Genomic DNA, 43,984 nt, shown 5'->3' with positions numbered 1-43,984 from the left:
GGCTGCGCTGCGCGCACGGCGTCGTCTGGGTGCAAGCTCATCAGCGTCGCCGGCGCCCGAGTCCCAATTTCCTATCTCTGCGCGCATGCAAGCGCGGCATCTTCACCCGGGTCTGGTTTGCCCTGGGCCTGCGTGCTCAGACTAGGGCTCTGCGCATAGCGCAGCCGAAGGCGATCACACGATATCGCTCGCAGCAGGGGCCACGAACGCTTGCAGGGCTCGTTCAATCAGCGCTGTAATTCTGACCACGGTCGTGCCCCACGCGGCAGGCAGCGGAAATCCCCTCTGAAGCCAATACCCGTACAACACCCCTAGCACACTACGATAAAAATTCGCCCCTTTGGGGCAACCAAAACGCGTTTTTGGTTACTTTTGTCGCTCGGACAAAAGTGACTCGCCGGCTACGCCGGCGAAACAGCAGCGCCTGCCAAGAGCGATAACCCAGCCCAAACGACACCCCCCAACGCCCCCAAAGAATCCAACCTACCCCCGCACCAACCTCACCCTGGTAATCTCCGACGGTGCCCCAAACCGCTTCGGCGGCCCCCAGTATCCCGTCCCCCGGCTGATGTAGACCCACATCGCCCCATGCCGCACCAACCCAGCCGTATAAGGCTGCTGCATCGGCACGAACAGGTTCCAAGGCCAGAACTGTCCGCCATGGGTGTGACCTGACAACTGGAGGTCGAAGCCTGCCTCGGCTGCCGCCGCCGCCGTGCGAGGCTGGTGTGCAAGCAGAACGCGCACGCCGGCGCGCGGCGCACCTTGCAACGCGCGTTTCGGATCGCTGCGATGCGTCTCGTGGAATCGCCCGGCCGAGTAATCGGTTACGCCACCGAGCACCACCACATCATTCCCATGCTCGAGCGCGACGTGCTCGTTCATCAACACCCGCAAACCGAGCCGCCGCAGTTCCGCGATCCACGGTTCGGCGCCCGAGTAGTACTCGTGGTTGCCAGTAACGAAGTACACACCATGCCGCGCCTGCAGCCGCGCCAGCGGCGCCGTGTGGGCCGACAGCTCGCGCACCGTGCCATCGACGAGGTCGCCGGTGATGGCCACCGCATCGGCTTGCAGGCTGTTGACACGGTCGACGATACGGTCGAGGTACGGCCGCTTGATCGTCGGCCCGACGTGGATGTCGCTGATCTGCGCAATCGTGAAGCCGTGCAGCGCCTCGGGCAGGCCGCTGACCGGCACGTCGACCTCGACCACGCGGGCGAGCCGCCGCGCATTCACATAGCCGGCAAGCGTCACGAGCAGCGCGAGCAATACCACTGCAGCCGCGCTGTAGGCGTGCAGTCCGGCAGGTTGCCAGCCTGCTATCCAAGCTACGGTGAGGACGATATCGCGCGCCAGCGTCAGGATCAGCAGCGACGAGAAGAACCCCATGGCGAGCATGCCGACCCACGACACCGCGTCGGCCCAGGGCTGGCTGATGCGGCGCGCCAGCAGGCCGGCGGGCAGCAGTACGCACGACAGCGCGAGCCAGATGCCGCCGAGTGCCTTGATCAGCAGGGGAACCGGCAAGTCTGGCAGGAGGCGCCAGCCGATGTAGGCGTGGAGCAGGGCGGTGATGGCGCCGGCGGTGAGGATGGTGGTCCGTGGGGGCATGGGGGCGGGCTTCGAGGACGGTCCCGATGAGGTGGGGCCGGCGCGCCGCGCGTTCAAGAGCGTCACTGCGATGAAGTGATTGCAATGCACTATTGCGCGCGCCGGTGGGGATTTACGGCGGCTTCCGGTGATCCAACAGACACCAGCATGTGGCGCTGCAAGCGCTCGTTGGCAGAGCGATCGCCAGTGATCTGAGCCCTTTGTGGCGGCGTGCTGAATGTTTTTGAAACGGATTGTCCGCCCTTGCCGGCTCATTTAGATTCGGACGCAAGGGCGCCCGTTGTGCAGCATCGTGCCCAACGCTCGTCTGTCCTGCCCCGTGCAGGCATGGCATCGCGGCCATGCTGCGGACTGTCCCTACCTGGAGATTGCCATGTCGTTTCGCCTGAAGCACACCAGCGCGCTGGTGGCAGCCGTCTGCATCGCGATCGCGCCGGCCGTGGCGGAGGCGGCAACGCCGTCCAAGGCGGTGTCGCCGCTGACCTGGCCGCGCAATTTCGATGCCGCCAGCGAGCACGTGGAGCTGTACCAGCCCGAGATCGAGAAGTGGGAGGGCAACCGCATGTCGGGCCGTGCCGCGGTCGCGGTCGGTGCGAAGGACGGGACGCCGACCTACGGTGTGGTCCACTTCTCGGCGGTCGCCGATATCGACAAGCCTTCGGCGCTCGTGCAGCTGACCCAGGTCACCATCGAAAGCGTCGAGGTGCCGACGCGTCCCGAAGCCGCCGACCGGGTGCGCAACGCGCTGCTGGCCCGGCTGCCGGCGGGCGGCCTGACGGTGCCGCTCGACGAACTGCAGGCCAGCTACGCCGTCTCGCGCCAGCTGGCCAGTGCGACGAAGGTGCCCGTGAAGAACGATGCGCCGCAGATCATCTTTGCCACCACGCCGACGCTGCTGGTCCACGTGGACGGCGATCCGGCGTGGCGCAACGTGCCCGGCACCTCCTACGAACGCGCGCTGAACAGCCGCGCCATGCTGCTGCGCGAGCCCGGCGGCGAGCTGTACCTGCAGGCGGCGGGCTACTGGTTCCGTTCGGAGTCCGCGGGCGGCGCGTGGGAAGTCATGTCGACCGTGCCAAAGGACCTTCAATCGGCGGCGACCAAGGCCGCAACCGCCTCCAAGCCGGACGCGATGCTGCCGTCGGACGGCAAGCGCCCGGCGCGTGCACCGGCCATCCAGCTCGCGACCCGGCCGACCGAGCTTGTGGTGACGAGCGGCGCGCCGCAAATGACGCCGGTGGGCGGCGGCGGACTGCTGACGATGTCCAATGCCGATCACGCCGTGTTCGTCGATCCGGCGTCCAACAACTACTACGTGCTGGTGTCTGGCCGCTGGTTCCGCGCGCCGATGCTGACAGGCCCGTGGCAATACGTGCCTGGCGGCGAGCTGCCAGCCGACTTCGCGAAGATCTCGCCGAACGACGCCAAGGCCAATGTGCTGGTGTCCGTGCCCGGCACGCCGCAGGCGAAGGAAGCCGTGATCGCCGCCACGATCCCGCAGACCGCGAACGTGTCGCGCGCGAAGGCGGCGCTGACGGTGGCCTATGACGGCGCGCCGCGCTTCGTGCCGATCACCGGTACCTCGCTGAGCTACGCGGTCAATACCGGCACGCCGGTGATCGAGGTGGACAGCAGCCATTACTACGCCGTGGCCAACGGCGTCTGGTTCACGGCGCCAGCGCCGACGGGCGCCTGGCGCGTGGCGACCGAGGTACCGTCGGCCATCTACACCATCCCGCCGAGTTCACCGGTCTACTACGTGACCTATGTGCGCATCTACTCGGTCACGCCCGACACGGTCGTGGTCGGCTACACGCCCGGCTACATGGGCGTGGTGGTCAGCGCCGACGGCACCGTGGTGTACGGCACCGGCTACGTCTACCCGGCGTACGTGGGCGCGGTCTACTACGGCTACCCGGTCACGTACGGCTATGGCGCCGGCTTCGGCATCGGCCTGGCCGAGGGTTTTGCCTTTGGCTTTGCCGCCGGCGCGTTCTGGGGCGCGGCGTCGCCGTACTGGGGACCGTACTGGTGGGGCGGCCCGTACAACTGGAATTACGTGAACGTGAACCAGGCCAACTTCTATGGCCGCTGGGGACAGGGCACGGTCACGCATGCGCAGGGCTGGAATGCCTGGACGGGCACCGAGTGGCGCGGCACCGCGGCATCCGGGTTTAACCCGGCCACGGGCGCGCATTTCCAGGGCAGCCGTGGCGCAGCCTTCAACCCGTATTCGGGCAATTACGCAGCGGGACGGCAAGGCTCGTTCGCCAACCCGTCGACCGGGCGCGAAGGCGCCGGACGCGGCGGCGTCGTCGGCAACGAGTACACGGGCAACTACGCGGCTGGCCGGCAGGTGGCGGGTTACAACGCGCAGACGGGCCGCGTGGGCGCGGCCGAGGCCGGAATTGCCGGCAATACCCAGACCGGCGAGCACACGGCGGGCAGCCGCGGTTTTGTCGCCAATCCGGACAAGGGCAATGCGGTGGCCTGGAACAACGGCAATGTGTACGCCGGCCATGACGGTTCCGTGTACCAGCACACCGACAGCGGCTGGCAAAAGCACACGCCCGGCGGCTGGGAACCCGTGCAGCCCAATAACGAAGTCACCGGCCGGCTGGACCAGCAGCGCCAGGCACGTGACATCGGCCAGCAACGATTCCAGGGCGCGGCCCAGCAATGGCAGGGCGGCGGGCGCTTCGGCGGCGGTGGCGGCGGCTTCCGCGGCGGCGGCCGGTTCCACGGTGGCTTCCGGCGCTGAGGCGCACAGGCAAGGCCAGGTCCGTCCGTCGGAATGCGCATCGGCATACACGTCGAAATGAGTAAACACGGCCACAAAAAGTTTGAATTGGCGCGCCATTAGGCGCGCCGTAACCTGCCTGAACAGGCACCGGAGCGGCGGGATTCCATCCGCCTGTCCGACAGGAACGGGGCGGCCATGGCTGCTGGCACAGGAGGTCACGTGAGGACAATGCTCAACTGGCGCAATACAGCGGGGCTGATTGCGGTCTTGCTGGCAGCGGGCTGCAGCAAGGAGAAGCCGGCAGCGGTCGCGCCACCGCCAGCGGAAGTCGGGGTCATGACCGTGGCGCTGAAGGATGTGCCCCTGGTCTATGACTTTGTCGGCCAGACCGAAAGCTCGCAGCAAGTGGAGATCCGGTCTCGGGTCAACGGCTTCCTCGACAAGCGGGTCTATACCGAAGGCTCGCTGGTCAAGGCAGGCCAGACCCTGTTCCTGATGGACCGCAAGCCGTTCGAAGCGACGCTGCAGGCGGCCGAGGCGCAACTGGGCCAGGAGCAGGCGCGGCTGTCCACGGCGCGCGCCGACCTGAAGCGCGTGCGCCCGCTGGCTGAGCGCAATGCCCTGAGCCAGCGCGACCTGGACGATGCCATCGGCAAGGAACAGGCGGCCGCCGCGGCGGTCGAGGGCGCGCGCGCCAACGTCATCAGCGCCAAGCTCAACCTCGGTTACACGACCATCACGTCGCCGGTGGCGGGCCTGTCGAGCTTTGCCAAGCGCCAGCCGGGCTCCTATATCGACACGACCAACAGCCTGCTGACCTACGTCGCCAAGCTCGACCCGATGTGGGTGAATTTCAGCCTGTCTGAGAACGAGGTGTTGCGCATCCGTTCCGATCGCGAATCCGGTGCGGTCAAATATCCGGAGCAGGACAAGTTCGAGGTCGCCATCGTGCTGGCGGACGGCTCGGAATTCCCGAACCGCGGCAGGATCGCCTTTGCGGATGCCGCGTTCAGCCAGGAAACCGGCACCTACCGTGTGCGTGCCGAGGTGGCCAACCCCGAGGGCGTGCTGCGCCCCGGACAGTTCGTGCGCGTCAAGGTGCACGGCGCCATGCGTACCCAGGCCATTGCCGTGCCGCAGGAAGCCATCGTGCAGGGCCCGCGTGGGCAGACCGTATGGGTGGTGGGGCCCGACAACAAGGCGCAGCAGCGCGTGATCGACGCTGGCGAATGGACCGGCAACAACTGGGTGGTGCGCTCCGGCCTGAAAGCCGGTGAGCGTGTTGCCGTGACCGGCACGTTGCGGCTGGTGCCGGGCGCCCCGGTGAGGCCCGTGGAAATGAAGCCGGGCGCCACGCCGGCTGCCGGAGCGCCGGCAGCGAGCGGACCGGCCGCCGCGCCTGGTGCCAGCGCAGGGGGCAAGCCATGAAGCTTGCCCATTTTTTCATTGACCGGCCGATCTTCGCGTCCGTCGTTTCGATCGTCATCACGGTGGGCGGCCTGGTCGCCCTGACCAAGCTGCCGATCGCCCAGTTTCCGGACATCACGCCACCGTCGATCACGGTGACGACCCGATACCCGGGCGCCAGTGCGGAGGTGGTGGCGCAGAACGTGGCCGCGCCGATCGAGCAGCAGGTCAACGGCGCCGATCGCATGATGTACATGAACTCGACGAGTTCCTCGACCGGCGACCTGACGCTGACCACCTACTTCGAGATCGGCACCGATCCGGAGCTGGCGCAGGTGGACGTGCAGAACCGTGTCAACCTGGCGCTGCCGACGCTACCGGACGCGGTGACTTCGCAAGGCGTGTCGGTACAGAAGCGTTCGTCGGCGTTCATGATGGTGATTGCCGTCTATTCGCCCGACAACAGCTACAACCAGACCTTCGTCGGCAATTACGCCAACATCTATGTGCTGGATGCGCTCAAGCGCATTCCGGGCGCCAACCAGTCATCCATCTTCGGCAGTCCGGACTACGCCATGCGCATCTGGCTGCGGCCGGACCGGATGGCGACGCTGGGCATCACCACCGAGGACGTGAAGAACGCGGTCGCGAACCAGAACCAGCAGTTCTCGGCCGGGCGCATTGGTGCCTCGCCGACCAACGGCGCGGTGCAGATGACGTTCCCGATCGCCACCAAGGGCCGCATGACCGAGCCCGCCGAGTTCGACAACATGATCCTGCGCGCGCAGTCCGGCGACGCGGCGCTGGTGCGGCTGAAGGATATCGGCCATGCCGAGCTTGGCTCCAAGGACTATTCACTGCGCAGCCGCTACAAGGGCAAGACCGCGACGCTGCTGGCCGTCTACCAGCAACCGGGCGCCAACGCGCTGGATGTCGCCAAACAGGTGCGGTCGACGCTGGCGGAGCTGAAGAAAAGCTTTCCGCCGGGACTGGAGTATGAGGTCGCGCTCGATACGACCGAATTCGTGCACGAGTCGATCAATGAGGTGGTGCATACGCTGCGCGATGCCGTGATCCTCGTGATCCTGGTCGTGTTCCTGTTCCTGCAGAGTTTCCGTGCCACGCTGGTGCCGATCCTGGCCGTGCCCGTGTCGATCATCGGCGCGTTTGTTGGCATGAGCGCGTTCGGCTTCTCGGTCAACATGCTGACCTTGTTCGGCATGGTGCTGGCGATCGGCATCGTCGTGGACGATGCCATCGTGGTGATCGAGAACGTCGAGCGCAACATGACCGAGTTCAAGCTGCCGCCGAAGGAAGCGGCCAAGAAGGCGATGGACGAGGTCAGCGGGCCGGTGGTTGCCATCGTGCTGGTGCTGCTCGCGGTGTTCATCCCGGTGGCGTTCCTGTCGGGTATCACGGGGCAGCTCTACAAGCAGTTCGCGGTGACCATTGCGGTGTCGGTGGTGCTGTCCGGCGTGGTCGCGCTGACGCTGTCGCCGGCGCTAGCGGCCATCCTGCTCAAGCCGGGCGAGCACAAGAAGAACCGCTTCTTCACGTGGTTCAACAATTCATTTGACCGGCTGATATCGGGCTATGACCGATCGCTGCAGCTCGTCATCCGGCGCACGGTGATGTCGATCGCCATCATCCTCGCGATGGTGGTGGTGACCGTGCTGATGTTCATGCGCATCCCGACCTCGTTCCTGCCCGTGGAGGACCAGGGCTACTTGTTCGGCGCCGTGGTGATGCCGGATGCCGCCAGCCTGGACCGTACCGGCAGCGTTTCGAAGCGCGCCGAGACATGGCTCGCCAGCCAGCCAGGCGTCGCGTCGGTGTCGAGCGTGGATGGCTACAGCCTGATCGACTCGCAGAACAAGGCCAACGCCGGCACGCTCTTCATCACGCTCAAGGGCTTTCACGACCGCGGCGCCGGTGAGAGCGCCGAGGACCTGCTGCTCAAGGCAAAGAAGGAGTTCTTCGGCTATCAGGACGGCGCGGTCATCCCGATCAATCCGCCTTCGATTCCAGGGCTGGGCACGACCGGCGGCTTCGAATTCTGGCTGCAGAGCACGGGCGACGGCACCTATCAGCAGCTCGAAGCCAAGGTGCACGAGTTCATGGCCAAGGCACGGCAGCGGCCCGAGCTGACGGGCGTGAACTCCACCATCAACTCGCGCTCGCGCCAGCTCCTGGTCGACGTGGACCGCGAGCGGTCCGAGACGCAGGGCGTGCCGGTCGAGGAGGTGTACTCGGCGCTGCAGACCATGTTCGGTTCGCTCTATGTGAGCCAGTTCCCGAAGAACAGCCGCCTGTTCCAGGTGATCTTGCAGGCCGAGCCGGACTTCCGTTCGCGGCCGGAAGATCTCGACAAGGTCTACGTGCGCAACCACAACGGCGACATGGTGCCGATCAAGGCCGTGACCACCACGCAATACGTGCCCGGCGCCGATATCGTCACGCGCTTCAACAACTTCCCCGCGGCCAAGATCCTTGGCGATGCCGCGCCCGGCTACAGCTCGGGGCAGGCCATCGCTGCCATGGAAGAGGTGGCGCAGGAAGTGCTTGGCCAGGGCTATGCGTATGCATGGAGCGGCCAGGCCTACGAAGAGAAGACCGCAGGTTCCACCGCGGTCTATGTGTTCGCGTTCGCCTTGCTGATGGTGTTCCTGATCCTGGCCGCGCAGTACGAGAAATGGTCGCTGCCGATCGGCGTGCTGCTCGCCGTGCCGTTCGCATTGTTCGGCGCGCTGCTGGGCATCCTGATGCGCGGCATGCTCAACGACGTCTATTTCCAGATCGGCCTGACGGTGCTGATTGCGCTGGCCGCCAAGAACGCGATCCTGATCTTCGAGTTCGCGGTGGAAATGCGCGAGAAGGAAGGCCTCAGCGCCTATGACGCGGCCATTCATGCGGCCAAGCTGCGGCTGCGCCCGATCATCATGACCTCGCTCGCGTTCATCCTGGGCTGCGTGCCGCTCGCGATTGCCAGCGGCGCTTCGGCGGCAAGCCGGCAATCGCTCGGCACGGGCGTGATCGGCGGCATGCTCGGCGCCACGGTGATCGCGCTGTTCTTCATCCCCATGTTCTTCTGGGGGCTGGAACGGATGTCGGAAGGCAAGCCAAAGGGCGACGCCAAGGCCGGAGGCGAGACCCAGCCGCCTGCCACGCCGCCGGCGGGAGAACCATCATGAGAGCGCGTGCCTGGATGTTCGGTGCCTGCGCGATGGCGGCGCTGGGCGGCTGTGCGATCGGTCCCAACTACCAGCGGCCCGAAACGCCCGATGTCGCGCAGTACCGCATGGACACCGGCCAGCTCGCCATCGCGGCCGACAGCGACTGGTGGAACCAGTTCAACGATCCGGTGCTCAACGCGCTGATCGACGAGGCGCTCGCGCACAACTACGACGTGCGCATCGCCGCCGCGCGCATCGACGAGTTCCGCGGCCAGCTGATGGTCGCGCGCTCGGGCTTCTTCCCGCAGGTGAACCTCAGCGCGTCGGCCGCGCGTCAGCGCGCGGGCACGTTCAACGGCACGCCGTTCGCGTCGTTCGACGGGCCGCGCAATTCGTACCAGCTGCTGGCCAATGCGAGCTGGGAACTCGATCTGTGGGGACGCATCCGCCGCCAGGCCGAAGCCGCGGAAGCGAGCCTGTGGAATGCCGAGTACGCTCGGCGCGGCGTCGTGCTGTCGCTTGCGGCGTCGGTGGTGCAGGGCTATGCCACGCTGCGCGGGCTCGATGCGCAGCTCGAGGTCGCGAAGCAGACGCTGGATTCGCGCGCGAGCGGGCTGGATATCTTCAAGCAGCGCTACGAAGGCGGCGTCATCTCCGAGATGGAGCTGGCCCAGGCGCAGAACGATTTCTATGTCGCCGAGGCTTCCATTCCGCAGATCCGCACCGGCATTGCGCAGACCGAGAATGCGCTGTCGGTGCTGATCGGACGCCAGCCGGGACCGATCGAGCGAGGCAAGGATATCTATGCGCTGCAGGCGCCGGCGGTAGGCGCCGACCTGCCGGCGATGCTGCTATCGCGCCGGCCGGACGTACTGCAGGCCGAGCAGGCCGCGGTCGCGGCCAACGCGCAACTGGGCGCGGCCCAGGCGCTCTACCTGCCGGCCGTCAACCTGAGCGGCTTGTTTGGCGCGGTCGCCGCGTCACCGGCCGGGTTGTGGGACAGCGCATCGCGAGTGTGGGGGTTTGGTGCCGGACTGACCCAGCCGATCTTCCAGGGCGGTGCGATCCGCGGGCAGGTGCAGACCGCGTCGGCACAGCGCACCGAGGCCATGCTGGCCTACCAGGGCACGGTGCTGGCGGCCCTGGCCGATGTGAACAGCGCGCTGGCCAATGGTGTCGAGACGCGCAACCGCCTGGGCAGCCTGCGCCAGCAGGAAAAGAGCCTGACCATCTATGCCGACCAGGCCTATGCAAGATATGAGGGCGGCTATTCGAGCTACCTCGAAGTCACCAACGCGCGCGAGAAGCTGTTCGACGCGCAGCTGGCGGCCATCCAGGGGCAGGTCGACGTGCTGAACGGCACCGCGGCGCTGTACAAGTCGCTTGGTGGCGGCTGGCCGTCGGTGCCCGATGCGGTGAAGGGCGCCGGCATGCAGGGCGATGCACCGGTGCTAGCGCGCTGACCACTCTCCCTCGCGCACGCCCAGCGCCGTGACCAGGCCGTAGGCGGTGATCCCCATCGCCACGCCGAGGAAATGCCCGTCCAGTCCCATGCCGGCGACATTGGCCAGCAGCCAGCCGCCGCCGGCCGCCAGGCCGATCCGGCACAGGCCGGCCGCGATCGGCCAGCGCATGCGGCCCGCGCCCATCGACGCGAAGTACAGCGCCATGCCAAGCCCGAAGCCGCCAAACGCCGGACCGACCCACGACAGCGCCCGCGCGGCAATGGCCGCGACCTGCGTGTCCTGCGTGAACAGTCCGGCGAACCGGTGCGGCATCATGCCGACTGCCGCGCCGGCCAGTCCGGCAATCAGCAGCGCCAGCAGCGCACCGACCCACGCCGTGCGTCGCGCCGTATGCCAGTCGCCGGCGCCCACCGCGCGGCCCACCAGCGCTGTCAGCGCGGAGCCCACGCCGAATGCGAGCGGGATCATCAGGAATTCCAGCCGCGCCGAGATCCCGTAAGCGGCTACCGCCGCCGTGCCATGGTGACGCAGCTGCGCGGTGACGAGGATGGTGGTCAGGTTGGCGACCGAAGCGAGCGCGCAGGCCACCAGCCCGACCGACAGGATGCGCACGAACAAGGCGCGCGACGGGCGCATGCGTAGCACCGGCACGAAGCCCGCACCGCCACGCATGACCACGATCGCCATGCCCAGCGCCGCCGCCCACGACACCGCCGCGAGCGCCGCGCCGATGCCGGCCAGGCCCATGCCCGCGGGCTCGGCCAGCAGCCACGCCAGCAGCGGGAAGGCTACCCACATCAACGCCAGCACGCGCGCGGCCAGTGCGTGGCGGCCGCCCCCGCGCAGCACGGAAGCGAGCGTATTGGCCAGCCAGGCCGGCACGGCGCCCGCGCCGAACAGCCAGATCGCATAGGTCGCCGCCGCCTCGGCCGCGGTGACGCCAGCCACTGCGCCGAGCACGCCGCGCGGGAAGCCCGCGAGCACGATGGCGAATGCGAGGCCGGCGGTTACCGCAATGATCAGGGCGTGCAGCACGAGCGACGAGGCCTCTTCACGCTTGTTGGCGCCCAGCGCGCGGGCGATGGCCGACACCACGCCGCCGCCCATTGCGCCCGTGGACATCTGCTGCAGCAGCAACGCAAACGGCAGCACCACGGCCCAGCCGGCCAGCGCCGCCGTGCCCTGGCGCGCCGCAAGCCACGTTTCCACGAGTTGCGCGCAGGACTGCAGCAAGGCGATGACGGCGGTGGGGCCGGCCAGGCTGCCGATGCGCCGCGCCAGTTCGGTGGCGGGCACGGGCGCCGTGCTGGTGGTTGCAGCGGTACTGGCTACAGTCATGGCGGACGTCTCAGGCATGGTCGTCCTCCTGTTCCTGTTCGGACGCCGCTTCGCCGAAGCGCCGCCGCAGGAAACGGCCCGCGCCGGGGCCGGGCAACACGCGCACATCATCCAGCGTGATGGCGCTGCCGTCGGCGCGCATCAGCGCCGGGGTGGCGATTTCCGCACCGCTGCGCTTGTCCTGCAGCACCGTCAGCGGACCCTTTTCATCGGTCATCCAGCGGTCCGCCCAGGCTTTGAGCGCCACATAGGCCGGGAAGAAGTCGCGCCCTTTTTCCGTGAGCTGGTAGACGTGGCGGCCCCCGCCTTCCGGCGTGACACGCGCGAGCAACTCGTGCGTCACCAGCGTTTTCAGCCGCGCGCTCAGGATGTTGGGCGCGATGCCCAGGTTCTTCTCGAACTCGTCGAAGCGCGTGCTGCCGTAGAAGGCTTCGCGCATCACAAGAATGGCCCAGCGCTCCCCGAGCACCGCCATCGAGCGGGCCACCGGGCAGGGCATGGTGGTGAAATCGGTAGGGGGCATAGGTCTCCGTGCTTGCGACTGGCTTTGCTTTCGATTTGCAAGTTTGGGGAAGCATAGCTTGCGAATTGAAAGTTTGCACGGTGGGAATGCGGACATCGCACGAAACCGTTTTGTCCGATTGATTGTCCCGTTGGTGGATCGGTAGGCTGCGGGACATTGGTATCGCGTCTTCCACTTTCCGGGCGCCAGTACCGATCAGGCGGAGTCTTAGCCGTCTGTTTCCTCCACCCGGATCGGCCCCCCAGGACGATCTGGGTTCTTTTCTTTGGCGTGCCGCTACGCTGCCCTGCTCAGTCCCGGAACACGGGCAGGTTGCCGATTTCCTCTTTCAGGAACGCAATCAGCGCGCGCGTGGCCATGGTCGGATGCCGGCTCGGCGTGGTGATGACATAGAGGCTGCTGCCCAGCCCTTCAGGCTTCCAGTCGCCCAGCACGGGCACGAGGCGGCCCTGGCGCATCTCCTCCCACCCCATGTAGCGCGGCAGCAGGCTGATGCCGTGGCCTTCCAGCACCGCCTGCAACAGGAAGCGGAAGTGCTCCGACTGCAGGTGCGGCGCGAGTTCCACTTCCTCGCGCAGGCCATTGCGATTGAGCGCCAGCAGGAAGCGCGATCCATAGGGCGGGCAAAGGAAGTGGCAGCGCGCGAGGTCGGCCGGTATGCGTGGCGTCGGCACGCGTTCGAGGTACTCCGGCGACGCGCACAGCCGCCAGTCGATCGGACAGATCTCGCGCGCCACATGATCGAGCGGCGGCGCCGACGTCACGCGCAGCGCCACGTCGATTTCCGACGCGATCAGATCCACCACGCGGTTCGCGAAGAACACGCGCAACGTGATGCCGGGATAGCGCTGGGCAAACTGCAGCAGCAGCGGGGCGATGAACGTATCGCCAAGGCCCGTGGGCATGCTGACGCGCACATGGCCGCGCAGCGTCTTGCCGAGGCTGTCGATCTCGGCCTGTGCGGATGCGACCTCCTGCAGGATGCGCAGCCCATGCTGGTACAGCGCCTGGCCGGGCTCCGTCATTTCCAGCCGGCGCGTGGTCCGGCGCAGCAGTTGCGCCCCGGCCTGCTGTTCCAGCTCGCGCAGCTGACGGCTCACCTGCGAGCGCGTCACACCACGCCGCCTGCCGGCCTCGGCCAGGTTGCCGGCATCGACGATGTCGACGAACGCTTCGATCAGGTTCAGGTCCATCCGGGATTCCCTGCAGGATTGTCACGTCAGGCGCAACATTGTGATTCCGGTGCGGCGGATTGTCGATGCCAGACCGCGCGGCTACAGTGGAACGCTGCCAGTTCAGGACAAGACAGGAGACTACCGATATGGCCACAGACCTCTGGTTCGAAGACATGCACCGCGACGGCGCCGAACTGCTCGACCGCGGCGCCCGCCTTGCCGGAGGCCTGCGCGCCGCGGGGCTGAAAGAAGGCGACGTCGTTGCGGTGCTGCTGCGCAACGACCCGGTCTATGTCGATGTCGTGCACGCCTGCCGCATTGGCGGCACCTACTACTGCCCCATCAACTGGCACTTCACGGCCGAGGAAGTGCGCTTCCTGCTGGCCGACAGCGGCGCCAAGGCGCTGATCGTGCACGCTGGCCTGCTGGCCGCGGTGCGTGAGGCGGTGCCTGCGAGCATCCCCGTGCTGGTGGTGGCCGATGGCGCCGAAGTGTCCGGTGGCAGCGACTACGAAGCGTGGCTCGCGCAGCAGGCCCCGTACGACGGCCCGCGTGTGTCTCCGCGCGGCCATATGGCCTACACGTCCGGTACCACGGGCCGCCCGAAGGGCGTGCTGCGTGAACCGGTGCCGCTGGACCAGCTCGACGACCAGATGGCGCGCGCGCGTTCGCTGGTGCGCCAGACCTACGGCCTCGTGCCCGGCTGCCGGGCGCTGATGTCGGCGCCGCTATACCACAGCGCCCCGGGTTCGTTCATCCAGAACGCGTTGCAAATGGCCGAACGCCTCGTACTCACGCCGCGCTTCGATGCCGAGCAGGTGCTGGCACTGGTGGAGAAGCACCGCATCGACGTGCTCTACCTCGTGCCGATCATGTACGTGCGCCTGCTCAAGCTGCCGCCCGAGGTGCGCGCGCGCTATGACCTGTCGTCGATCCGCTTCGTCGCGTCGACCGGCTCGCCGTGCTCGCCCGAGGTCAAGCGCGCGATGCTCGAATGGTTCGGTCCCGTCATCCACGAAACCTATGCGTCGAGCGAGGCCGGCATGATCACCGTGGCCACGCCCGCCGATGCCGCGGCGCGCCCCGGCACGGCCGGCAAGCCGGTGGACGACGCGCAGCTCCGCATCCTCGATGAAGACGGCAAGCCATGCGCAACGGGCGAGATCGGCCTGGTGTACGTGCGCCAGCCGGCTTACCCCGACTTCACTTACCGCAACAATGAGGCCGCACGCCGCGCGATCGACCGCGACGGACTGGTGACGCTCGGCGACATGGGCTATGTCGATGCCGACGGCTACCTGTTCATCTGCGACCGTGCTTCCGATATGGTGATCTCGGGCGGCGTGAACATCTATCCGGCCGAGATCGAGCATGAACTCGTGCGCTATCCGGGCGTGGCCGACTGCGTCGTGTTCGGCGTGCCGGACGACGAGTATGGCGAGCGCTTGCTGGCCATGGTGCAGCCGATGCCCGACGCAGCGATCCGCGAGGAAGACGTGATCGACTGGCTGCGCCAGCGCCTGTCCGGCTTCAAGGTGCCGCGCAGCATCGTGATCGAAGCGCAATTGCCGCGCGACGAGACCGGCAAGCTGGCCAAGCGCCGGCTGCGCGACCGGTACTGGGAAGGGCGGCAGCGGCGCGTCTGAGATTGCACGGAACACCGCCGGCAAAGATCAAAAGCATGGAAAGCATGGCGCCCACGAAGGCGCCGCCATCAACAGGAGACACTATGCAAGGCAGTAAATTCGGCCGTCGGGCCTGGATCGCCACGGCAGCGGCCGCCGTCGTAGGTGCACTGGCAGGCGGCGCCGTGCCCGCGCTGGCCGCCTATCCGGACCATCCGATCAAGCTCGTGGTGCCATACACGCCCGGCGGCTCGACCGACCAGTTTGGCCGCGCGATTGCCGACGGCATGTCGCGCCAGCTCGGCCAGACCGTGGTCGTGGAAAACCGGCCCGGTGCGGCCACGATGATCGGCACCACCAGCGTCGCGCGTGCGCCGGCTGATGGCTACACCATGGTGCTGGCCACCAACGGCAGCATGGTGCTCAACCCGCAGCTATACAAGAAGATCTCCTACGATCCGCCGCGCGATTTCAAGATCTTCAGTATCGGCGCGGAGGTGCCTTTGGTCGTCGTGACCAACTCGCACGTGCCGGCCAGCAATATCCGCGAGTTCGCGAACTATGCGAAGGCCAGTGGCGGCAAGCTCAATTACTCGTCGGTCGGGCTCGGCAACGCGCTGCAGCTCGCCACCGAGATGCTGAAGACCGAACTCGGCATCCAGGTCACGCACGTGCCCTACAACGGCAGCGCGCCGGCGCTGTCGGCGCTGCTCGCCAATGACACGCAGCTGATGGTCGATGTGGTCAGCACCTCGCTGCCGCACATCAAGGCCGGCAAGCTCAAGGCGCTGGCCGTGACCAGCCGCAAGCGGCTGGACGTGCTGCCCAATGTGCCGACTGTCGCCGAAGGCGGCTATCCCGACTTCCAGGCCGCCACCTGGTTCGGGCTGGCCGTGCCCGCGCAGACACCGCCGGAAGCCGTGGCGAAGCTTCGCGCCGCCGCGGACAGCGTGCTGAAGGATCCGAAGTTCCGCGCCACGTTCAGCGATCTCGGGCTCGTGGTGCAGCCGCCGCGCACGCAGGCGGAGATCGACCGCTATGTCGAGGCGGACCGCGAGCACTGGGGCAAGGTGATTCGCGCGAACAACATCACGCTCGACTGACCGCGGGGGATGGGCACGGCGAGCCACGAGGGCGCTCGTCGCCGCATGGCAAGCATGTGGCCGGTATGTGGCCGATAGCCGGCGCGCGGCGGCGCCGGGCGGCATGACCGGCGTATAGTGCCGGGACAATACCGGCATAGGCGCCCCCGATAGCCTGGCGCCAGATGCCTTCGCCATGCCCCCTCGTCATGACTGATCGCGCCCCCTCTGACCCAGCCGAACCGTCCCCCGGCGCTGACCGCGCCGACGCTTCCCGCGCAGATTCTCCGGACACCGCGACCGAGCGCGCCGAAGCGCGCCTGTCGGAAGCCATCAGCCGCCGCGCGCGCATGGCGGCGTGGCGCAAGTCGCGCCAGGCTGGCCGCATCTCGCGCACCACGCTGCGCTACGCCGTCTTCATGTGCGGCGCCGGCTGCGTGGCGCTGTTCTCGATGGTGTTCGCGTGGATCGCCGAGGTCGCGCTGCGCTGGAACTACCACCTGACCCAGAGCACGCCGTGGATCGCGTTCGTGATGCTGCCGTTCGGGCTGGCCGCGCTGCGCTGGCTGACCATCCGGCTCGCGCCGCAGGCGCGCGGCAGCGGCATTCCGCAGGTGATCGCCGCGGTCACGTTGCCGCCGGCAGGACCGGCGCAGACGGTGCTCGTGTCGTTCCGCCAGTCGATGTGGAAGGTGGTGCTGACCGCTGCCGGGCTGCTGGTCGGGGCTTCGGTCGGACGCGAAGGGCCGTCGGTGCAGGTCGGCGCCGCGGCCATGCTGGCATGGGGCCGCTGGTGCCACGAGAAGATGCGCTTTCGCATCGGCTTCCATCCGAACGCTTTGATCGCAGCGGGCGCCGCCGGCGGGCTGGCGGCAGCGTTCAACACACCGCTGGCCGGCGTGGTGTTCGCGATCGAGGAGCTTGGCCGTGGGACGGCCGTGCGCTGGGACCGCCTCGTGCTGTCGGGCGTGCTGACGGCCGGCTTCCTGTCGCTGGCTCTGCTCGGCAACAACCCGTATTTCGCCGTCAAGGTGCCGCTGCTGGTGCTGCGCGACGCCTGGGGGCCGGTGCTGCTGTGCGCGGTGGTGAACGGCGTGCTCGGCGGGCTGTTCGCCAAGGCGCTGATCGGCGGCGTGCCGGGGCTGCTCCCGGCGCGCTGGCGCCACTGGCCGGTCGAGCATCCGGTGCAGGTGGCGTTTGGCTGCGGCCTGGTCGTGGCGGTGCTCGGCTGGGCGACGAGCGGCGCGACATTCGGTACGGGCTACGAACAGGCGTCGGCACTGATCAACGGCGAATCGCACGCGACGCTGTGGTTCGGGCTGGCCAAGTTCGCGGCCACGGTGGTCTCGTATTTCGCTGGCATCCCGGGCGGCATCTTCACGCCGGCACTGGCCATCGGCGCCGGCATTGGCGAGAACGTCGCGCATTTCATCCCGGGCATGCACGAGCCACGCGTGCTCGCGCTCGTGGCCATGGCAGCGTTCCTGGCGGCGGCCACGCAGGCGCCGATCACCGCGAGCGTGATCGTCATGGAGATGACGCGCACGCAGGACCTGACGCTTTTCCTGCTGGCATCGTCGCTGCTGGCATCGTTTATCTCGCGCCAGTTTTCGCCCCATCCGTTCTACCACCACGTCGGCCATGTGTTCCGGCGCGAGGCGATGGCGCTGGTGCGCAAGGCACCTGCGAGCTGACGCTGCGCTATGTGCGCCAGGCCATGGTGGCGCGCGCGGCTTTCCCCTAACGTTGTGGCGCGCCGGTCGCAGGACCGGCCTGTGTGTAGCGGCGGCACACCAATCTCGCCGGCATGCTGTCGTCTGCATTCGGGGAGCATCCATGGCTTCGCAACGACCGGCCGGCCGCGCCCGGCCCCCGAGCAAGGAAAGCACCGTCCTGCGCGATATCGGGCCCGACACCATGTGGCCCACGCGCGGCCTGCAGAGCCATTCGCGGCTGCGCCAGCCGTTGCCGCCCGCGCAACGTACGCCGCGCCCCCAACTGCCGCCAAGCCGGGTGCCGCACCTGCTGGCATGGGCGCTGGTGCTGGCTATCCTGGCGGCCCTCGCCAACGTGTTGCTGCGCGCGGCGGGATAGACTCGGTTTGCGGCGCGCGCGGTGTGCGCCATTCGCCATGTCGGCGGCATGTGATACCGTCGGCCGGAACATACCGCCTGCCGCGGGCTCCAACAGGGGCCTTTTTGAGGAGTCTGGATTTTGAAATTTCCCGTTGCCGGGCTGGCTGCTGCCGGCCTGATCGGCGCCGCCACATGCGCCTTTGCCGCCCCGGCGGCTCCCGCCGCCGCTTCTGCCGCTACTGCTGTCCCTCCCGCCGCTGCATCGAAGGCCGCGCCAGCCGGTAACAGTGCGCTGTCGCCGCTGCTGAAACTGCTCGAAATCGGCAACCCGCTGCCCGCGCTGCCCGACTGTGCCGACAAGCGCACGCCGGACGGCCGCGACGTGACCGCGGTCTGCGTCGAGGTAAAGGGGGACGGCATCATGCGCCAGGTCGGCCTGCCGCGCGACAAGCGCCCGGCCTTCATGGACGGCCCGCATGTGGTGGCCTTCGTCGACGGCAATGCGCTGGTCGGCGTGATCGTGCCGACCGCCGGCGCCAACTCGCAGCAAGCCGCGCTCGACAGCATCAACGCGCTCTACGGCAAGCCGTTCCGCCAGGAACAGGAAGACATGCGCGACAAGGGCGGCAAGACGGTCAAGACCATCCACGCAGGCTGGATGCAAAAGCCGCTGACGGTCGAGCTGTATGCCATGCCCGAAGACCCGAACACCGGCACCATCGAAATGCTGCTGCCGCAGGCGCGCAAGCTGATGGCGGACAAGGATGCGCAGGTCGCGCAGCAACTCACGCCCGCATCGGCGCCCGCTGCCGCGCCAAGCAAGGAAAAGAAGCCGGCGCCCAAGCCCGTCAAGCCCGGCAGCTGGTAACGCCGGGCCGGGAGCCGGCGGTGCCGGCTCAGATGCCTTCCATCACCTTGTCGAGCCCGCGCACCACGCCGCGCACGGTGTGGACCTTGCGGATCGCCAGCAGCGCGCCGGACACATAGGGTTTGGAGCCGTCGCCGGCCTCATGCTTGAGATGCAGGCGCTGACCCTCCGCGCCGAAGATCACTTCGACGCCGAGCTGGTAGCCGGGCAGTCGCACGGCATGCACCTGCGTGCCGGACATGGTTGCGCCGCGCGTCTCGCGCGGGCCGTTGACCTGGTCCACCGGCACGGCTTGCTGCGCGGCCTTGATCTCGCCGAGCCGGAACGCCAGTTCGCGCACCGTGCCGGACGGCACGTCGACCTTGCCGGCCTTCGCGTAGTCGATGATCTCCCAGTGGTCGAGATGGCGCGCCGCCATTTCCGCGAACTTCTGCAGCAGCACGACCGTGATCGCGAAGTTGCCGCACGCGAGCACGCCGCGGTCGGCCTTGCGCGCGGCGGCGTCGATCTCGGCATAGTCCTCGTCGGTCAGGCCAGAGGTGCCGACCACCACGTGCGCACCGTGCGCGAGCGCCTGCAGGATGTTGTGCTTGGCAATGGCCGGCTTGGTGTATTCGACGTAGACGTCGTAGGGCGTGCTGCCCAGCGCCTCGATGCTCGCCGCCGCCACGCCGGGCGTGTCGGCATGGCCGGTGAGTTGCGCGAGCGGTTGGCCCGCCGCGCCGCGCGACAGGCCCGCCACCAGCGTCATGTCGGCCGCGTGCGCCACGCCGCGCGCCAGTTCGCCGCCGGCCCAGCCGGTTACGCCGCCTACGGCGACACGGATCGGATTGCTCATTGTTTTTTCTCCGTTGGTGGATTGCGGTCGGTGGAGGATACCGCGCTATTCCGTTGCTCGCCGGCGGTCGATTTTCCGCGCGAGCACGATCGACGTGGTGGTGTGGTTCACACCGTCGAGCATGCCGATCTCGTCGAGCAACTGGTCGAGCCGCGCGTGGGTGTCGCAGCGGATCACCGCCATGTAGTCCACCGGGCCGCTAACTGAGCTGAGCTCCTCGATCTCCGGCAGCCGCTGCAGCGCGCGCACGATGGCCGGGCCGGCCTTGGGCTGCACCGACAGCCCGCAGAACGCCTGGATCGCGTTGTCGCCCATTTCGCGGCCGAGCCGCACACCGTAGCCGGCAATCACGCCGAGCCGTTCCAGCCGCGCGATGCGCGCCACTACCGTGGTCCGCGCGATGTCGAGATGGCGTGCGAGATTGGCCGCGCTTTCCCGCGCGTTGGCCTGCAACAGCGACAGCAGGTGGCGGTCGGTCTGGTCGAGTTTGTCGGTGTCTGCCATTTCGTCGAAATCCGTCGTCGTTTCGTTCGATTATGGACGGCATTCGTCGAACTTGATCCTTCTTTCTGTTGCGCGCGCTGCCCATACTCCAATCAGGCACATATCCATCAGGCTTGAACCACGGAGGACACCATGCAGCCATCCACTCTCGGCCGCGGCACGCCGCGGGACCTGACCCGGGCCAGCGGCCCGCTGCAAGTGGTGGTGCTCGGCGCCGGCAAGATCGGCCGCACCATTGCCGCCATGCTGCATGACAGCGGCGACTACCGTGTCTGCCTGGTCGACAACGACGCGCGCCGGCTCGACGGCCTGCCGCGCGCCATTACCGTGCGTGCCGGCGACCCGACCGAGCCGGGCACCTGTGCCGCGCTGCTCGCGGGCGCCGATGCCGTGCTTAACGCGCTGCCGTTTCACGCCGCGGTCAGCGTGGCCACGGTGGCAGCCCGCCTCGGCGTGCATTACTTCGACCTGACCGAGGACGTGGCCGCGACGCAGGCCATCCGGCAACTGGGCCAGAACGCGCGTTCGGTGCTGATGCCGCAGTGCGGTCTGGCGCCGGGCTTTATCGGCGTGGTCGGCCACGACCTCGCGCAGCGCTTCGTGCGCGGCGGCGGCGAGCTGCTCGACTTGCAGATGCGCGTGGGCGCGTTGCCGCGCTACCCCAACAATGCGCTGAAGTACAACCTCACATGGAGTACCGAGGGGCTGATCAACGAGTACTGCAATCCGTGCGAGGCCATCGTCGACGGCCGCCGTATCGAGCTGCCGGCGCTCGAAGGGCTGGAGACCTTCGCGCTGGACGGCATCGAATATGAGGCCTTTAATACATCAGGCGGCCTCGGCACGTTACCGGAAACCCTGGCGGGGCGCGCGCGCAATGTCGACTACAAGTCCATCCGCTATCCGGGCCACTGCGCGCAGATGAAGCTGCTGCTCAACGACCTGCGCCTGCGCGAGCGGCGCGGCTGGCTGCGCGAGATCTTCGACCGTGCGATTCCGGTGACGGAGCAGGACGTGGTCATCATCTTTGCCACGGCGACGGGATACCCGGCTGGCGGCGAACGCGGACGCGGCCCCCTTACGCAGGCTTCGTTCTCGGCGCGCATCGGCGGCGTGGACGGTCCGGCCGGACACGTCAATGCCATCCAGCTCACCACGGCCGCGAGCATCTGCGCGGCGCTGGACATGGTGGCGAGCGGGGCGCTGCCGCAAGCGGGCTTCGTGCGGCAGGAAGCCATGCCGCTCGCCATGTTCCTGGCCAACCGCTTCGGCTGCCACTACACGCAGCATCCGCTGCAGGAGACCACCGTATGAAAGCGCAAGAGATCGCGGCCTGCTGGCAGTCGATGGGTCTGCCGCGGCCATGGAGCGACGGCACGCCGGCGGGCACGGTCATTGTGCGATCGCCGGTCGATGGCGAGGCGTTCGGCCACGTCCCGGCCTGCACGCCGGCCGAGGCCGATGCGCGGATCGCCCGCGCGCACACGGCGCAGAGCAGCTGGGCGCTGGTCCCCGCGCCGGTACGCGGCGAGATCGTGCGGCGCTTCGGCGAGGTGCTGCGCGAACACAAGACGGCGCTGGGCCGGCTGGTGTCGCTGGAATCCGGAAAGATCCTGCAGGAGGGGCTGGGCGAAGTGCAGGAGATGATCGACATCTGCGACTTCGCGGTCGGGCTGTCGCGGCAACTGCACGGGCTGACCATTGCGTCGGAGCGGCCCCAGCATGCGATGCGCGAGACCTGGCATCCGTACGGCTTGTGCGGCGTGATCTCGGCCTTCAATTTTCCGGTCGCCGTATGGGCGTGGAATGCCGCGCTCGCACTCGTGTGCGGCAACGCAGTGCTGTGGAAACCGTCGGAAAAAACCACGCTGTGCGCCCTGGCCGCACATGGGCTGCTCGAACGCGTGCTGGCCGCGGCGGCGCCGCACTACGTGGGGATATCGGCGGTGCTGCCGGGCGGTCGCATGGTCGGCACGCATCTCGTCGGGCATCCGGCGGTGCGCCTGGTCAGTGCGACCGGCTCGACCCGCATGGGCCGCGAGGTGGGCATCGCCTGCGCCCAGCATTTCAAGCGCAGCATCCTGGAACTGGGCGGCAACAATGCGGCCATCGTGGCGCCGTCGGCCGATATCGAACTGGCGGTGCGCGCCATCACGTTCGCGGCGGCCGGGACGGCCGGGCAGCGTTGCACCACGCTGCGCCGCTGCTTCGTCCATGCCGACCTCATGGATACCATGGCGAGCCGCCTGGTCACGGTGTTCGACCGCCTGCCTGTCGGCGATCCGCTCGAAGACGGCACGCTGCTCGGCCCGCTGATCGATACGGGCGCGGCCGATGCCATGGCCAACGCGCTGGCATCCTGCCGCGCGCAGGGCAATATCGTCACGGGCGGCGAACGCCTGCTGGCAGACCGCTTCCCGCACGCGAGCTATGTGCGCCCGGCACTGGTGATGACCGACGAGCAGCACGACACCATGCTGACCGAGACCTTCGCACCGATCCTGTACCTGATGCCGTACACCTCGCTTGATGAAGCGATCGCCCTGAATAATGCGGCCGCGCATGGACTATCGTCGTGCATCTTCACCGAATCGCTGCGCGAGGCGGAGCGCTTCCTGTCATCGGCGGGTAGCGACTGCGGCATCGCCAACGTAAACATCGGTACCAGCGGCGCGGAGATCGGCGGCGCGTTCGGCGGCGAGAAAGCGACCGGCGGCGGGCGGGAATCGGGGTCGGATGCGTGGAAGGGCTATATGCGGCGCGCGACCAATACCATCAACTACGGCGATACCTTGCCACTGGCGCAGGGTATCCGGTTCGATATCTGAGGGAGGATTTACGTTCGCCAAACCGTTGCGAATCGTAACAAGGGTTACAGCGCCTTGACGCTGTATTACCAAAGCGCCCCGTATAACGTTCTCAGGGCAGGCACATGCCGAAGCGACCCCCGAGGAAAAATACGATGAGAACGGTAACGATTGGACTGGCCGCCGCGGCCGCCGCCACAGCCTTGCTGGGCGGTTGCGCGGTGTATCCGTATCCGGCAGGACCTGGTCCCGCTGTCGCGGTGGCGCCTGCGCCGGTCTATGTAGGCCCGCCGGCGGTGGTGGTGTCGCCGCGGCCGTATTACTACGGCGGCTACGGCTATGGCGGTTACTATGGCCGGCGCCGCTATTGGTAAGGGCAGGGGAAAGTAAGGCGGAGAGGCGGAGAGCGGATCAGTTGGCGCCGCTCTCGTCGGCCTTGCTATTGAGCCCCGGCCAGCTCGGTGCCAGTGTCTGGCCGATATCGGGCAGATCGACCAGGTCGAGCACCCGTCCCACGGTATGGTCGACCAGTTCGGCAATGCTCTGCGGCTTCTGGTAGAAGCCCGGCACGGGCGGGAACACGATGCCGCCCATTTCCGTCACTGCCGTCATATTGCGCAGATGCGCGAGATTCAGCGGCGTTTCCCGCACCATCAGCACCAGCCGGCGGCGTTCCTTGAGCGTGACGTCGGCAGCGCGAGTGATCAGGTTGTCAGAGAGACCGTGGGCGATCGCTGCCAACGTGCGCATCGAGCACGGGGCCACGACCATGGCATGTGCGCGGAACGAGCCGCTCGCAATGGTGGCGCCGATATCGCGCACGTTGTGCACGACGTCGGCCATGGCTTCCACGTCGGCGCGGCCGATCTCCAGTTCGTGCTGGAGGTTCATCACGCCCGCCGGGGAAATCAGCAGGTGGGTTTCCACCGTGGGCACCTCGCGCAATACCTGCAGCAGGCGTACGCCATAGATGGCGCCGGTGGCGCCCGTGATGGCGACGATCAGCCGTTGCGGCACGGCGCCGCCGGTCACGGGCATGGCAGTCCTCAGCCCTTGAGCAGGGTCTGCAGTTCGCCGTTCTGGTACATCTCCATCATGATGTCCGAGCCGCCGACGAACTCGCCGTTCACGTAGAGCTGCGGGATGGTCGGCCAGTTGGCGTATTCCTTGATGCCCTGGCGGATGCCTTCATCGTCCAGCACGTTGACCGTCGCCGGCGAATCCACGCCGCAGGCCTTCAGGATCTGGATGGCGCGGCCCGAGAAGCCGCACATCGGGAACTGCGCGGTGCCCTTCATGAACAGGACCACCGGGTTGCCCTTGACGATCTGGTCGATCTTTTGTTGCACGTCACTCATGGTTGCTTTGTCGGTTGAGGGGCACCTGACCGTCAGGCGCCACCGGGTGTCGAAGGCCGCACGGTGACCGTGCGGTGGTGATCTGGCTGCAAATTTTACCGGAATCGCCGCCAGCCTTCAGGCGGCCGGCCGGCGCCCTCCAGTGCAGCGCTGCTGCCCGGCCAGGTCCCGTGCGGTAAAGACCTCGGTGAAGCCGGCACGCTCCAGCAGCCCTTGCGTGGCCTCGGCCTGGTCGTAGCCATGCTCCATCAGCAGCCAGCCGCCCGGCAGCAGCCGGCCGTGTGCTCCTGCCACGATCGCCGCGAGGTCGGACAAGCCGTCATTGTGGTCGGTGAGCGCATCGATCGGTTCGAACCGCAGATCGCCCTCGACCAAGTGCGGATCGCCTTCGGCAATATAGGGCGGGTTGCTGACGATCAGGTGGAAACGCAGTTCGGCCGGCAGCGCGGCGTACCAGTCCGATACCAGGAAATGGATGCGGTCGGCGCCAAGCGCGCTGGCATTGTCCTGCGCCACCATCAGCGCGCCGGGCGAGATATCGGTGGCCCAGACCTCGGCATCGGTCCGTTCGCGCGCGATCGTCACGGCCAGGATACCCGAGCCCGTGCCCAAATCGAGCACGCGCGGATGCGGCACGCCGGCCAGCCGCGCGAGCGACGATTCGGCGGCGATTTCCGTGTCGGGGCGCGGGATCAGCACATCGGGCGTGACGCGGAACTTGCGGCCGAAGAACTCGCGCTCGCCGATCAGGTAAGCCATCGGCTCGCCGGCCAGGCGCCGCGCCAGCAGCGTGGCAAAGGCATCGCGCTGCGGCAGGCTCAGGGTGTCGCTGTCGCGCGTAATCAGCTGGGTACGGGTCAGGCCCGTGACGTGGGTCAGCAGCATCCGCGCTTCCAGCGTCGGCAGGCCGGCCATGGCGGCGAGCGACTGCGCTTCACGCACGGTGGGAGTAGCCGGCAAGGCGCCGGACATGGCAGGGGACATCGACAATGCGGGAGCGGAAATGCCGGCGGTAAAGCGCCAGCCAAAAACAAAAAACCCCGCCGGGCGTTGGCCTGGCGGGGCTTTCGGCGGGTCTGGCAGCTAGGGAGACAGTGTAGCGCTGAACCCTGGCGGCTGGCGTGAAACCCGCGTCACGGTCATTACTTATTGACGGCGTCCTTGGCCTTGTCGGCGCCGGCGTTGACGGCATCCTTGGCGGCTTGCTTGGCATTTTCCATGGCGTTGCCAGCGTCGACCTTGGCCTTGTCCGCAGCGGCGGAGACATCGGCAGCGGCGTTGCTGGCCGCGGCCTTGGCGGCATCGGCGGCATTGCTGGCGGCCGCGGCGGCATCGCTGGCGGCGGCCTTGGCCGACTCGGCCGCGTTCTGCATGGCGGTATCGGCGCTCGGCGTAGCGGGGGCTTCTTCCTTCTTGCTGCAAGCGGCCATAGCCGCGGTGATCATCAACAGTGCGAGCAGTTTCTTCATGATTTCGTCCTTATGTCCGTGCGTCAGGAGAGACAAATGCCGGCAGCTTCTTGTGTAGCCGGTCGAGAACGATTATAGACAGCGGCCCTATGGCCGCCAGTGCTGTTTCAAGCATTTACAACAGATACAAAGCGTTCGATGCCGTTGCGCGGCGTTGCTCTGATGTATCGTTTCGGGCACTCGCCAGCCGCGCGTCAGCTATCCTCGCCGAGCGCCGCCAGCTGGTCGGCCTGATGCTCGGCCGCCAGTGCGGACACCAGTTCTTCCAGATCGCCGTCCATGATCATGTCGATCTTGTAGAGCGTCAGGTTGATGCGGTGGTCGGTCACGCGCCCCTGCGGGAAGTTGTACGTGCGGATGCGGTCGCTGCGGTCGCCCGAGCCGATCAGGTTGCGGCGCGTGCTCGCTTCCTTCGCCTGCGCGGCGCGCATCTGCTGGTCCTTGATGCGCGCGGCCAGTACCTTCATGGCCTTGTCCTTGTTGCGGTGCTGGCTGCGGTCGTCCTGGCACTCGACCACGATGCCGGTCGGGATATGCGTGAGGCGCACGGCCGAGTCGGTCTTGTTGACGTGCTGGCCGCCGGCGCCCGATGCGCGGAACGTGTCGATGCGCAAATCGGACGGATTGATCTCGACTTCGCCCACTTCATCGGCTTCCGGCATCACCGCGACCGTGCAGGCCGATGTGTGGATGCGGCCCTGCGCCTCGGTGGCCGGCACGCGCTGCACGCGGTGGCCGCCCGATTCGAACTTCAGGCGCGAGAATGCGGCATCGCCGGCAATGCGCACGATCACTTCCTTGTAGCCGCCGAGATCCGATTCGGACTCGCTCATGATCTCCACCTGCCAGCGCTGGCGTTCGGCAAAGCGCGTGTACATGCGCAGCAGGTCGCCCGCGAACAGTGCGCTTTCCTCGCCGCCGGCGCCGGCGCGGATTTCCAGGATCAGGTTGCGGTCGTCGTTCGGGTCCTTGGGCAGCAGCAGCTTCTGCAGGGTGCCTTCCAGGGTCTCCAGCCGTTCGCGCGCGCTGGCGATCTCATCGGCGGCGAAGTCCTTCATCTCCGGATCGTCGAGCAGCGCCTGCGCCGTGGCCAGATCGTCCTGCGCCTGGCGGTAGAGACCGTATTGCTCGGCCACCGGCGACAGTTCGGCATGCTCGCGGCTGAGCTTGCGGTACTGGTCGATTTTGGCGGTCGCATCCTCGCGTGCAAGCAGGGCGTTGACTTCGTCGAGTCGCTCGGCCAGTTGGTCGAGCTTGGCAAGCATGCTGGCTTTCATGGGAATCCGGGTGGGGAAGGCGGGAATCGGGCGGGAATCGGGCGGAATACCGGGCCGCGATCGAGGCGGGCGGCGGTTGCCGGCGCGCATCGCGCGCGGGCGCAGCGGTCGGCGCGGCTAGCGCTCGGAGTGGCTGCTCTGGCGGAACAGGCCGGGCACCAGGCGCACCAGCGCCTCGCGGTCCTCGCCCTGCATGTGGTTCAGCGCATGGGTCGGGCCATGCAGGAACTTGCGCGTGAGCGCGCCGGACAGGGCTTCGAGCACGGCTTCCGGATCGTCGCCACGCGCCAGCATGCGGCGCGCGCGTTCGAGTTCAGCCTGGCGGATCGACTCGCCGGCGGTCTGCAGTTCGCGGATGACCGGCACCACGCTGCGCGTTTCCAGCCAATGCATGAAGTTCTGCACGCGGCTTTCGATGATGGCCTCTGCCTGCGCCACGGCAGCCTGGCGCAGCGCGTTGCCTTCACGCACGACTGCACCGAGATCGTCGACGGTGTAGAGGAACACGTCGTCCAGCCGTGCAACCTCTGGCTCCACGTCGCGCGGCACGGCCAGGTCGACCATCATGATCGGGCGGTGCTTGCGGCGCTTGACCGCGCGTTCCACGGCACCGAGGCCGATGATCGGCAGCGAACTCGCGGTGCAGGACACCACGATGTCGAATTCATGGAGCCGCTCGCCCAGTTCCTGCAGGCGGATCGCCTGCGTCGTCAGGCCCTGTTCGGCCAGCTGCTCGGCCAGCTTCTCGCCGCGCTCGACGGTGCGGTTGGCCACCACCACCTGGCGCGGCTTCTGCGCGGCGAAGTGCGTCGCGCACAGCTCGATCATCTCGCCGGCGCCAATGAACAGCACGCGCTGCGTCGAGACGCTTTCAAAAATCCGTTGTGCCAGCCGTACCGCCGCCGCCGCCATCGACACCGAATGCGCACCGATCTCGGTCTGGCCGCGGACTTCCTTGGCCACCGCGAAAGTGCGCTGGAACAGCTGGTTCAGGTACGTGCCGAGCGAGCCAGCTTCACCAGCGGTGCGCACCGCGTCCTTGAGCTGGCCCAGGATCTGGGTTTCGCCAAGCACCATCGAGTCGAGCCCGCTGGCGACACGGAACGCGTGCCGAACGGCCTCAGACTGGGGCAGGGAATACAGGTGCGGCGCCAGGTCGGACGCCGGTACGTTGTGATGCTGCGACAGCCACCGCAGCGTGTGCTCGAAACCCTCGGCGCCCGGCTTCAGGATGTCGGTCGCGCAGTAGATTTCGGTGCGGTTGCAGGTGGAAAGGATGGCAGCTTCGGTACCATTGCGCCCGGCCAGATGCGTGCGCAGCGCCCCAAGCGCGGGTTTGATCTGCTCAAGCGGAAACGCCACCCGCTCGCGAAGCGAGACTGGTGCCGTCGTGTGATTGATGCCGATCGCGAGCAGTTGCATTTGTAGGGACTGGTACCGGGTCCGCAGCGTGTGCGGCCCGATTGCCATTATAACGTCGGGATCGGATCTTGCAGGCAGGCGCGGCAGCCACATGCCAGTGCAGTATCGTTACGCGGATGCCACCGTCTTGTGGTGAACGCAACACATGGGAGCGAGGATGTTGGGCACGTTGATCGTCGGACTGCTGGTCGGCCTGAGCGCGCGGCAGATGCATCCAGCCGGCAGGGTGGTATCCCTGCCAGCCGCGCTGGTGCTTGGCATGGCGGGCGCTGCGGCGGGTTTCTACGGCGGACGCGCGCTCCATCTGTTCATCGACGGCCAGCTCAGCGGCTGGCTCGCGGCGATCCTCGGCGCCGCGCTGCTCGTCGGCGTGTGGGGCGCGTTGCGGCCCCGCCACGGATAAATTCAGAACTGACGATCGCGCAGGAATCGGCGCCCGCGTTTGATGCGGATCAAGCGCGCGCGGCCAGGAACCGCCGCAGGATGCCATCCGAATAGTGGCTGGCCACCTGCTTCAGGAATGCCGGAAAATCCACATGGGCGCTGTCGTCGGCGCGGTCGGAGATGGTCCGCATGACCGCGTAGCGCACGCCGTATTCGTGGCAAACCTGCGCCACGGCGGCGCCTTCCATTTCCACGGCCATCAGTCCCGGCAGGCGCTCGCGCAGTTCTGCGACAGCCGTGGCCGAGTTGATGAACTGGTCGCCGCTACCCACCAGCCCAAGCTGCAGCGCCGGCGTGCCGATGCCGAAATGTTCGCGCACAGCAGGCGGCACATCGGTCGGCAAGTCTTCGCGCAGGAAGCGGTCGGCCGCCGCGCGCAGCGCTTCGGTCAGGTCCGGGTCCGCGGGAAAGCGCACGCAGTCCAGCAGCGGCACTTCATGGCGCGGGAATAGCGGGCGTGCGTCCATGTCGTGCTGCATGGTTTCGCTGGCGATCACGATATCGCCCACGCGCACGCCGTCGCCGACGCCGCCGGCCAGACCGGTAAAGACGATCTCCTGCACACCGAATTCGCGGATCAGCGTGGCCGTGGTCGCGGCCGCAGCGACCTTGCCGACACGGGCGAGCACCAGCACGCACGGCTGTCCGTGCAGGTGGCCCACGTGATAGTCGCGCATGCCGATCCGGTGGATGGTCGCGCGGGCGTCTTCATGGCGCATGGCGGCGACCAGGCTGTCGACTTCGTCATGCAGGGCGGCGAGGATGCCGAGGGTCATAGGGGGCGTGGCAAAGGGAAACCGATAGGATAGCCTGCCGCCACTGCTGGCGGGCGGGCACGGCATTCCGTCCGTTGCCGGGCCGCGCGCTGCGTTAGAGTCGCGCACTTCAATGCAGCGTTGGAGACATGCTGATGCTCAGCAGCGACGACTTCCTTTCCGTGGTCCGCCTGGCGCCGCTGGTTGCCATCGATCTCATCGTCACGGACCCGCGGGGTGCCGTGCTGGTCGGCTGCCGCCGCAACCGGCCAGCGCAGGGAAGCTGGTTTGTACCGGGTGGCCGCATTCGCAAGGGCGAGACGCTTGACGACGCCTTCCGGCGCATTGTGATTGACGAACTTGGCGACGCGATGGGGGGGCAGGCATGCGTGTCGGCGCGGCGTGGCGATGCCGTCTTGCTCGGGGTCTACGAGCACTTCTACGATGACAACTTCGCCGGTGCCGAGGGCGTGGGCACGCACTATGTTGTGTTCGGTTACGGTGTGACGGCGGCTACCGCCGTGCTGCCGGGTCAGGAAGGGCAGCACAGTGCGTACCGGTGGGTGTTGCCGGGTGAGTTGCTGGCGGATGACATGGTTCATGTCAATACCAAGGCATATTTTGGTGGGTAGTGGGCGTGGTAGATGGTTTGTCGTTCTTGGCTGGCGCCGCTGTTTCGCCGGCGTAGCCGGCGGAATTTCTTTTGGGCGGAGTGGCGGTGGCGTTCTTGGCAGGCGCCGCTGTTTCGCCGGCGTAGCCGGCGACCTACTCTTTTGTCCGAGCGACAAAAGAGTAGGCAGAAAAGCGCGTCGTTGCCGCTGGCCATCAATTCCACGGCGGCAGTGGTTCAAACGGCTTTGGACGCCTGCGATGGTGGTCGGCCGTTCCAACCTGCTACGCCATGTGAGTCAGAACCTGTGCCTCGCGCGGCACGGCTTTTGGACGATCCCCAAGACGGACTCGGGTACAGCGTTCCAACACGGTCAGTGGTGGGACGCCTTCGGCTGCGCTGCGCGCGCGTCGTCGTCTGGGGGCAAACTCATCAACGTCGCTGACGTCCGAGGTTCGTTTTTTGCTCTACGCCCATGCATGCGCGGGCGTCTTCACCGAGGCGTGGTTTGCCCTGGGCCCACGCGCTCAGACTTGAGCTCTGCGCGTAGCGCAGCCGAAGGCGATTGCACGATGCCGTTGGCAGCAGGGTCCACAGACGCTTGCAGGGCTCGTCCAATCAGCGCTGTATTCCCACTCACGGTGGTGCCCCACGCGGCAGGCAGCGTAATTCACTCTGAAGCCCATACCCGTACAACACCCTTGGCACACTACGATAAAAATTCGCCCCTTTGGGGCAACCAAAACGCGTTTTTGGTTACTTTTGTCGCTCGGACAAAAGTGACTCGCCGGCTACGCCGGCGAAACAGCCGCGCCAGCGAAGAGCGATAGCCCACCCCCAACGAGAAGCCCCCCCGGCTACGCCGGCGAAACAGCCGCGCCAGCGAAGAGCGACAACCCACCCCCAACGAGAAGCCCCCCGGCTACGCCGGCAAAACAAAAACCATCCCCCTAGAACCCCAAAAAAAGCCGGCCCGCCGCAGCGGGCCAAAAACCCGGCACCACCACCGCGGCCGGGGATTCCGCAGCAGTTGGCGCTAAGCAATCCCGCCGCTAGGCAATCACGGCACTGTCCGGCTCCTCCGCGCTGTCGTCCCGGTCGTCGGTGAACGCGCGGCTGGCCGCATCGCCGGGCACGGCGTTGGAGAAGGCCGCATATTCCGTCCGCAGGAATTCACGGAACGCCGTGCCGGTCTCGGCATGGCGCAACGCAAACTCCACCGTCGCCATCACGTAGCCGAGCTTGCTGCCGCAGTCGTAGCGGCGGCCGTGATAGCGGTAGGCAAGCGCCTGCTCCTCGGCGAGAAGGGCCTGGATCGCGTCGGTGAGCTGAAGCTCGCCGCCCGCGCCGGGCCGAATCGCATGCAGATGGTCGAAGATGCGCGGCATCAGCACATAGCGGCCGACCACGCCAAGGTTGGACGGCGCGTCCTCGGGCGCGGGCTTTTCGACGATGCCGGTCATCTTGACCACGCGGTGGTCCCACGCCTTGCCGGCAATCACGCCGTACGAGCGCGACTCGTGCGGCGCGATCTCTTCCACGCCGATGACCGAGCTGTGATAGTGGTCGAACACGTCGATCATCTGCCTGAGCACCGGCGTCGGCGCATCGAGCAGGTCGTCGGCGAGGATCACCGCGAATGGCTCGTCCCCAACCAGCTTGGCCGCGCAGCGCACCGCGTGGCCAAGCCCGAGCGGCTCGGTCTGGCGCACGTAGAAGCATTCGACGTGCGGCGGCTTGATCCCGCGCACGAGATCCAGCAACTGCTGCTTGCCGCGCGCCTGCAGTTCGGCCTCGATCTCGCAGGACTTGTCGAAATGGTCTTCGATGGCGCGTTTGCCGCGGCCGGTCACGAAGATCAGTTCTGTGATGCCCGCCGCCACGGCCTCTTCCACCGCGTACTGGATCAGTGGCTTGTCTACCACCGGCAGCATCTCTTTCGGACTGGCCTTGGTGGCCGGCAGGAATCGCGTGCCGAGGCCTGCCACCGGGAATACCGCTTTCTTGACTTTCAGCATGACTACCCCGTCGTCTGGAGAACAGATATTGGTACCGGCCCGCCGCAATGGTGTGGAACCCGAGCGGCTTTCCGCGGGTCGCGCCAGGTACAGGGGCCATCTTTGGCGAGCCGGTGAATCGAGCGTATTCGGCGGCACGTCCGCCCATCTGCCAACACTTCGCCATATTCGGCCACGTGCAGCCGATTGCATCCACTCGTCGGCAGGACTCTGGCTTTTGGCCGACCGATCCTTCCCACGGGGCATAAAGTGCCCCTACCGGCCTGACACCGCCGGATTGCCGGGCACACGCGGGCAGGTACAGCCGTGGACATGTGCGCCACCACGCGTGAACAACGATGGAGAAGCCATGAAGATCCCGATGATTTCCGACGCAGGCCGGGCCATGCTCATCCGTGTGCGTTCGTTGTTCGCTGGCGCGTGCGTGCTGAGCGTGGTGCTGTTCGCGTTCCATGGCTGCGGCGGCGAGCGCAGCGGCGGGTCGGCTGGCACCGCGCTCAAGGTCGATGCGGCCGAAGGCTGGACCCTGTGCGCGACCGAGTACAACACCTGTACGTTCACCGGCACGCGCCAGGTCAAGTACGGCACCGAGACGCAGTTCGTGATCCGAACCTTCACCAACAGTGTGGGTTGCGACAACGGCGTGTTCGGCGATCCTGCGCCGGGATCGGCCAAGAGCTGCTGGTACGACGCCAGTGGCGATGGCGCTGCCGGCGGCACCGTCACCGCCGACGGCAACTGGACGGTCTGCGCCAACGAGAACGCCTACTGCAGCTTCAGCGGTACGCGCCAGGTGCGCTATGGCACCTCCACCCAGTTCATTACCAAGACGTTCAGCAATGGCGTGAACTGCGACAACGGCGTGTTCGGCGATCCCGCGCCGGGATCGGCGAAGGCCTGCTGGGTCGCCAGCCCGGCCACCGCGGGCAGCGGCAGTGCCGGCAGTCCGAGCACGGCCGCGCTGCAATGCACGCCACCCGCTGCAAGCAGCGACGTAGCCAGCGCGGGCGATGCCATCGAGGCCGATCTTGCCGGCGGTGACGGTACGCGCATGGTGGCGGCCGGCTCGCCGTTCCAGGTCAACGTGATCACGCGCACCGGTGCCGGAGACACGGTGAGCTGGCAGATCGCCGACGCATGGGGCACGGTGCGCGCGGTCGGCACTTTTCCGGTGACAGCGGGCGGGCGGGCCGCGACGCTGCAATGCGTGTCGTCGCTGGCCGGATACTTCGCGTTTTCAGCATCGCTGAATTCCGGCAGCACACTACGGGCGCGCGGGACGCGGCCGAACGGCATCGCCACGTTCGGCGTGCTGCCCGACGTCTCGCAGGTGCTTCCTGCCGTCACTTATGCCAGGCAGGACCAGCACCGCTTCGGTGGCCAGGGCGCGGCCTACCTGTTGCCCGGGCAGGAATGCTGCACCGGCGACGGCTACCGGCCGCTCTACACCGCGCTCGGCCTGAGCTGGGTCAACGACAACCGCAGCTGGGCCAGGATGGAGCCTGACGGACCCAACACCTTCAACCCGCAGGCCGACAACCTCGTCCCGTACCTGAAGGGCGGCGACCTGATGCGCCTGATCCAGCTCGACGGCATACCTGGCTGGGCGAGCCCGACCGGCGCCGCGACGCACAGCTACGCGCCCAAGTCGCTCACGGCATTCCAGGACTACGCGAGCCGCGTGGGGCAAGAGGCCGACATCATCCGCAAGCGCTATTTCCCGTCGGAGGCGGGCAACTACTACCAGGTCACCTGGGAGCCCGACTACAACGGCGGCCTGCCGTGGCTCGATACCGATGCCAACTTCGTCGCCATGTATCGCGCGGTCTGGCAGGGCGTGCACGCGACCGATCCGGCCGCCGTGATCATGGGCACCACCAACGCGATGGTGAGGGAGAACACCAAATGGCTCAACCGGCTGGTGCCGCTGGGCCTGGGGCAGTACCTCGATGGCGTCACCGTGCATGGCTACTACGACGTCGGCACCTCGCCGTCGCATCCGCCGGAACGGCTCGTGGGCAACGCCGACGCTGCCACCGCGGCCAATTCGCTGCCGGCTTCCATGCGCGAGCTGCGCCATGCGGTGGCATCGCAGCTCAAGCGCGGTGCGCGCCTGTTCGTGACCGAGACCGGCATCAGCTATGACCTTGGCACGAGCTACGGTTCGGACTACCCGACGCCCAACGTGCTCTACGCGCACGGCGCGGTGGTGGTCCGTACGCACCTGATCCTGCTTGGAGAGGGGGCTGACGTCACGTACATGTTCTACGCGAATGACTTCCCGACGCAGGCTGGCTATGGCCTGTTCTTCGACCTGCTGTCCGCGCAGGGCAGCTTCGGCCCGAACTTGATCAGCCCGAAGCCGGCGGCGCTCGGTGTCGCGGCGATGACGCGGCTGGTCGACGGCACCAGCACGCTCGGTCCGCTCAAGAACCTGCCGGCTGGCGTGTACGGCTATGCGTTCCAGCGGCTTGGCGGCGGCAAAGTCGTGACCGCGCTGTGGACGCATGACAATGCAAGCTGGAGCGCGGCATCCGGCTTCGACGCCAACCGCTCCGTGGACTATGCGCTGCGCGTCGGCGCACCCGGCACGAGCGGCCAGGTGCCGGTCGTCGACATGATGGGCAATGTCACCAGCCAGGCCTACAGCGATGGCGTCGTCACGCTGCACCTGACCGCGACGCCGCTGTATGTGATCTCCAGCGATGCGTCGGTCATGCAGGCCAACGTGACGGTGCCGGAAGGGTACGTCGCGCAGTAAGCATCGCGCAGTCAAGCCTCCGAGTGCGAGCGGCCCGTGCGGGCCGCTCGTCATTTCCGCGCTTCGCCTTTCCGCCCGTTCGTTCCTCCCGCGCAACACATTCCGCCTCGCTTCCGCTCAGCCCGTGTCCGGCTCACGCCGCAGCCCCGGCTTTCCTTCCAGCACCAGCAGCGTTGCCGCTTCCGCCAACGCCTGTTCCTTGCGTCGCAGTTCGCGCTCCAGCTCGCGGATGCGCCGCTGGTCGCGCTCGTGCCGGCCGTCGAAAGCCATGCCCTCGGCGTCCGCCGCCAGTGCAGCGGCCGCAAGCTGGCGCCAGTGATCGAGTGCGCCCGGTTCGATGCCATGCCCGAAGCACCATGCCAGCCGTTCGTGTTCGTCGAGGCCGCTGGCCGCCAGCAGCATATCGAGCCGCGCCGCGCCGGTGCCGGAGGGATCTCGCGCCGATGCATGCAGGGCGCAGGCGCGCCATCGCTCGAGCGCTGCCGGCGAGATGCCGGTCTCCGCCGCCACCTGCTCCACGCTGGCGCTCTCGGGCGGCAGCATGCGCGCGATGGCGCGGTCCTTGAAGGTTTGCCGGTATCTCGCCACGCCTGTTTCCTCGCATGCCGCCGCTCACGCGGCCGGACGCTCGTTTGGTAGCTCATTAGGCTGCGCCGGCGGCACGGCCTCTTGCGGCCTGCGCCGCGCAGGAAACAACGCCTCGCGCAGACGCAGGAACGGAAACTCGATCGCCCGCGTGGTCACGTAACCCGCGCCGATCGCGATGATGAACTGCACGGCCAGCGCTGCTGCCCATGTCACCACAACAGGTAATTCCATCCCCGTGGCCTTCTGGATGAACAGCGCGCCGGGGGCCAGTGCGATCGAGTGCCACAGGTAGATGCCATACGAGTAGATGCCGATCCATGCCACCGCGCGGTACACCATCGTGCGGCGCAGGTCGCCCGAGTATTCGAGCGCGAGCATGATCAGCGCGGCGAAGCCGATGGCCTGGATCGTGTAGCCGATGCTCTCTTCCATCCGCGGCATCGGCTGCAGCCACACCAGCCAGACCACCAAACCGAGCACCAGTGCCACCAGCAGCGCGCGCCGCTGCGCGAGTGCACGGTAGTACGCGGGCTGCATCCAGTAGACCGTGGCGAGCATCACGCCGACGAGCAGGCTGTCGATGCGGTACTGCGTGTAGGCCGCGGCGGCTTCCAGGTTGCCATCGGCAACGGCGGCGCAGCGCGCGGCCAGCACGACGACGCAGGTCACGCCCAGCGTCCAGAGGATGGTGGTCGCGCCAGCCCGCCAGCGCGCCAGCAGGATCAGCAGCGCCGGTAGCAGCAGGTAGAAGTGCTCCTCGACGGCCAGGCTCCAGGTCTGGGCGATGGATGAGCCGAAGTAGTTCTGCAGGTGCGTCAGGTTCTGGTACAGGAACGTGCTGGTGGGGTGCCGGCCGGCCAGCACATGGAAGGCGATCAGCGCGTAGTAGGCGGGCCATATCTTGAAGATGCGCCGCACGATGAAGCGTCCCGCGTCGATGCGGCCCTCCTGCGAATACTGGCGCAGCAGCAGGCCGCCCACCAGGAAGCCGCTCAGCGTGAAGAACAGGTTGACGCCTTCGCGGCCGAAGTTTTTCAGCGGGTATTCGATCCAGGCCAGCACCGGATGGCCCGCGCTGACGGTATGGAAATGCATGCCCATGACCATGATGATGGCCAGGCCCCGCACGAAGTCGAGTTCGATCGCGCGGCCCGCGGTCGAGCCTTGATGCGTGCGTTTTCCGGAAGTGCCGAAGTTGTCCATGACGGTCTCCTTACATGCCGCAGTCGCGCCAGGAAGGCATACGTTCGCCTGAAAAGCGCGGGCGGATGAAGCGGCATGGATTCCCGCCGTAGACGCCGCCTGCCGGCAGCGAACGGTGCACGACGGACAGCGGCGTGACCACCGCCGACCGGCCGATCGTCACGCCCTTCTGCACCACGCATTTCGCCGTGATCCAGGCGCCGTCCTCGATCACGATCGGCGCGACCGACAAGTCCATATTGGTATCCACGGCGTGCGAGCCGGCGGTAAGAAAAGTGCCCTGCGAAATGCAGACGTGCGAGCCGATGCGGATCGGCGCCTGGTTGTAGATCCAGCAATCGATGCCGAACCAGCAGGCATCTCCCACCTCAAGATTCCACGGCGCTTTCACGCGCATCGGATGGACCATCCGGCAGCCACGTCCGATCCGAGCGCCAAACAGCCGCAGCAGGGCGACCCGAACGCCGGAGGCGGGCATCAGCCGGTTGTTGATCACGGTGGCTTCCACGACGAACCACAGGGCCTCTACCGCCAGGCTGCGGCGCCTGACATAGTTGCCCTTGCCCGCGCGGTCGAGCGGAATGACGGCGTCGCCCGCGTGGCGGGGCGGCCGGAGCGCCTCAGCATCCATGTCCCGTTCCTCCCGGCCTGGTCTTCGCAGGCCCGTTCGTTATCAACGTTCATTCCGTTTTCGATTCGGTAAAAGAATTATTGAATGCCGCAGCGTTCCCGGCGGGACAGGCAGGCGCGCTTGTCCACGGGGACAGAGGTTTTGGCGTCAATCGACTACGCCCTGTTGCCGCGGTGACGGCCCAATGCGCCGCGGGTCATTCCTGTCTGTTGCCATGCCCTCAGCGGGCAATGCGGACCGGCGTGCCGGCATCACGGTTTCGCGCAGGCGCAGGAACGGAAATTCGACGAGCCGCGTGGTTACGTATCCGGCCACGATGGCGATCGCGAACTGCAGCACGGTCGCCAGCGCCCAGATCAGCAATGGCGGCCAGCCCCACTCGAGCGCGGTGCGAATGACGATGCGCCCCGGCTCGCGTGCGACGGTATGCCAAAGGTAGATGCCATAGGAGTAGACACCGATCCACGCGACGGAGCGGTAGGCGAGCGTCTCGCGCAGCCGGCCGGAATGCTCAAGTACCAGCACGATCAGCGCGCAGAAGCCGATCGATTGCACAGTGAAGCCGATGCCTTCCTGCAATGCGACCGTGCGCTGCAGGCACAGCAGCCACGCCAGCAGCAGTGCCACGCCCGCGACCAGCCACGTGCGCCGCGCGGCCAGCGCGCGGTAGGTGGCAGGCATCAGCCAATAGACCACTGCCAGCATGACGCCATAGAGCAGGCTGTCGACGCGATAGTGCGTATAGACGTAGGCGCCTTCGAGATCGCCGGCCGCGACGGCCGCCAGGCGGCCGGCCAGCACCAGCGTGCACAGCGCGGCCAGCAACACGAGCAGTGTCTGCGGCGACGGCCGCGCGCGCGCCACGCCCAGCAGCGCGAGCGGCAGCAACAGGTAGAAGTGCTCTTCGACGGCGAGGCTCCAGGTCTGCGCAATGGAAGAGCCGAGGTAGTTCTGCAGATGGAAGGTGTTCTGGACCAGAAAGGTGTCGCGCGGGTGCCGACCGATCACCACGTGGAACAGGATCAGCGCGTAGTACGCGGGCCAGATCTTGAACATGCGTCGCACGATGAAGCGGCGCGCATCGATCGTCCCGGTGCCCGCATACTCGCGCAGCAGCAGGCCGCCCACCAGGAACCCGCTCAGCGTGAAGAACAGCGTCACGCCTTCGCGCCCGAAATGCTTGAGCGGATATTCCACCAGCCACACCAGGGTGCTGCCGGTGTCGACGGTGAAGAAGTGGATGCCCATCACGGCGATGATGGCAATGCCGCGCAGGAAATCGAGCTGAAGCAGGCGTTCGCCCGGCGGCGACGCCTTGTCTTGATGGCTGGGAGTCATGTGACGGTCCTCTGACCCGCAGGGACCCGCTACCCTGCAGGCAGGTGGCGCCGTCTGCGCGGCGCTTCGAAGGCTGGAAATGGCAGACACTGCGACAAGTGCGGCATCGCTACCGAAGCGATGCCGCGGATTCTCTGAGGCTCGGATGCCGCGCCGTGGCGGCGCCGCGTCATGCGGCGGCGCTGAGCAAGGTGCGCTTGAACTCCCCAACGGTATGGCGCGCCAGCAGGTGCGCACGGCCGGGCACGCCCGGCGATGGCGCCGACGGTGCGCCGGGCGACGGCGGCGGCCAGAGCTGGTCCAGCGCCCGGCGAATGGCGGGCGCAGACAGGTCTTCGAGCACCGGCCCCAGTTCGCGTCCGTTGCAGAACCAGCCGATCAGCCCGTCCGCGGTAGCCACCACCGGCTTGCCGCTGCGATAGGCCTGCACCAGCACGCCACTCATGCCGTAGTGGCCCTTGTAGCCGAGCCACACCGCATCGCAGGCCGCGAACAAGTCGGCTTCTTCGGTCTCGGTGATGAAGCGGTCCAGGACGACAGGCTCGCGCGCCAGCGCGGACGTGGCCGCGCGCAGGTAGTCGCGCGTCTCGGCGTCCTGCACACCGGCAATCACCAGCGTCGGCGCGCGCGGGTGTCCGGACAGCGCGCCCACCAGTTCGCGGATGCCCTTGCGCGCGCTCACGTCGCCGTACACAAGCAGGTGCGGCCCGCTTCCGAGTCGTAGCCGCGCGCGTGCGTCGTCGGCGCTGGTGCTGCCCGTGCCGGTTGCATCGGGGCTTGGATCGGCCAGGTAGCCGAGCGCGGCGCCGCCGCGGCGGCCGGCATGCCACTGTGGCAGCGTGGGGTCGATCGACAGCAGCGTGCGCAGGCCATCCGTGCGCAGCGCCGCGCGAAACAGCAGCGCTTTCGCAGTGTTGACCACTGGCTGGCGCGGCGCGCGCACGCCCACGCTGGCGTGGTGGAAGCTCGCCCGCATCGTGATGCCGATCCACGGCGTCGCGGCAAAGGGCGAACCGAGCACCGGCAGCGCATACAGGAAATAGTCGGCGTAAGGCACGACGGCCAGGGTCGGCTGCAGCGTTGCGCAGGCTTGCTGGTACATATCGTGAAAGACGCGCCAGTAGCGGATATAGGACAGCCGCCCCGCACCGCTTCCGGCATCGGGCGCCGGGGTTGCCAGCAGCAGCTTACAGCCCGGATAGTTTCCCGCGGCCAATGCCTGCGCGAGCCGGTGGCCGTGATTGGCGCTGTCGGTCACGACCACGCAGCGATGGCCGGCTTCGGCGAATGCCTGCATGGCCCATTCGACATAGCGCCAGCGGTGCCCGGTGAAGTCGGGTTCGATGATCAGCAGCGCAGGGGCGGAATTGGAGGCCGGCATCGCTGTCCTGGTTGTCGTTGCGTGCTGTGGGGAGCCGCTTCCCGAAGGGCTCGTGCTCGCCGGGCCCTGCCGGAGCAGGCGTGCCCGATGTCATGACACTAACAGCGTGCGCCTGTCCGCTGCCGCCAAAAGCAAGCTGGTGCCTGCAGCGATCCGCGCGGCCGGGCACATGCGGTGCGCAGCGCTGTCGCGCGGCCGGCACGGCTGACCGAAAACGACAGGAAGATGGCGTGCCGGCCACGCGGGCTGCGCGATATGGTCGGTCGGTCGGTGCACGGGGCGTGGGCCGTTGAGGCGACCGGATCGCACACGAAAAAAACTGCGGGGTCCTATGAGCAAGGCGCTGAAGATCATGGCGGCATTGCCGCGCGGGTGGCCGCCGGCCCATTCCGCGGCCTGGGTGCTGCTCCAGCAGGTGCTGGTGCGCGGGCTGGTGGCGGTCAAGTTCCTGCTGGTCGGACGCATGCTCGGGCCGGAGGCGCTGGGTGTCGCGGGCGTAGCGTTGCTGGCGGTCGCGATTGCCGAGTCGCTCAGCGATACCGGCCTGCCGCAGGCGGTGGTGCAGGGCGGCCAGGCGCCCGCGCCGCATGAACTGTCGGCGCTGTGGACGGCACTGACCTGCCGCGGCGCGCTGGTGGGACTGCTGCTGGCAGCGCTGGCCCCCTTCCTTGCGGCGCAGTTCCATCTCGACGGCGCCGTGCCCCTGCTGTGGATGGCCGCGGCGCTGCCGCTGCTGCGGGGCCTGGCATCGCCCGCCTACTACGTGGTCACGCGCGCACGCGGCTTCCAGCAGCTCGCGGGCGTGGAGGCAGCCAATGCGTGCGCCGATTGCGCCGTGAGCCTGGCCTGCGCGCTGGCCGGCGCGGGCGCGTACAGCATCATCATCGGCCTGCTGGCGGGCGAGACCCTGAAGAGCGTGCTGACCTGGGCGATGCTGGGCCCGCGGCCGCCCCTGCGCCTGCGCTGGAGTGGCATCGGCCACTACCTGGGCTTCAGCCGCTGGATCTGGGCTGGCAGCGTGGTGAACCTGCTGCTGAACCAGTTCGACAAGGTGATGGTGGGCAAGCTGCTCGGCCCCGCGCAGCTCGGCGCTTACCAGATGTCATCCAAGCTCGCGCAGATGCTGCTCGCCGACGCCGGCATCGCGCTGTCGCAATATCTCTTTCCGACCTTTGCCGAGCGGCATCGGCAGCAGGACGGATCCGCGCTGCGGCTCGCAAGCCGCCTGCTCATGCTCGGTGCGGTGCTGCTCGCCGTCGCCGTCGCCACGCTGGCCTCGGTGGCCGAGCCGCTCTTCCTGCTGCTGCTGGGTCCGCGCTGGATCGACGCCGTGCCGCTGTTTCGTGTGTTCGCGGTCAACATGGCCATCGGCGCGCTGATCGCGCTGCTGGTTGCCTACCTGCGCGCGGTGGGCCTGCCACGCGCGGCCACGGAGGCGTCGCTGATCCAGGTCGCCGTGCTGCTCGTGACCGTGCCCCCTGCCACGCAGCACTACGGTGCGATCGGCATCGCGTGGTCGATGACGGTCGGGCTCGCCTGCGCGGCTTCGTGGATGCTTTTTCGCATGCTGAGGAGAGCGTGATGCGGATACTCCATCTTGTACTGGCGCCGCGGCTGTCGGGTGCCGAAGTCCTGGCCAGGGATCTAGCCGTGGCGCAGCAGGAAGCGGGCGACATCGTCGGCGTCGCTTCGCTGTTGCCGGCTCACAGCGACTTCGCAACAATGCGTGCCGACCTGGAGCGAGCCGGCGTGTCGTGCGATTTCCCGCAGCGGCGCATGCGCGCGCCGGGCCGGCTCTGGCATCTGCTGGGCGTACTGCGGCGCTTCCGGCCAGACGTCGTGTTCGCGCACGCGACCATCCCGGCGTTCTACGCGCGCGCGCTGCCCTGGCCGGCACCGGTGGTCTACGTCATGCATTCCGCGGTCAACGATTTCGAGCGGCCCTTGTTTCGGATTGCAGAGCGGCTGCTGTCACGGCGCGCAAGCGCCGTGGTGGCGGTGGCACAGAGCAATGTCAGCGACTATCGCGCGGCGGTGGGGAGCCATCCGGGGTTGAGGCTGATTCCGAATGGCGTGGATATGCGGCGCTTTGCTGCGCCGGCTGCACCGGATGCCGAGGCGGCGACCGTGGCCGATGGCCCGCTGGTCGTCCAGCTTGGGCGCTATACGGCGGTGAAGAACCAGTTGCACACCGTGCGCGCGTTTGCCGAGATGCTGCGCGTGGTGCCTGCGGCGCGGTTGGCGTTGTATGGCGTGATCGAAGACCCGTCATATCACGCATCCGTGCAGGCGCTGGTTGGTGAACTGCGGTTAGGGGAGCAGGTCAGCGTCAACGGTCCCCGCGGGGATATCCCGCAGCTACTGGCGCAGGCCAGCGTGTTTGCCATGCCGTCGGCTTCAGAGGCGCACAGCATAGCGTTCCTGGAAGCGCTGGCGACCGGTGTGCCGGTTGTCGCCAGTGCTATTCCCGCATTTCGGTTTGCCGATGGCTTTCAGTCGGTGCAGTTGCTGGATACCGGGGATATTGGCGCCTATGCGGAGGCGTTGGTGCGGGCTGCTGCTCAGCCGCGTGCGCGGCGGGGGCTTGAGGGGCTGACGTTGGAGGATACCCTGCGGGGTTATCGGGTGGTGGCGAGGGAGGTGATGGGGATTGTTTGATTTTTGGGGGTGGGTTGTCGTGCTTGGCGGGCGCTGCTGTTTCGCCGGCGTAGCCGGCGGGGCTTCTCGTGGGGGGTTATCGCTCTTCGCTAGTGCGGCTGTTTCGCCGGCGTAGCCGGCGAGTCACTTTTGTCCGAGCGACAAAAGTAACCAAAAACGCGTTTTGGTTGCCCCAAAGGGGCGAATTTTTATCGTAGTGTGCTGAGGGTGTTGTACGGGTATGGGCTTCAGAGTCAGTCACACTGCCTGCCGCGTGGGGCACGACCGTGGTCAGAATTACAGCGCTGATTGAACGAGCCCTGCAAGCGTCTGTGGACCCTGCTGCCGGCGATATCGTGTGATCGCCTTCGGCTGCGCTATGCGCAGAGCCCTAGTCTGAGCACGCAGGCCCAGGGCAAACCAGGCCCGGGTGAAGATGCCGCGCTTGCATGCGCGCAGAAAAAGGAAATCTGGACTCGGGCGCCAGCCACGCTGATGAGCTGGCACCCAGACGACGACGTGCGCGCAGCGCAGCCGAAGGCGTCCCACCCCTGACCTGGTTGGAACGCTGTACCCGAGTCCGTCTTGGGGATCGTCCAAAAGCCGTGCCGCGCGAGGCACAGGTTCTGACTCACATGGCGTAGCAGGGTCGAACCACTGACCACCGTAGCAGGCGTCCAAAGCCGTTTGAACGACTGCCGCCGTGGAATTGATGGCCAGCGGCAACGACGCGCTTTTTGGTTACTTTTTGTCGCTCGCGGCGTGTGTCAAGGTAGTTGTCGCGTCCGCCGCTATGCTGCTTTCCTGTACTCCGTGGTTTGCGGCTCGGCCCGTTCGGGGTTCAGGTAGACCAC

36 protein-coding genes are annotated in these 43,984 nt (G+C 67.3%); 17 read left to right on the top strand and 19 right to left on the bottom strand.

The genetic code is table 11. The features are described 5' to 3' along the window. Window positions 1-483 precede the first annotated feature (483 nt). The gene (locus KHO41_RS35225; protein WP_211957855.1) at window positions 484-1,614 is read right to left on the bottom strand and encodes a metallophosphoesterase; all 1,131 of its coding nucleotides are present in this window, start codon (window positions 1,612-1,614) and stop codon (window positions 484-486) included. Between the two features lie 373 nt (window positions 1,615-1,987). Between KHO41_RS35225 and KHO41_RS35220 the strand changes: the two genes are divergently transcribed. The 4 genes from KHO41_RS35220 (at window position 1,988) to KHO41_RS35205 (ending at window position 10,400) form a co-directional block, all read left to right on the top strand. Further along, a complete protein-coding gene (locus KHO41_RS35220) occupies window positions 1,988-4,375 on the top strand; it encodes a carbohydrate-binding family V/XII (protein ID WP_211957854.1) in 2,388 nt (795 codons plus the stop codon). Between the two features lie 210 nt (window positions 4,376-4,585). Next, a complete protein-coding gene (locus KHO41_RS35215; protein WP_211957856.1) occupies window positions 4,586-5,785 on the top strand; it encodes an efflux RND transporter periplasmic adaptor subunit in 1,200 nt (399 codons plus the stop codon). After that, window positions 5,782-8,955, top strand: a complete 3,174-nt coding sequence (locus KHO41_RS35210; protein WP_211957853.1) for an efflux RND transporter permease subunit — start codon at window positions 5,782-5,784, stop codon at window positions 8,953-8,955. The genes KHO41_RS35215 and KHO41_RS35210 overlap by 4 nt, the downstream gene beginning before the upstream one ends. Then, entirely contained in the window at window positions 8,952-10,400 is a 1,449-nt protein-coding gene (locus tag KHO41_RS35205) for an efflux transporter outer membrane subunit (RefSeq protein WP_211957852.1), read from the top strand. The genes KHO41_RS35210 and KHO41_RS35205 overlap by 4 nt, the downstream gene beginning before the upstream one ends. On the opposite strand, the gene KHO41_RS35200 is transcribed toward KHO41_RS35205, so the two are convergent. From KHO41_RS35200 to KHO41_RS35190, 3 genes are all read right to left on the bottom strand, one after another. After that, window positions 10,389-11,759 carry an MATE family efflux transporter gene (locus KHO41_RS35200; RefSeq protein WP_211957851.1) on the bottom strand — a complete coding sequence of 457 codons (1,371 nt, stop codon included), beginning with the start codon at window positions 11,757-11,759 and terminating at the stop codon, window positions 10,389-10,391. The two genes, KHO41_RS35205 and KHO41_RS35200, sit on opposite strands and share 12 nt — an antisense overlap. Then, on the bottom strand, window positions 11,752-12,264 hold the full coding sequence (locus KHO41_RS35195) for a winged helix-turn-helix transcriptional regulator (protein WP_211957850.1): 513 nt from the start codon (window positions 12,262-12,264) through the stop codon (window positions 11,752-11,754). The genes KHO41_RS35200 and KHO41_RS35195 overlap by 8 nt, the downstream gene beginning before the upstream one ends. Before the next feature lie 290 nt (window positions 12,265-12,554). Next, window positions 12,555-13,457 carry a LysR family transcriptional regulator gene (locus tag KHO41_RS35190; protein ID WP_211957849.1) on the bottom strand — a complete coding sequence of 301 codons (903 nt, stop codon included), beginning with the start codon at window positions 13,455-13,457 and terminating at the stop codon, window positions 12,555-12,557. Between the two features lie 128 nt (window positions 13,458-13,585). On the opposite strand from KHO41_RS35190, the gene KHO41_RS35185 reads away from it, so the two are divergent. The 5 genes from KHO41_RS35185 to KHO41_RS35165 all read left to right on the top strand — a co-directional run bounded on the left by KHO41_RS35185 (window position 13,586) and on the right by KHO41_RS35165 (window position 19,089). Next, entirely contained in the window at window positions 13,586-15,085 is a 1,500-nt protein-coding gene (locus KHO41_RS35185; protein WP_211957848.1) for an acyl-CoA synthetase, read from the top strand. An 83-nt stretch (window positions 15,086-15,168) separates the two neighbouring features. Then, window positions 15,169-16,167 (top strand): Bug family tripartite tricarboxylate transporter substrate binding protein, encoded by a 999-nt coding sequence (locus KHO41_RS35180; RefSeq protein ID WP_211957847.1) that lies wholly within the window; start codon window positions 15,169-15,171, stop codon window positions 16,165-16,167. A gap of 188 nt (window positions 16,168-16,355) precedes the next feature. Next, a complete protein-coding gene (locus tag KHO41_RS35175) occupies window positions 16,356-17,840 on the top strand; it encodes a chloride channel protein (protein ID WP_244874176.1) in 1,485 nt (494 codons plus the stop codon). A 142-nt stretch (window positions 17,841-17,982) separates the two neighbouring features. Next, a complete protein-coding gene (locus tag KHO41_RS35170) occupies window positions 17,983-18,240 on the top strand; it encodes a hypothetical protein (protein WP_211957845.1) in 258 nt (85 codons plus the stop codon). Between the two features lie 120 nt (window positions 18,241-18,360). Then, the gene (locus KHO41_RS35165; RefSeq protein WP_211957844.1) at window positions 18,361-19,089 is read left to right on the top strand and encodes a hypothetical protein; all 729 of its coding nucleotides are present in this window, start codon (window positions 18,361-18,363) and stop codon (window positions 19,087-19,089) included. Window positions 19,090-19,117: 28 nt separating this feature from the next. Here the strand turns inward: KHO41_RS35165 and dapB are convergent, their stop codons facing one another. After that, a complete protein-coding gene (gene dapB, locus KHO41_RS35160) occupies window positions 19,118-19,927 on the bottom strand; it encodes a 4-hydroxy-tetrahydrodipicolinate reductase (RefSeq protein ID WP_211957843.1) in 810 nt (269 codons plus the stop codon). 45 nt (window positions 19,928-19,972) lie between these two features. Then, window positions 19,973-20,431 carry an Lrp/AsnC family transcriptional regulator gene (locus KHO41_RS35155; RefSeq protein WP_211957842.1) on the bottom strand — a complete coding sequence of 153 codons (459 nt, stop codon included), beginning with the start codon at window positions 20,429-20,431 and terminating at the stop codon, window positions 19,973-19,975. 132 nt (window positions 20,432-20,563) lie between these two features. Between KHO41_RS35155 and KHO41_RS35150 the strand changes: the two genes are divergently transcribed. From KHO41_RS35150 to KHO41_RS35140, 3 genes are all read left to right on the top strand, one after another. Beyond that, window positions 20,564-21,745, top strand: coding sequence for a saccharopine dehydrogenase C-terminal domain-containing protein (locus tag KHO41_RS35150; RefSeq protein WP_211957841.1), 1,182 nt, complete (start codon window positions 20,564-20,566; stop codon window positions 21,743-21,745). Continuing rightward, a complete protein-coding gene (gene amaB / locus KHO41_RS35145) occupies window positions 21,742-23,259 on the top strand; it encodes an L-piperidine-6-carboxylate dehydrogenase (protein ID WP_211957840.1) in 1,518 nt (505 codons plus the stop codon). Before KHO41_RS35150 ends, amaB begins: the two co-directional genes overlap by 4 nt. A gap of 134 nt (window positions 23,260-23,393) precedes the next feature. After that, window positions 23,394-23,612: a hypothetical protein gene (locus tag KHO41_RS35140; RefSeq protein WP_211957839.1), complete on the top strand. Its 219-nt coding sequence runs from the start codon at window positions 23,394-23,396 to the stop codon at window positions 23,610-23,612. Between the two features lie 37 nt (window positions 23,613-23,649). Here the strand turns inward: KHO41_RS35140 and KHO41_RS35135 are convergent, their stop codons facing one another. From KHO41_RS35135 to hemA, 6 genes are all read right to left on the bottom strand, one after another. Continuing rightward, window positions 23,650-24,276 carry a UbiX family flavin prenyltransferase gene (locus KHO41_RS35135; RefSeq protein ID WP_211957838.1) on the bottom strand — a complete coding sequence of 209 codons (627 nt, stop codon included), beginning with the start codon at window positions 24,274-24,276 and terminating at the stop codon, window positions 23,650-23,652. A gap of 8 nt (window positions 24,277-24,284) precedes the next feature. Then, window positions 24,285-24,596: a Grx4 family monothiol glutaredoxin gene (grxD, locus tag KHO41_RS35130; RefSeq protein WP_211957837.1), complete on the bottom strand. Its 312-nt coding sequence runs from the start codon at window positions 24,594-24,596 to the stop codon at window positions 24,285-24,287. Window positions 24,597-24,713: 117 nt separating this feature from the next. Next, complete coding sequence (gene prmC, locus KHO41_RS35125) at window positions 24,714-25,580, bottom strand: peptide chain release factor N(5)-glutamine methyltransferase (RefSeq protein WP_211957836.1); 867 nt, start codon at window positions 25,578-25,580, stop codon at window positions 24,714-24,716. Between the two features lie 158 nt (window positions 25,581-25,738). Then, the gene (locus tag KHO41_RS35120) at window positions 25,739-26,065 is read right to left on the bottom strand and encodes a hypothetical protein (RefSeq protein WP_140950665.1); all 327 of its coding nucleotides are present in this window, start codon (window positions 26,063-26,065) and stop codon (window positions 25,739-25,741) included. 194 nt (window positions 26,066-26,259) lie between these two features. Beyond that, a complete protein-coding gene (gene prfA, locus KHO41_RS35115; protein WP_211957835.1) occupies window positions 26,260-27,342 on the bottom strand; it encodes a peptide chain release factor 1 in 1,083 nt (360 codons plus the stop codon). Between the two features lie 117 nt (window positions 27,343-27,459). After that, on the bottom strand, window positions 27,460-28,764 hold the full coding sequence (gene hemA, locus KHO41_RS35110; protein WP_011299188.1) for a glutamyl-tRNA reductase: 1,305 nt from the start codon (window positions 28,762-28,764) through the stop codon (window positions 27,460-27,462). A 157-nt stretch (window positions 28,765-28,921) separates the two neighbouring features. Between hemA and KHO41_RS35105 the strand changes: the two genes are divergently transcribed. After that, window positions 28,922-29,167, top strand: coding sequence for a hypothetical protein (locus tag KHO41_RS35105; RefSeq protein ID WP_211957834.1), 246 nt, complete (start codon window positions 28,922-28,924; stop codon window positions 29,165-29,167). 49 nt (window positions 29,168-29,216) lie between these two features. Here KHO41_RS35105 and KHO41_RS35100 read toward each other — a convergent pair whose 3' ends face one another. Further along, window positions 29,217-29,984: a 5'-methylthioadenosine/adenosylhomocysteine nucleosidase gene (locus KHO41_RS35100; RefSeq protein WP_211957833.1), complete on the bottom strand. Its 768-nt coding sequence runs from the start codon at window positions 29,982-29,984 to the stop codon at window positions 29,217-29,219. A 134-nt stretch (window positions 29,985-30,118) separates the two neighbouring features. Between KHO41_RS35100 and KHO41_RS35095 the strand changes: the two genes are divergently transcribed. Continuing rightward, the gene (locus KHO41_RS35095) at window positions 30,119-30,595 is read left to right on the top strand and encodes a GDP-mannose mannosyl hydrolase (RefSeq protein ID WP_211957832.1); all 477 of its coding nucleotides are present in this window, start codon (window positions 30,119-30,121) and stop codon (window positions 30,593-30,595) included. 1,030 nt (window positions 30,596-31,625) lie between these two features. On the opposite strand, the gene galU is transcribed toward KHO41_RS35095, so the two are convergent. Next, entirely contained in the window at window positions 31,626-32,591 is a 966-nt protein-coding gene (galU, locus tag KHO41_RS35090) for a UTP--glucose-1-phosphate uridylyltransferase GalU (protein WP_211957831.1), read from the bottom strand. Between the two features lie 349 nt (window positions 32,592-32,940). Here galU and KHO41_RS35085 point away from each other — a divergent pair, with 349 nt between their 5' ends. Further along, complete coding sequence (locus tag KHO41_RS35085) at window positions 32,941-35,352, top strand: hypothetical protein (RefSeq protein ID WP_211957830.1); 2,412 nt, start codon at window positions 32,941-32,943, stop codon at window positions 35,350-35,352. 117 nt (window positions 35,353-35,469) lie between these two features. On the opposite strand, the gene KHO41_RS35080 is transcribed toward KHO41_RS35085, so the two are convergent. From KHO41_RS35080 to KHO41_RS35060, 5 genes are all read right to left on the bottom strand, one after another. Beyond that, entirely contained in the window at window positions 35,470-35,940 is a 471-nt protein-coding gene (locus tag KHO41_RS35080) for a transposase (protein WP_211957829.1), read from the bottom strand. Window positions 35,941-35,964: 24 nt separating this feature from the next. Then, complete coding sequence (locus KHO41_RS35075; RefSeq protein WP_211957828.1) at window positions 35,965-37,143, bottom strand: acyltransferase family protein; 1,179 nt, start codon at window positions 37,141-37,143, stop codon at window positions 35,965-35,967. Between the two features lie 10 nt (window positions 37,144-37,153). Further along, window positions 37,154-37,774, bottom strand: coding sequence for an LbetaH domain-containing protein (locus KHO41_RS35070; protein WP_211957827.1), 621 nt, complete (start codon window positions 37,772-37,774; stop codon window positions 37,154-37,156). Window positions 37,775-37,921: 147 nt separating this feature from the next. Continuing rightward, window positions 37,922-39,112, bottom strand: coding sequence for an acyltransferase family protein (locus KHO41_RS35065; RefSeq protein ID WP_211957826.1), 1,191 nt, complete (start codon window positions 39,110-39,112; stop codon window positions 37,922-37,924). A gap of 169 nt (window positions 39,113-39,281) precedes the next feature. Continuing rightward, a complete protein-coding gene (locus KHO41_RS35060; protein WP_211957825.1) occupies window positions 39,282-40,493 on the bottom strand; it encodes a glycosyltransferase in 1,212 nt (403 codons plus the stop codon). A 331-nt stretch (window positions 40,494-40,824) separates the two neighbouring features. On the opposite strand from KHO41_RS35060, the gene KHO41_RS35055 reads away from it, so the two are divergent. Further along, window positions 40,825-42,075, top strand: coding sequence for an oligosaccharide flippase family protein (locus KHO41_RS35055; protein ID WP_211957824.1), 1,251 nt, complete (start codon window positions 40,825-40,827; stop codon window positions 42,073-42,075). Then, window positions 42,075-43,151, top strand: coding sequence for a glycosyltransferase family 4 protein (locus tag KHO41_RS35050; protein WP_211957823.1), 1,077 nt, complete (start codon window positions 42,075-42,077; stop codon window positions 43,149-43,151). Before KHO41_RS35055 ends, KHO41_RS35050 begins: the two co-directional genes overlap by 1 nt. Window positions 43,152-43,984 lie beyond the last annotated feature (833 nt).

This window comes from Cupriavidus numazuensis (genome assembly GCF_905397435.1).
GTDB lineage: Bacteria > Pseudomonadota > Gammaproteobacteria > Burkholderiales > Burkholderiaceae > Cupriavidus > Cupriavidus numazuensis.
This window is presented reverse-complemented; position numbering and strand designations above follow the sequence as displayed.

What these genes read in the sequence shown, in the direction of transcription:
- KHO41_RS35195 (WP_211957850.1), bottom strand. Translation starts at nt 12,264, where the DNA reads ATGCCCCCTACCGATTTCACCACCATGCCCTGCCCGGTGGCCCGCTCG.
- KHO41_RS35120 (WP_140950665.1), bottom strand. Translation starts at nt 26,065, where the DNA reads ATGAAGAAACTGCTCGCACTGTTGATGATCACCGCGGCTATGGCCGCT.
- KHO41_RS35220 (WP_211957854.1), top strand. Translation starts at nt 1,988, where the DNA reads ATGTCGTTTCGCCTGAAGCACACCAGCGCGCTGGTGGCAGCCGTCTGC.
- amaB (WP_211957840.1), top strand. Translation starts at nt 21,742, where the DNA reads ATGAAAGCGCAAGAGATCGCGGCCTGCTGGCAGTCGATGGGTCTGCCG.
- KHO41_RS35100 (WP_211957833.1), bottom strand. Translation starts at nt 29,984, where the DNA reads ATGACCCTCGGCATCCTCGCCGCCCTGCATGACGAAGTCGACAGCCTG.
- KHO41_RS35200 (WP_211957851.1), bottom strand. Translation starts at nt 11,759, where the DNA reads ATGCCTGAGACGTCCGCCATGACTGTAGCCAGTACCGCTGCAACCACC.
- KHO41_RS35190 (WP_211957849.1), bottom strand. Translation starts at nt 13,457, where the DNA reads ATGGACCTGAACCTGATCGAAGCGTTCGTCGACATCGTCGATGCCGGC.
- KHO41_RS35185 (WP_211957848.1), top strand. Translation starts at nt 13,586, where the DNA reads ATGGCCACAGACCTCTGGTTCGAAGACATGCACCGCGACGGCGCCGAA.
- prfA (WP_211957835.1), bottom strand. Translation starts at nt 27,342, where the DNA reads ATGAAAGCCAGCATGCTTGCCAAGCTCGACCAACTGGCCGAGCGACTC.
- KHO41_RS35050 (WP_211957823.1), top strand. Translation starts at nt 42,075, where the DNA reads ATGCGGATACTCCATCTTGTACTGGCGCCGCGGCTGTCGGGTGCCGAA.
- KHO41_RS35105 (WP_211957834.1), top strand. Translation starts at nt 28,922, where the DNA reads ATGTTGGGCACGTTGATCGTCGGACTGCTGGTCGGCCTGAGCGCGCGG.
- KHO41_RS35055 (WP_211957824.1), top strand. Translation starts at nt 40,825, where the DNA reads ATGAGCAAGGCGCTGAAGATCATGGCGGCATTGCCGCGCGGGTGGCCG.
- grxD (WP_211957837.1), bottom strand. Translation starts at nt 24,596, where the DNA reads ATGAGTGACGTGCAACAAAAGATCGACCAGATCGTCAAGGGCAACCCG.
- KHO41_RS35210 (WP_211957853.1), top strand. Translation starts at nt 5,782, where the DNA reads ATGAAGCTTGCCCATTTTTTCATTGACCGGCCGATCTTCGCGTCCGTC.
- KHO41_RS35180 (WP_211957847.1), top strand. Translation starts at nt 15,169, where the DNA reads ATGCAAGGCAGTAAATTCGGCCGTCGGGCCTGGATCGCCACGGCAGCG.
- KHO41_RS35170 (WP_211957845.1), top strand. Translation starts at nt 17,983, where the DNA reads ATGGCTTCGCAACGACCGGCCGGCCGCGCCCGGCCCCCGAGCAAGGAA.
- galU (WP_211957831.1), bottom strand. Translation starts at nt 32,591, where the DNA reads ATGCTGAAAGTCAAGAAAGCGGTATTCCCGGTGGCAGGCCTCGGCACG.
- KHO41_RS35070 (WP_211957827.1), bottom strand. Translation starts at nt 37,774, where the DNA reads ATGGATGCTGAGGCGCTCCGGCCGCCCCGCCACGCGGGCGACGCCGTC.
- KHO41_RS35065 (WP_211957826.1), bottom strand. Translation starts at nt 39,112, where the DNA reads ATGACTCCCAGCCATCAAGACAAGGCGTCGCCGCCGGGCGAACGCCTG.
- KHO41_RS35215 (WP_211957856.1), top strand. Translation starts at nt 4,586, where the DNA reads ATGCTCAACTGGCGCAATACAGCGGGGCTGATTGCGGTCTTGCTGGCA.
- KHO41_RS35095 (WP_211957832.1), top strand. Translation starts at nt 30,119, where the DNA reads ATGCTCAGCAGCGACGACTTCCTTTCCGTGGTCCGCCTGGCGCCGCTG.
- KHO41_RS35175 (WP_244874176.1), top strand. Translation starts at nt 16,356, where the DNA reads ATGACTGATCGCGCCCCCTCTGACCCAGCCGAACCGTCCCCCGGCGCT.
- KHO41_RS35060 (WP_211957825.1), bottom strand. Translation starts at nt 40,493, where the DNA reads ATGCCGGCCTCCAATTCCGCCCCTGCGCTGCTGATCATCGAACCCGAC.
- KHO41_RS35075 (WP_211957828.1), bottom strand. Translation starts at nt 37,143, where the DNA reads ATGGACAACTTCGGCACTTCCGGAAAACGCACGCATCAAGGCTCGACC.
- KHO41_RS35205 (WP_211957852.1), top strand. Translation starts at nt 8,952, where the DNA reads ATGAGAGCGCGTGCCTGGATGTTCGGTGCCTGCGCGATGGCGGCGCTG.
- prmC (WP_211957836.1), bottom strand. Translation starts at nt 25,580, where the DNA reads ATGTCCCCTGCCATGTCCGGCGCCTTGCCGGCTACTCCCACCGTGCGT.
- dapB (WP_211957843.1), bottom strand. Translation starts at nt 19,927, where the DNA reads ATGAGCAATCCGATCCGTGTCGCCGTAGGCGGCGTAACCGGCTGGGCC.
- KHO41_RS35225 (WP_211957855.1), bottom strand. Translation starts at nt 1,614, where the DNA reads ATGCCCCCACGGACCACCATCCTCACCGCCGGCGCCATCACCGCCCTG.
- hemA (WP_011299188.1), bottom strand. Translation starts at nt 28,764, where the DNA reads ATGCAACTGCTCGCGATCGGCATCAATCACACGACGGCACCAGTCTCG.
- KHO41_RS35140 (WP_211957839.1), top strand. Translation starts at nt 23,394, where the DNA reads ATGAGAACGGTAACGATTGGACTGGCCGCCGCGGCCGCCGCCACAGCC.
- KHO41_RS35085 (WP_211957830.1), top strand. Translation starts at nt 32,941, where the DNA reads ATGAAGATCCCGATGATTTCCGACGCAGGCCGGGCCATGCTCATCCGT.
- KHO41_RS35150 (WP_211957841.1), top strand. Translation starts at nt 20,564, where the DNA reads ATGCAGCCATCCACTCTCGGCCGCGGCACGCCGCGGGACCTGACCCGG.
- KHO41_RS35155 (WP_211957842.1), bottom strand. Translation starts at nt 20,431, where the DNA reads ATGGCAGACACCGACAAACTCGACCAGACCGACCGCCACCTGCTGTCG.
- KHO41_RS35135 (WP_211957838.1), bottom strand. Translation starts at nt 24,276, where the DNA reads ATGCCCGTGACCGGCGGCGCCGTGCCGCAACGGCTGATCGTCGCCATC.